69 protein-coding genes (2 of these 69 cut by a window edge) are annotated in these 52,710 nt (G+C 64.1%); 12 read left to right on the plus strand and 57 right to left on the minus strand.

The genetic code is table 11. The features are described 5' to 3' along the window. The 9 genes from metG to VW23_RS20095 all read left to right on the plus strand — a co-directional run. Positions 1-14 carry the 3' end of a methionine--tRNA ligase gene (metG, locus tag VW23_RS20055; RefSeq protein WP_069911304.1) on the plus strand. Its footprint begins 1,534 nt before the window's first position, so only the last 14 of its 1,548 coding nucleotides appear in the window; its start codon lies beyond the left edge, outside the window; its stop codon occupies positions 12-14. Between the two features lie 169 nt (positions 15-183). Continuing rightward, positions 184-960 (plus strand): TatD family hydrolase, encoded by a 777-nt coding sequence (locus VW23_RS20060; protein WP_069911305.1) that lies wholly within the window; start codon positions 184-186, stop codon positions 958-960. Continuing rightward, complete coding sequence (locus VW23_RS20065; RefSeq protein WP_069911306.1) at positions 960-1,799, plus strand: MBL fold metallo-hydrolase; 840 nt, start codon at positions 960-962, stop codon at positions 1,797-1,799. The genes VW23_RS20060 and VW23_RS20065 overlap by 1 nt, the downstream gene beginning before the upstream one ends. A 31-nt stretch (positions 1,800-1,830) precedes the next feature. Then, complete coding sequence (locus VW23_RS20070; protein WP_069911307.1) at positions 1,831-2,211, plus strand: RidA family protein; 381 nt, start codon at positions 1,831-1,833, stop codon at positions 2,209-2,211. 56 nt (positions 2,212-2,267) lie between these two features. Beyond that, positions 2,268-3,374: an aminotransferase class V-fold PLP-dependent enzyme gene (locus tag VW23_RS20075; RefSeq protein WP_176730448.1), complete on the plus strand. Its 1,107-nt coding sequence runs from the start codon at positions 2,268-2,270 to the stop codon at positions 3,372-3,374. Positions 3,375-3,398: 24 nt separating this feature from the next. Beyond that, the gene (locus VW23_RS20080) at positions 3,399-3,923 is read left to right on the plus strand and encodes a hypothetical protein (protein ID WP_069911309.1); all 525 of its coding nucleotides are present in this window, start codon (positions 3,399-3,401) and stop codon (positions 3,921-3,923) included. Between the two features lie 154 nt (positions 3,924-4,077). After that, positions 4,078-4,815, plus strand: coding sequence for a hypothetical protein (locus VW23_RS20085; RefSeq protein WP_069911310.1), 738 nt, complete (start codon positions 4,078-4,080; stop codon positions 4,813-4,815). An 8-nt stretch (positions 4,816-4,823) separates the two neighbouring features. Next, a complete protein-coding gene (mazG, locus tag VW23_RS20090; RefSeq protein WP_069911311.1) occupies positions 4,824-5,630 on the plus strand; it encodes a nucleoside triphosphate pyrophosphohydrolase in 807 nt (268 codons plus the stop codon). 18 nt (positions 5,631-5,648) lie between these two features. Then, a complete protein-coding gene (locus tag VW23_RS20095; RefSeq protein WP_069911312.1) occupies positions 5,649-6,476 on the plus strand; it encodes a hypothetical protein in 828 nt (275 codons plus the stop codon). Here VW23_RS20095 and hflX read toward each other — a convergent pair. From hflX to dusB, 7 genes are all read right to left on the minus strand, one after another. Continuing rightward, positions 6,462-7,844 carry a GTPase HflX gene (gene hflX / locus VW23_RS20100; protein ID WP_069911313.1) on the minus strand — a complete coding sequence of 461 codons (1,383 nt, stop codon included), beginning with the start codon at positions 7,842-7,844 and terminating at the stop codon, positions 6,462-6,464. The two genes, VW23_RS20095 and hflX, sit on opposite strands and share 15 nt — an antisense overlap. A gap of 8 nt (positions 7,845-7,852) precedes the next feature. Next, positions 7,853-8,101: an RNA chaperone Hfq gene (hfq, locus tag VW23_RS20105; RefSeq protein ID WP_055049125.1), complete on the minus strand. Its 249-nt coding sequence runs from the start codon at positions 8,099-8,101 to the stop codon at positions 7,853-7,855. Between the two features lie 255 nt (positions 8,102-8,356). Further along, entirely contained in the window at positions 8,357-9,736 is a 1,380-nt protein-coding gene (ntrX, locus tag VW23_RS20110) for a nitrogen assimilation response regulator NtrX (RefSeq protein WP_069911314.1), read from the minus strand. Next, positions 9,736-12,129, minus strand: coding sequence for a sensor histidine kinase NtrY-like (locus tag VW23_RS20115; RefSeq protein ID WP_141728404.1), 2,394 nt, complete (start codon positions 12,127-12,129; stop codon positions 9,736-9,738). Before VW23_RS20115 ends, ntrX begins: the two co-directional genes overlap by 1 nt. 189 nt (positions 12,130-12,318) lie before the next feature. Continuing rightward, on the minus strand, positions 12,319-13,767 hold the full coding sequence (ntrC, locus tag VW23_RS20120) for a nitrogen regulation protein NR(I) (RefSeq protein WP_069911316.1): 1,449 nt from the start codon (positions 13,765-13,767) through the stop codon (positions 12,319-12,321). Beyond that, positions 13,764-14,900: a two-component system sensor histidine kinase NtrB gene (locus VW23_RS20125; protein WP_069911317.1), complete on the minus strand. Its 1,137-nt coding sequence runs from the start codon at positions 14,898-14,900 to the stop codon at positions 13,764-13,766. The genes ntrC and VW23_RS20125 overlap by 4 nt, the downstream gene beginning before the upstream one ends. Continuing rightward, a complete protein-coding gene (dusB, locus tag VW23_RS20130) occupies positions 14,897-15,898 on the minus strand; it encodes a tRNA dihydrouridine synthase DusB (RefSeq protein ID WP_069911318.1) in 1,002 nt (333 codons plus the stop codon). Before dusB ends, VW23_RS20125 begins: the two co-directional genes overlap by 4 nt. A gap of 172 nt (positions 15,899-16,070) precedes the next feature. On the opposite strand from dusB, the gene VW23_RS20135 reads away from it, so the two are divergent. Then, complete coding sequence (locus VW23_RS20135; protein ID WP_069911319.1) at positions 16,071-17,264, plus strand: bifunctional 2-C-methyl-D-erythritol 4-phosphate cytidylyltransferase/2-C-methyl-D-erythritol 2,4-cyclodiphosphate synthase; 1,194 nt, start codon at positions 16,071-16,073, stop codon at positions 17,262-17,264. A gap of 1 nt (position 17,265) precedes the next feature. Beyond that, positions 17,266-17,757 carry a CinA family protein gene (locus tag VW23_RS20140; RefSeq protein ID WP_069911320.1) on the plus strand — a complete coding sequence of 164 codons (492 nt, stop codon included), beginning with the start codon at positions 17,266-17,268 and terminating at the stop codon, positions 17,755-17,757. Between the two features lie 262 nt (positions 17,758-18,019). Here the strand turns inward: VW23_RS20140 and VW23_RS20145 are convergent, their stop codons facing one another. From VW23_RS20145 to VW23_RS20235, 19 genes are all read right to left on the minus strand, one after another. After that, positions 18,020-18,454, minus strand: coding sequence for a type II toxin-antitoxin system RatA family toxin (locus VW23_RS20145; protein ID WP_069911321.1), 435 nt, complete (start codon positions 18,452-18,454; stop codon positions 18,020-18,022). Further along, entirely contained in the window at positions 18,447-19,403 is a 957-nt protein-coding gene (gene lipA / locus VW23_RS20150; protein WP_069911322.1) for a lipoyl synthase, read from the minus strand. Before lipA ends, VW23_RS20145 begins: the two co-directional genes overlap by 8 nt. 10 nt (positions 19,404-19,413) lie before the next feature. Beyond that, on the minus strand, positions 19,414-19,665 hold the full coding sequence (locus VW23_RS20155) for a GlsB/YeaQ/YmgE family stress response membrane protein (protein WP_055877802.1): 252 nt from the start codon (positions 19,663-19,665) through the stop codon (positions 19,414-19,416). 120 nt (positions 19,666-19,785) lie between these two features. Then, positions 19,786-20,043, minus strand: coding sequence for a GlsB/YeaQ/YmgE family stress response membrane protein (locus tag VW23_RS20160; protein WP_055879759.1), 258 nt, complete (start codon positions 20,041-20,043; stop codon positions 19,786-19,788). Positions 20,044-20,128: 85 nt separating this feature from the next. Beyond that, a complete protein-coding gene (lpdA, locus tag VW23_RS20165) occupies positions 20,129-21,571 on the minus strand; it encodes a dihydrolipoyl dehydrogenase (RefSeq protein ID WP_069911323.1) in 1,443 nt (480 codons plus the stop codon). Continuing rightward, positions 21,564-22,166 (minus strand): GNAT family N-acetyltransferase, encoded by a 603-nt coding sequence (locus tag VW23_RS20170; RefSeq protein ID WP_069911324.1) that lies wholly within the window; start codon positions 22,164-22,166, stop codon positions 21,564-21,566. The genes lpdA and VW23_RS20170 overlap by 8 nt, the downstream gene beginning before the upstream one ends. Next, positions 22,163-22,687, minus strand: a complete 525-nt coding sequence (locus VW23_RS20175; protein ID WP_141728405.1) for an N-acetyltransferase — start codon at positions 22,685-22,687, stop codon at positions 22,163-22,165. The genes VW23_RS20170 and VW23_RS20175 overlap by 4 nt, the downstream gene beginning before the upstream one ends. Beyond that, positions 22,684-23,328, minus strand: coding sequence for an SGNH/GDSL hydrolase family protein (locus VW23_RS20180; RefSeq protein WP_069911326.1), 645 nt, complete (start codon positions 23,326-23,328; stop codon positions 22,684-22,686). The genes VW23_RS20175 and VW23_RS20180 overlap by 4 nt, the downstream gene beginning before the upstream one ends. A gap of 16 nt (positions 23,329-23,344) precedes the next feature. After that, positions 23,345-24,685, minus strand: coding sequence for a pyruvate dehydrogenase complex dihydrolipoamide acetyltransferase (locus tag VW23_RS20185; protein WP_069911327.1), 1,341 nt, complete (start codon positions 24,683-24,685; stop codon positions 23,345-23,347). A 6-nt stretch (positions 24,686-24,691) separates the two neighbouring features. Continuing rightward, entirely contained in the window at positions 24,692-25,138 is a 447-nt protein-coding gene (locus VW23_RS20190; RefSeq protein WP_069911328.1) for a nucleoside deaminase, read from the minus strand. A gap of 5 nt (positions 25,139-25,143) precedes the next feature. After that, positions 25,144-26,532, minus strand: coding sequence for a pyruvate dehydrogenase complex E1 component subunit beta (locus VW23_RS20195; protein WP_069911329.1), 1,389 nt, complete (start codon positions 26,530-26,532; stop codon positions 25,144-25,146). Beyond that, the gene (locus VW23_RS20200) at positions 26,533-26,868 is read right to left on the minus strand and encodes a hypothetical protein (protein WP_069911330.1); all 336 of its coding nucleotides are present in this window, start codon (positions 26,866-26,868) and stop codon (positions 26,533-26,535) included. Positions 26,869-26,878: 10 nt separating this feature from the next. Next, complete coding sequence (gene pdhA, locus VW23_RS20205) at positions 26,879-27,889, minus strand: pyruvate dehydrogenase (acetyl-transferring) E1 component subunit alpha (RefSeq protein WP_069911377.1); 1,011 nt, start codon at positions 27,887-27,889, stop codon at positions 26,879-26,881. A 127-nt stretch (positions 27,890-28,016) separates the two neighbouring features. Further along, entirely contained in the window at positions 28,017-28,412 is a 396-nt protein-coding gene (locus VW23_RS20210) for an FtsB family cell division protein (RefSeq protein ID WP_055877826.1), read from the minus strand. Between the two features lie 223 nt (positions 28,413-28,635). Beyond that, positions 28,636-29,241, minus strand: a complete 606-nt coding sequence (locus VW23_RS20215) for a nucleotidyltransferase family protein (RefSeq protein WP_069911331.1) — start codon at positions 29,239-29,241, stop codon at positions 28,636-28,638. Between the two features lie 48 nt (positions 29,242-29,289). After that, positions 29,290-30,564, minus strand: coding sequence for a phosphopyruvate hydratase (gene eno / locus VW23_RS20220; protein WP_055877832.1), 1,275 nt, complete (start codon positions 30,562-30,564; stop codon positions 29,290-29,292). Between the two features lie 103 nt (positions 30,565-30,667). Further along, complete coding sequence (locus VW23_RS20225) at positions 30,668-31,069, minus strand: hypothetical protein (RefSeq protein WP_069911332.1); 402 nt, start codon at positions 31,067-31,069, stop codon at positions 30,668-30,670. Between the two features lie 2 nt (positions 31,070-31,071). Next, positions 31,072-31,899 carry an AraC family transcriptional regulator gene (locus tag VW23_RS20230; RefSeq protein WP_069911333.1) on the minus strand — a complete coding sequence of 276 codons (828 nt, stop codon included), beginning with the start codon at positions 31,897-31,899 and terminating at the stop codon, positions 31,072-31,074. A gap of 45 nt (positions 31,900-31,944) precedes the next feature. Beyond that, entirely contained in the window at positions 31,945-32,910 is a 966-nt protein-coding gene (locus VW23_RS20235) for an NAD-dependent epimerase/dehydratase family protein (RefSeq protein ID WP_069911334.1), read from the minus strand. A 238-nt stretch (positions 32,911-33,148) separates the two neighbouring features. Between VW23_RS20235 and VW23_RS20240 the strand changes: the two genes are divergently transcribed. Then, complete coding sequence (locus tag VW23_RS20240; RefSeq protein ID WP_141728407.1) at positions 33,149-33,697, plus strand: P-loop NTPase family protein; 549 nt, start codon at positions 33,149-33,151, stop codon at positions 33,695-33,697. On the opposite strand, the gene dld is transcribed toward VW23_RS20240, so the two are convergent. The 31 genes from dld to fusA form a co-directional block, all read right to left on the minus strand. Next, complete coding sequence (dld, locus tag VW23_RS20245; protein WP_069911335.1) at positions 33,689-35,407, minus strand: D-lactate dehydrogenase; 1,719 nt, start codon at positions 35,405-35,407, stop codon at positions 33,689-33,691. The genes VW23_RS20240 and dld overlap by 9 nt on opposite strands. Before the next feature lies 1 nt (position 35,408). Further along, positions 35,409-36,452 carry an NAD-dependent epimerase/dehydratase family protein gene (locus VW23_RS20250; protein ID WP_069911336.1) on the minus strand — a complete coding sequence of 348 codons (1,044 nt, stop codon included), beginning with the start codon at positions 36,450-36,452 and terminating at the stop codon, positions 35,409-35,411. Positions 36,453-36,568: 116 nt separating this feature from the next. After that, positions 36,569-36,997 carry a 50S ribosomal protein L17 gene (rplQ, locus tag VW23_RS20255; protein WP_055996351.1) on the minus strand — a complete coding sequence of 143 codons (429 nt, stop codon included), beginning with the start codon at positions 36,995-36,997 and terminating at the stop codon, positions 36,569-36,571. A 145-nt stretch (positions 36,998-37,142) separates the two neighbouring features. Then, the gene (locus tag VW23_RS20260; RefSeq protein WP_055877867.1) at positions 37,143-38,162 is read right to left on the minus strand and encodes a DNA-directed RNA polymerase subunit alpha; all 1,020 of its coding nucleotides are present in this window, start codon (positions 38,160-38,162) and stop codon (positions 37,143-37,145) included. Positions 38,163-38,265: 103 nt separating this feature from the next. Further along, complete coding sequence (gene rpsK / locus VW23_RS20265) at positions 38,266-38,658, minus strand: 30S ribosomal protein S11 (RefSeq protein ID WP_055049094.1); 393 nt, start codon at positions 38,656-38,658, stop codon at positions 38,266-38,268. Positions 38,659-38,739: 81 nt separating this feature from the next. Next, the gene (gene rpsM / locus VW23_RS20270) at positions 38,740-39,108 is read right to left on the minus strand and encodes a 30S ribosomal protein S13 (RefSeq protein ID WP_069911337.1); all 369 of its coding nucleotides are present in this window, start codon (positions 39,106-39,108) and stop codon (positions 38,740-38,742) included. A 175-nt stretch (positions 39,109-39,283) separates the two neighbouring features. Next, a complete protein-coding gene (locus tag VW23_RS20275) occupies positions 39,284-39,853 on the minus strand; it encodes an adenylate kinase (protein WP_069911338.1) in 570 nt (189 codons plus the stop codon). Then, the gene (gene secY / locus VW23_RS20280) at positions 39,850-41,184 is read right to left on the minus strand and encodes a preprotein translocase subunit SecY (RefSeq protein WP_069911339.1); all 1,335 of its coding nucleotides are present in this window, start codon (positions 41,182-41,184) and stop codon (positions 39,850-39,852) included. Before secY ends, VW23_RS20275 begins: the two co-directional genes overlap by 4 nt. A 32-nt stretch (positions 41,185-41,216) precedes the next feature. Then, positions 41,217-41,702, minus strand: coding sequence for a 50S ribosomal protein L15 (gene rplO / locus VW23_RS20285; RefSeq protein ID WP_055049090.1), 486 nt, complete (start codon positions 41,700-41,702; stop codon positions 41,217-41,219). 11 nt (positions 41,703-41,713) lie between these two features. Beyond that, a complete protein-coding gene (gene rpmD, locus VW23_RS20290) occupies positions 41,714-41,902 on the minus strand; it encodes a 50S ribosomal protein L30 (RefSeq protein ID WP_055877885.1) in 189 nt (62 codons plus the stop codon). Between the two features lie 22 nt (positions 41,903-41,924). Then, the gene (gene rpsE, locus VW23_RS20295; protein ID WP_055877888.1) at positions 41,925-42,452 is read right to left on the minus strand and encodes a 30S ribosomal protein S5; all 528 of its coding nucleotides are present in this window, start codon (positions 42,450-42,452) and stop codon (positions 41,925-41,927) included. A 22-nt stretch (positions 42,453-42,474) separates the two neighbouring features. Further along, positions 42,475-42,837, minus strand: a complete 363-nt coding sequence (gene rplR / locus VW23_RS20300; protein WP_055877891.1) for a 50S ribosomal protein L18 — start codon at positions 42,835-42,837, stop codon at positions 42,475-42,477. A 12-nt stretch (positions 42,838-42,849) separates the two neighbouring features. Next, positions 42,850-43,383, minus strand: a complete 534-nt coding sequence (gene rplF / locus VW23_RS20305) for a 50S ribosomal protein L6 (protein WP_069911341.1) — start codon at positions 43,381-43,383, stop codon at positions 42,850-42,852. A 55-nt stretch (positions 43,384-43,438) separates the two neighbouring features. Then, a complete protein-coding gene (gene rpsH / locus VW23_RS20310; protein WP_055877895.1) occupies positions 43,439-43,837 on the minus strand; it encodes a 30S ribosomal protein S8 in 399 nt (132 codons plus the stop codon). Positions 43,838-43,850: 13 nt separating this feature from the next. Continuing rightward, positions 43,851-44,156 carry a 30S ribosomal protein S14 gene (rpsN, locus tag VW23_RS20315; RefSeq protein WP_055877897.1) on the minus strand — a complete coding sequence of 102 codons (306 nt, stop codon included), beginning with the start codon at positions 44,154-44,156 and terminating at the stop codon, positions 43,851-43,853. Positions 44,157-44,177: 21 nt separating this feature from the next. Next, entirely contained in the window at positions 44,178-44,735 is a 558-nt protein-coding gene (gene rplE / locus VW23_RS20320; protein WP_069911342.1) for a 50S ribosomal protein L5, read from the minus strand. After that, positions 44,728-45,042, minus strand: coding sequence for a 50S ribosomal protein L24 (gene rplX / locus VW23_RS20325; RefSeq protein WP_069911343.1), 315 nt, complete (start codon positions 45,040-45,042; stop codon positions 44,728-44,730). Before rplX ends, rplE begins: the two co-directional genes overlap by 8 nt. Then, positions 45,042-45,410 carry a 50S ribosomal protein L14 gene (gene rplN / locus VW23_RS20330; RefSeq protein WP_055049081.1) on the minus strand — a complete coding sequence of 123 codons (369 nt, stop codon included), beginning with the start codon at positions 45,408-45,410 and terminating at the stop codon, positions 45,042-45,044. The genes rplX and rplN overlap by 1 nt, the downstream gene beginning before the upstream one ends. A 57-nt stretch (positions 45,411-45,467) precedes the next feature. Continuing rightward, positions 45,468-45,701, minus strand: a complete 234-nt coding sequence (rpsQ, locus tag VW23_RS20335) for a 30S ribosomal protein S17 (protein WP_055877908.1) — start codon at positions 45,699-45,701, stop codon at positions 45,468-45,470. A gap of 10 nt (positions 45,702-45,711) precedes the next feature. After that, positions 45,712-45,948, minus strand: a complete 237-nt coding sequence (gene rpmC / locus VW23_RS20340) for a 50S ribosomal protein L29 (RefSeq protein WP_055877910.1) — start codon at positions 45,946-45,948, stop codon at positions 45,712-45,714. Positions 45,949-45,953: 5 nt separating this feature from the next. Further along, positions 45,954-46,367 (minus strand): 50S ribosomal protein L16, encoded by a 414-nt coding sequence (rplP, locus tag VW23_RS20345; RefSeq protein ID WP_055049078.1) that lies wholly within the window; start codon positions 46,365-46,367, stop codon positions 45,954-45,956. Positions 46,368-46,383: 16 nt separating this feature from the next. Beyond that, the gene (gene rpsC / locus VW23_RS20350; protein WP_055877916.1) at positions 46,384-47,145 is read right to left on the minus strand and encodes a 30S ribosomal protein S3; all 762 of its coding nucleotides are present in this window, start codon (positions 47,143-47,145) and stop codon (positions 46,384-46,386) included. Next, positions 47,145-47,525: a 50S ribosomal protein L22 gene (gene rplV / locus VW23_RS20355; RefSeq protein ID WP_055877918.1), complete on the minus strand. Its 381-nt coding sequence runs from the start codon at positions 47,523-47,525 to the stop codon at positions 47,145-47,147. The genes rpsC and rplV overlap by 1 nt, the downstream gene beginning before the upstream one ends. 1 nt (position 47,526) lies before the next feature. After that, a complete protein-coding gene (gene rpsS, locus VW23_RS20360) occupies positions 47,527-47,805 on the minus strand; it encodes a 30S ribosomal protein S19 (protein ID WP_055049075.1) in 279 nt (92 codons plus the stop codon). A 3-nt stretch (positions 47,806-47,808) separates the two neighbouring features. Next, positions 47,809-48,648, minus strand: coding sequence for a 50S ribosomal protein L2 (rplB, locus tag VW23_RS20365; protein WP_069911344.1), 840 nt, complete (start codon positions 48,646-48,648; stop codon positions 47,809-47,811). Between the two features lie 14 nt (positions 48,649-48,662). Next, on the minus strand, positions 48,663-48,956 hold the full coding sequence (locus tag VW23_RS20370; protein ID WP_055877922.1) for a 50S ribosomal protein L23: 294 nt from the start codon (positions 48,954-48,956) through the stop codon (positions 48,663-48,665). Then, positions 48,953-49,573: a 50S ribosomal protein L4 gene (rplD, locus tag VW23_RS20375; protein ID WP_069911345.1), complete on the minus strand. Its 621-nt coding sequence runs from the start codon at positions 49,571-49,573 to the stop codon at positions 48,953-48,955. The genes VW23_RS20370 and rplD overlap by 4 nt, the downstream gene beginning before the upstream one ends. Then, positions 49,573-50,277, minus strand: a complete 705-nt coding sequence (gene rplC / locus VW23_RS20380) for a 50S ribosomal protein L3 (protein WP_069911346.1) — start codon at positions 50,275-50,277, stop codon at positions 49,573-49,575. Before rplC ends, rplD begins: the two co-directional genes overlap by 1 nt. A gap of 86 nt (positions 50,278-50,363) precedes the next feature. Next, complete coding sequence (gene rpsJ, locus VW23_RS20385; protein ID WP_055049780.1) at positions 50,364-50,672, minus strand: 30S ribosomal protein S10; 309 nt, start codon at positions 50,670-50,672, stop codon at positions 50,364-50,366. Positions 50,673-50,745: 73 nt separating this feature from the next. Next, complete coding sequence (gene tuf / locus VW23_RS20390; RefSeq protein ID WP_069911347.1) at positions 50,746-51,936, minus strand: elongation factor Tu; 1,191 nt, start codon at positions 51,934-51,936, stop codon at positions 50,746-50,748. 79 nt (positions 51,937-52,015) lie between these two features. Further along, positions 52,016-52,710 carry the end of an elongation factor G gene (gene fusA / locus VW23_RS20395; protein ID WP_069911348.1) on the minus strand. 1,396 nt of this gene lie beyond the right edge of the window, so only the last 695 of its 2,091 coding nucleotides appear in the window; the start codon falls outside the window, past its right edge; it ends in the stop codon at positions 52,016-52,018.

A 52,710-nucleotide genomic window follows, 5' to 3' on the forward strand; every position in this document is an offset into this window, starting at 1 on the left:
CAAAGGCCGTCTAATGCGCTCGATCTTCGCCTCATGCACTGACCTTCCCTCTCCCCTTGAGGGAGAGGGTGCCCTGCGCAGCAGGGCGGGTGAGGGGCAGTTGCGATATCCTTCCCCTCATCCGTCTCGGCCCTGCGGGCCGATCCACCTTCTCCCTCAAGGGGAGAAGGAAGGAAGGGGCCAATGCTGATCGACTCGCACTGCCACCTCGATTTCCCCGAGCTCGCCGCCGATCGCGCCGGTGTGCTGGCGCGCGCCAAAGCGGCGGGGATCGATGGCATGGTGACCATCTCGACCCGGGTGAAGCGCTTCGACGAGATCAAAGCCATCGCCGAGGCGCATGCCGAGGTCTGGTGCTCGGTCGGCACCCATCCGCACCATGCCGACGAAGAGCTCGACATCTTCACCGACGACCTGGTCCGGCTGAGCGCGCATCCCAAATGCGTCGCCATCGGCGAAGCCGGGCTCGACTATTTCTACGACAACGCACCGAAAGAAGCGCAGGAGACCGGGCTGCGCCGGCACATCGCGGCATCGCGCCTCACCGGGCTGCCGCTGGTGATCCATTCCCGCTCGGCCGACGTGCACATGGCGTCCGTACTGAGCGATGAAGTGGGGCAGGGGGCCTTCCCTTTCGTGCTCCACTGCTTCACCGGCGGCGCCGATCTCGCCCGAAAGGCGCTGGAGCTCGGCGGCTACATCTCGTTCTCCGGCATCATCACCTTCAAGAATGCGGAGGAAATCCGCGAGGTCGCGAAGTTCGTTCCAGCTGACCGTTATCTGGTTGAAACAGATGCGCCTTATCTGGCTCCGGTGCCGCACCGTGGTGGCACCAACGAGCCGAGCTATGTCGCCCATACTGCCGCCAAGGTGGCCGAGGTTCGTGGCATCAGCCTCGAGCAGCTCGGCACCGAAACCACCGACAATTTTTTTCGTTTATTCTCAAAGGCTAAGGCGTAATGCCTGAAGCGCAACGTATTGTCGCGACGATTATGGGATGCGGCTCGTCCGGCGGCGTGCCGCGCATCGGCGGCCACTGGGGCGTCTGCGATCCGAACAATCCGAAAAACCGCCGCAGCCGCTGCTCGCTGCTGATCGAAGGGTTCTCGGCCGGCTCGGATGAGCCGACCCGCATCATCGTCGATACCGGCTGTGACCTCCGCGAGCAGTTGCTGCGTGCCGAGGTCGATCGGGTCGAGGCGGTGCTCTATACGCACGAGCATGCAGACCATACGCACGGCATCGATGACCTCCGGGTGCTGGCGCTGATCAATCGCAAGCGGGTCGACGTCTATTTCACTGCCGAGGCCGCCAACCGGATCGTGCCGAGCTTTGCCTATTGCTTTACGGCGCCGCCGGGTTCGGGCTATCCGCCGATCCTCAACCAGCACCTGATCGAAGCCGGCACGCCGCTGACGGTGGACGGGCCGGGCGGTTCGATCACCGTTCTGCCGTTCCGCCAGGACCATGGCGATATCTTTTCCCTGGGGTTTCGGGTGCGAAGCTTCGCCTACTCGTGCGACCTCAGCGGCATCCCGGAGGTGTCGCGCGAGGCGGTCAGCGAGCTCGACACCTGGGTGCTCGACGCATTGCGGCCGACGCCGCATCCGAGCCACCTGAGCCTTTCCGAGGCGCTGGAGCTGGTCGAAGACCTCAAGCCGCGCCACGCCGTGCTGACCAACCTCCATATCGACCTCGACTACGCCCAGACCGACGCCATGACGCCGGACCACGTCCGGCCGGCGTTCGACGGCCTACAGATCGACATCACCGCCGGCGAGATCATCAGCCCGCGCTGATGCCGCCCAACGCCACGGAGCCATGCCGCCAATGATTGAAGTCATCGATACCGGCATCGCGCCGTCCAGCGGTCCGATCAACGACTGTGTCCGCGCCGGCAACCATGTCTGGCTGGTGGTGCTGGCCGAGGATCCGAAGACCGGCAAGATCACCGAGGGCGACATCGAGGTGCAGACGCGCCAGGCGCTATCGAACCTCAGGCAAGCGATCAACGCCGCCGGCGGCGAGCTCACCAACATCGTGCAGGTGCAGATCTTCCTCGTCGACAGCGCCGACGCGCCGGGCATGAACCGTGTGTATGCCGAGTTCTTCAACACCAAGCCGTACCCGATCCGTGCCACAGTGGTGGTCAAGGAACTGCTGGCCAAGGGGCTGAGGATCGAGATCACGGCAACGGCGGTGCTGGGGTAGGGCGGCTGGTGACGGCTGAACGAATGGGTTCGCAAATCTCGCGAGGGGCTCTGCGGGTGAGTATCTACGAAGACCTTGGCATCAGGCCGATCATCAACGCGTCAGCAACCCTCACCAGACTTGGTGGATCGCGCATGCCCGCGGAAGTCCTCGAGGCAATGCGTGCGGCTGCTGGCTCGTTTGTCGATCTGCCACTCTTTCAAACACGGGTCGGCGACCGCATCGCCGAGCTCACCCGGAATGATGCCGCATTCGTTTCCTCAGGTGCAGCAGCTGGGATCGTGCTCTCGGTCGCAACTCTGATGGCAGCGCCGAACGAACCCGATCCGATGGCGTATCCGATGCTCAACGGCATCACCAGGAACGAAGTGATCGTTTTCACTTCACAGCGCAACGGCTACGACTTCGCGATTCGCCAGACCGGCGCCTCTGTCATTGAGTGCGACGACACCCTCGCATCGTTTGAGTCGGCCATATCAGGGCGTACGGCGTGCCTGGTCTGGTTTGCCGGGGCGCTGGCATTGAAATCTCCGCCGATCGAGGACGTCATCGCGATCGCCAGGAAGCACCACGTCCCGGTTCTGGTCGACGCCGCTGCCCAGATTCCGCCGGTTTCGAGTTTCTGGCACTACACCAAGGTCCTCGGCTGCGACGGTGTCGTCTTCAGTGGCGGCAAAGGTATCCGTGGGCCGCAAGCTGCCGGTCTGGTCCTTGGGACCAGGGAATTGATCGCTGGTTGCCGCCGACTTTCAGCGCCAACGCAGGGCATCGGTCGACCGATGAAAGTCGGAAAGGAAGAACTCGCCGGAATGCTCGCCGCCGTCCGGTATACACTGGAGCAGGACGAAGACGCGATTCTCGAAGGGTATGAATCGATCGTCCGGAACTGGATCGAAGACCTCGGCGGCATCGCGGGAGTGACGACGGAACGCGGCTTCCCAAGTGAAGCTGGTCAACCTCACCCGCGCGCAATCGTTCATCTCGATGCCGGTTTCAGCAAGACGCGCGACCAGGTTATTGACGAACTCAAGACCGGCGATGTCTGGATTGAGGTAGCTGCACTAGCCGACGAACCGAACGCCATAGCCCTCAATCCGCAGACGCTGACGAGCCAAGAGGCCGATGTCGTTGCTGCTCGATTGCGACAGGTTCTGACAAGCTGATCAAGTCTCCGGGAAACATTATCGATGGCATTCAATGTCAGGAAGCGCGGCAAACTCACCTATTACTATGAAGGCGATCGACCTGTTCTCTCGGCGCTGGTCACCGAGGAACAGGCGGATGGCGACCTCAAGATTCATTTCGCTGGTCTGACAGGTGGCTACTCAGCGAAGGGCATTTTGGGACTCAGCGAACTCGTGTCGATGGATCCCCATCAGGAAGTCGCACTGGTGTTCAGGTGCTGGGAGAAGTGGCTGGTCGAGGCGGGAATCTGCTCGTCTTTGCAGGATATCGATTTCATTGAGGTGTACGCGTTCGGTGCCCAACCGAAGACCCCGAACATCCTCGCCGATCCCGCCGGATATGCCGCTGAGCAGGATCGCCTTCGGAAAGCCTATGCCGAGGCGTACTCATCCTTTTTCGCCGACAACCTTCCCGAAAATGGCGTTCCTTGCCGCTTCACAGTCCATCTGATCGATTTCCCGGACAAGGCGGCCTCGTACGAGTTCTATTCGACCGCGCTGCTCCAACGCGCATTGCAGAAGGGTTAGTCATGCTAGCGCAGCCGGTCCGTGGCACAGGCAACCAGCACGAAATCCCCAATGACTTGGACGTACGGTGTGAGGCAGCAAAGGCCGCCAGCCGCACCGTTGGGTCAATGCGATAGTTCCATAATATATCTTATGCGAATGGAGGAATAGCGATATGCCGACCGAAGCCGACCTCACCCAGCAGCTTATCGAGGCCCAGCGTGCCGGCCGGCATGATGTCGATGCTGTCCCCTATGCGGCGCTCGATCGCGCTGCCGCCCTCAGCATCCAGTCCGCGACCATGGCGGCGCTCGGCGAAGCTCCGGCGCTGCTCAAGACCATCGTGGCGCCGGACGGACTTGGCGCCTGTGCGCCGATCTATCGGTCACGTGTCGGCAACAGCGGCGCGTTCCAGCTGTCGTCGCCGACGATCGTCGGGCTCGAGGTCGAGGTTGGCCTGGTGCTGGCCAGCGACCTGACGACCGACGCCGCTAACCGTGACGAGATCGATATCATCGAGGCGATCAGCCATTACTTCGTCGGCATCGAGGTCTGCGGTACGCGCTATGCCGACCGGAGCCTCGCAGGTGCGTATGGCGGGCTTGCGGACAACGCCACGGCCTATGGCTACGTCATCGACCCCACGCATCGCGACGCCGGCGCCGAGATCGGCAATTACGACGTGCACCTGGAGTTCGCTGGTCAGCAGATCTGGTCGGCGCCGGCCAAGCACTCGTTCGGCACCGTGCTCAACTCGTTCATCGCCTACGCCAAGAACCAGAACCCGGCTTTTCCGCTTAAGGCCGGCACGGTGGTCACCACCGGCTCGCTCTGCGGCCTCGTGCCGATCGCCGGCGCCGGCCACGTGGTCGGCCGGCTCGGCAACCACGCCGTCAGCTTCGACATCACCTGAGAGTTGCCATGCAGCCGTCCCGCGACATTTCCCGCCTGATCGAGATCATGGCCGCCCTCCGAAACCCGGATGGCGGCTGTCCGTGGGATCTGGAGCAGGATTTCGCCAGCATTCGCCACTACACCATCGAGGAAGCCTACGAGGTCGCCGACGCCATCGAGCGTGAGGATTATGCGGACCTGCGCGAGGAGCTCGGCGACCTGCTGCTGCAGCCGGTCTATCACGCCCAGATGGCCTCGGAGCAAGGCCTGTTCGATATCGGCGACGTGGTTTTTGCTATTACTGAGAAGCTGATACGCCGGCATCCTCATGTCTTCGGAGAGGAAGCGGCGCGCAATGCTGGTGGCGCCAAAGCCAAGTGGGACGAGGTGAAGGCCGACGAGCGGGCGAAGAAGGCTGAGCGGAAGCAAACCCCCTCGTCCATCCTCGACGACGTACCGCACGCCCTGCCTGCCCTCGCCCGTGCAGAAAAGCTCAGCCGCCGCGCTGCCTCGGTGCAATTCGACTGGCCCGACTGGCGGCAGACGCTGGCCAAGGTCCGCGAAGAGCTCGACGAAGTCGCCGCTGCGGCGGAAGCCGGCAACACGGCCGAGATCCACGAGGAGCTGGGCGACCTGCTGTTCGCCGCCGCCAACCTCGCGCGCAAGCTCGGGGTCGAAGGCGAATCCGCATTGCGCGACGCCAACGTCAAGTTCGACCGCCGCTTCCGCTACGTCGAAAGCCGCGCCACGGAGGACGCCGTCCCGCTGGCCGAGGCCGGGCTCAATCGGTTGGACGGCTACTGGAACGAGATCAGGGCCAAAGAGCGCGGGTAAGCGCCGGAGCAGCGGGCGATGCTGCGGCTTGTTGCTCGGTCGCTGATCTTCGTCCTCCTGACGCTGGCCACGCAGATCGGCGGCTTGGCTTATCTTGCTGCGCTGGGCCTGGCGCGGCTGCTGCGAGTGCGCCACCAGGCGCTGCGGCTTGGCCTGTTCCTCTTGTGCTACGGCGCTGCGTCGATCAGCGCGATGCTCGCGGTGCCGAGCCTTGGTCGTGTTCCCTTGCCGTGCTTTGCCGGCAATCAACAGGCGCTTGCGGCCCAGTCGCCACTCTACTGCGTGCTGAACCGCAATTACGTCACTCCGGAGCTGCGCGAGGCCGCCCAAGCGCTGGCCGAGCATGTCGATACGGAGTTTCCGGGGACAACCACCCTCGCCCTCGATGGCGGCTTTCCGTTCCTCGACGGCTTTCCGCTGTTGCCGCATCTCTCGCACGGCAATGGCCTGGCCCTCGACGTCGCTTACTATTACGAGGATGCCGAGAGCAGGTTTCGCAACGGCGTGACCCGCTCGCCGATCGGTTACTTCGCCTTCGAGCAGCCAGCAGCCAGCGATGTACACCCCTGCCTAGCGCAGCAGAATGGGCTCAGCCTGCGCTGGGATTTTGACGCTCTGCAGCCGCTGTTTCCGAATTATCGCCTCGAACGACAACGCACCGGCGCGGCTCTGCGCTGGCTGGCGACAGCGGGCGTGACGCGCTTCGGTGTCCGATCAGTGTTCATCGAGCCGCACCTCAAGCAGTCGCTAGGCGTCAACTCGAGCCACATCCGCTTTCAGGGGTGTCGCGCGGCGCGCCATGACGACCATCTGCACATCCAGCTCGGACGGTCAGGCGGCGTCTGAGCCTTCGATGCGGCCGGCGAAGCGTTCGGTGAAGGCGTTCTTGTGCCGGGCCTCGACCCGGACCTCGTAGACTTGGCCGTTCTCGTCCGGCTCGTCCTTGCCAATGATCTCGGCGTGGCCGTAGAGCCAGCCGACATCGGCGCCGGCGGTATGCGGCACCAGCACGCGGTAGGTCCGCCCCTGCCCGCCCAAGACCTTTTCGATGGTGTCGAGCAGCCTATCCAGCCCCTCGCCGGTCTGCGCCGACACCGGCACGGACGCGGCGACCTTGCCGAGCGGCGACAGCGTCGCCAGCGCCGGATAGGTGCCGTCGGCATCACGCTCCAAGAGGTCGACCTTATTCCAGACCTCGATGATCGGGGTGGTCTCGGCCGACATGCCGAGTTCCTCCAGCACCTTCAATACGTCCTGCGCCTGCGCCGCGTGATCGGGGTTGGCGACGTCGCGGACATGCAGGATCACATGGGCTTCCAGCACCTCTTCGAGCGTCGCGCGAAAGGCAGCGATCAGGTCGGTCGGCAGGTCGGAGACGAAGCCCACCGTGTCCGACAGCATCACCTCACGGCCATGCGGCAGGCTGATCTTGCGCACCGTGGTATCGAGGGTGGCGAACAGCAGGTCCTTGGCGAACACCCCTGCCCCGGTCAGCGCGTTGAATATGCTGGATTTCCCGGCATTGGTGTAACCCACCAGCGCCACCACCTGGAACGGCACGGCATCGCGCCGGCCCTTCTGCTGGCCGCGGGTCTGGCGCACCTTCTCGATGCGCTCTTCGAGCATCTTGATGCGGTCCTGCAGCTGCCGGCGATCGCTTTCCAGCTGGGTTTCGCCGGGGCCGCCCATGAAGCCGAAACCGCCCGAGCCGCGCTGGCGCTCGAGGTGGGTCCAGCTGCGGACCAGCCGGCTCTTCTGGTAATTGAGGTGGGCGAGTTCGACCTGCAGCACGCCCTCACGGGTGGCGGCGCGCTCGCCGAAGATCTCGAGGATCAGCCCGGTGCGATCCAGCACCTTGGTGCCGGTTTCCTTCTCGAGGTTGCGCTGCTGGATCGGGTGCAAGGCGGTGTCGACGAGCAGGAGTTCAATCTCCTCCTCCTTCACCCGCTTGGCGATCTCCTCGACATGGCCGCCACCGATGAAGGTCGCCGGCTTGATCTCGCGCACCTTGGCGATCTCGGAGAACACGATCTCGACACGGATGGCGCTGGCCAAGCCCTCGAACTCGGCCTTGCGCGCCTCGATGCTGTGGGTGGTGGCGCGGCCGCGGACATCGGGAATGACGAGGCCCACTCGGGTCGGCGCAGCACGCTGGTCTATGAATGCCTGTGGGCCGCCCTTGCGGGCGGCCTCGTCGTCAAAGTCATCGCTCAAGGTGTGTCTCAGTCCTCGCCGGTGTGCTCGGGATCGAACAGCTGGATCGGAGCGCCCGGCATGATGGTCGAGATGGCGTGCTTGTAGACGAGCTGCGATTGCGCATCGCGTCTCAGGAGCAGGCAGAAATTGTCGAACCAGGTGATCACGCCCTGCAGCTTGACGCCGTTCACGAGGAAGATCGTGACCGGCACTTTCTGCTTGCGGACATGGTTGAGGAACGCGTCCTGGAGATTCTGGGTCTTTTCGCTGGGCATTCGTTGGCCTCTTCTCGCGGGATGTTAGACGGGCCGCAAGCCAACGGCCACGCCCTGTTGATGGGAACAACGGCCGCCACCGCCCCTGCCCCCTTTTATGGTCACTCTCCCATCGCCTTTGAAGTATGGCACAGAAGAATCTTAGTGCCTACCCGTACACGCGCATGGCACCTGAGCGCATGGGCGAAACGGCCTAGTTCGTGATTGGTCGCGCTCTCGAACCGGAAAACTCTGCAACTTTTTCTGAAAGCGCCCCTAGAGCCCCAGCGACTTGATTTTGCGGTGCAAAGCGCTGCGCTCCATGCCGACGAATTCGGCGGTCTTGGAGATGTTGCCGCCGAACCGCTCGATCTGCGCCATCAGGTATTGCCGCTCGAACACCTCGCGGGCGTCGCGCAGCGGCAGGCTCATCAGGTGGGCCGATGAGTCGCTGTCGCCGACGGTCGGCAGCACTTCGCCGATATCGGGCGGCAGCATCGCCGCGGTGATCATCCCGTCGGCCGGGGTCTGGTCCTTGACGAGGATCAGCAGCCGCTCGATCGAGTTGCGCAGTTGGCGGGCATTGCCTGGCCAATCCTGGCCCTGCAGCACCGCCACCGCATCATCGCCGATCGACAGGCTCTTGAGGTTGTGCAGGCGACACACCTGTTCGATGAACACCTCGACCAGCGGCGGAATGTCCTCGCGGCGCTCTTTCAGCGGCGTCAGGTGCAACGGCACGATCGACAGCCGGTGGAACAGGTCGGAACGGAACTGCCCGTCCTCGATCAGGCCGGCGACGTTCTGCGAGCTCGACGAGATGATGCGCACGTCGATCGGCACGGCAACGGCGCCGCCGACCCGGTTGAACTTGCTCTCGACCAGTGTGCGCAGCAGCGCCTGTTGCGCGGCCTGTGGCAGGGCCGCCACCTCGGAGAGGTAGAGCGTGCCGCCATGCGCCTTCTCCAGCGCCCCCACCTCGGTCCTGAGCGTGCCGGTCTTCTCGCGGGTTTCGCGGCCGAACAGCACGACCGCCACTTCCTCGGGCGAATAGAGCGAGCAGTTGATCTCGACGAACGGCGCCTCCGAACGGGCGCTGCGCTGGTGGATCAGCCGCGCCGAGAGGCCCTTGCCGGTGCCGGAGGAGCCGGAGATGAAGATGCGCGAGTTGGTCGGCGCCGATTTTTCGATGACACCCTTCACCGCCTGCATGGCCTGCGAGTTGCCGACCAGTTCGACGGTCTTGTTGGAGCGCTCGCGGAGATCGGCCACCTCGTTCTTCAGGCGTGCGGCCTCCATGGCGCGCTGGGTGATCAGCAGCAGCCGATCCACCTTGAACGGCTTCTCGATATAGTCGTAGGCGCCACGCCGGATGGCGCTGACCGCCGTCTCGACATTGCCGTGCCCCGAGATCATCACCACCGGCATATCCGGGTGCTGGCTCTGGAACTCATCGAGCAGCTGCAGGCCGTCGAGCCGGCTGCCCTGCATCCAGATATCCAGGAACACCAGGCTCGGCCGGCGCCGGGCGATTTCGTTCAGCCCGGAATCGGCGTCATGCGCCTGCCGGGTCTGGTAGCCCTCGTCCTCGAGGATACCCGCGATCAGGTCGCGGATGTCGTCCTCGTCATCGATAATGAGAATGTCGAGGGCCATCAGGTATTATCAACCGCTTGCAATTGCGGCTCCTCTTGCTGTCCGCTGTCAGGGTCTGCCCCACCCGCTGCGTCATTCGTGGTCTCGGTAGCGGTCTGCTGCCCCGCCACCGTCTGAGGAGCTGCTGGCTCCCCGTCGTCCGTTTCACCTGGCCGGTTGAGCGGCAGGGTGAAGGTAAAGCAGGCGCCGATGCGCCCGTTCTCGTCCGGCTCGGCGTCGATCAGATCGACCTTGCCGCCGTGCTGTTCAATGATCTTGGCGACAATCGCGAGGCCGAGCCCGGTGCCTTTCTCGCGCGTCGTAACATAAGGCTCGAGCAACCGGTGCCGGTTCTCCTTCGGCCAGCCCTTGCCGTTATCGGAGATGGACAGCCGAACCATGTCCCCTTCAGGGCCGGCTTCGACGGTAATCACCGGATTCTTGATGCCTTCGAGCCCGGCGCCCTCGATCGCCTCGACGGCGTTCTTGATCAGGTTGGTCAGCACCTGGCTGATCAGCCGGTTATCGAACCAGGCGGTGATCGGCTGCTCGGGCAGCTCCATATTGATGGTTACTTCCGGCAGGCGGACGCTCTCGAGGAACACCGCCTGGCGGATCGACTCGGTCAGGTTGCCCTTTTCCAGCTTGGCTTCCGGCATGCGCGCGAACGAGGAGAACTCGTCGACCATGCGGCCGATATCGCCGACCTGCCGGATGATGGTGTTGATGCACTTGTCGAAGACTTCGAAGTCGTCGGCGAGCTTACTGGCATAGCGGCGGCGCAGGCGCTCGGCGCTGAGCTGGATCGGGGTCAGCGGGTTCTTGATCTCGTGGGCGATGCGGCGCGCCACATCGGCCCAGGCGCCGGTGCGCTGGGCCGAGAGCAGATCGGTGATGTCGTCGAGCGTCACAACGAAGCCCTTGGACTCGGTCATTGTGCCTTCGCGGGTCAGCTGCACCTGGTAGGTGCGATAGTCGGGGCCCGAGCCGATCTCGATCTGGTCGCGGATGGTGCCGCGACGCGCCGATTTGGCGCGCTCGATCACCGGCGCGAGCCCGGGGATCACCTCATCGATGCGCTTGCCGACCAGCGAGATTTCATCGGAGCCGACCATTTCGGCAGCGCGCAGGTTCACCAGCGTGATGGCGCCGAACGGATCGAGCCCGACAATGCCGGCCGACACGCCCTCCACCACGGCTTCGGTGAACTGGCGGCGCTTCTCGTTGGTCTCATTGGCCTCGACCAGTGCGACGCGCTGTGTTTTCAGCTGCTGCGTCATGGTGTTGAAGCGGCTGGAGAGATCGCGCAGGTCGCCCCTGCCCTCCTGCACCGGCACGCGCACGTCGAGATCACCATCCGAGACGCGGCTCGAAGCGATCATCAGGTTGCGGATCGGGTCGACGAAGCGGTTGGCGAGCGCGATGCCGATCCACACCGCGGCGAGCAGCAGCACCAGCGCCATGCCGACATACATCAGCGTAAAGGTGATCTGGAAGACCAGCCGGTTGCTCTCGTAATTGCGGTACTCGGTGATGTTGGCGTCGGTGAGCCGGGTGAACTCCAGCACCTCCGGATCCACCGGGCGGGCCACGAACAGATAGGTATTGTCGTAACCACGGAGCTTGACCACCGAGCCGACGAGATTGGTGCGGCCGGGGCCGATCTCGGTCGGCGTCCCCTCGACCACGCCCTGGGTCAGGCCGGCGGGCACCCGTGGCGCGGTGCCGGGCGCGTTGATCTGCGCCTTCATCAGGGTGTCGCCGTCGGCCGAGATCAGCGAGGTGAATGGCAGCGAACGGGTGACGGCGAGCGCCGTGAGGATGCGCTGGAACTTGGTGCGGTCGGTCTCGAAGGTGCCGCGCGCCTGCTCCAGCTCGTTGGCCACCCAGATGATGTCATCGCGCAGCACCTGCGAATGCTCGAGCAGGTAAGAGCGGGCGACGAGGCGCGAGCTCTCCACCATGGTGCGCGTGCGCTCGGAGAACCACTGGTCGAGGCCCTGGTTCAGCGAAATCATGGCGACGACCGCCACCAGCAAGGCCGGGACGGCGGCCACGGTGGCGAACATCGCCACCATGCGGACCTGCAATCCGGCGCCGGCCTGCCCACGCACCCGCGCCTGGACCAGCAGTGTCGCCTCGGTCAGCACCAGCGCCACCACCGAGACGACCAGGAGGCCGTTGATCACCCAGATGATGGTCCAGACCTCGGGGGTCGGCTCGATATCGGTCGCCCCGGTCATGATCAGGAATGAGCCCGACGAGACGAAAACCGACAGCAGAACGATGATCAGGCCGATGGTGCGGATGGCCTTGCGGCCGGTGTCCCCGAACAACAGCGGGCGTGTCCGTGCCGAAGCCGGCGCGGGAATCGCCTCGGGTGGTGCGTCGCCGGTGAGCGTTGCGTCGTGCATCCAGAAGCCGGGTTGTGGACGGATCGTGGGCGGCCTAACCCACCGATTCACCCTTCAAGACAATTGTTGCCAAAATGTGACACCAGGGAGCGGCGACAAAGCAACACATCGGCTTGAGTAGTCCCGTCGATGCATTTTCGCAACAGCCGTCTGCCGACGGCTCGGCAATGTGATGGGAGCAGCGCGCGGTCAGCCTTGGCGGCGCGACTGCTTGACGATCTCGATCGAGTGGGCGCGGATTTTCTTGCGCAGCGTATTGCGGTTGAGGCCAAGCAGGTCAGCGGCCCGAATCTGGTTGCCACCACAGGCATTGAGCGCCATGGCAATCAGCGGTGCCTCCACCCGGTCGAGCACCCGCTGGTAGAGCCCCGCCGGCGGCAGGTTCGGTTCGTACTCGCGCAGCACCTGGGCGACATGGGTTTCGACCGCGGTCGAAACGTCCACCGGCCCGCTGCTGCTCTGCACCGGCTGGCGGTCGGCCAGATTGAGCTCGCTCTGCACAATTTCGAGCGAGATGTTCTCGTCGGCGTAGAGCGCCGACAGGCGGCGCACCAGGTTCTCCAGCTCGCGGATGTTGCCCGGCCAGGAATAGTTGTGCATCAGCCGGATGGCGTCGGAGGAGATGGTCTTGACCGGCTCGCCCTCGCGCTGCGCGGCGCGCAGGAAGTGCTGCACCAGATCGTTGATGTCGTCGACGCGCTCGCGCAGCGGCGGCAGGCGGATCGGCACGACGTTGAGCCGGTAGTAGAGATCCTCGCGGAACAGGCCCTGGCGGATCATCTGGCTGAGATCACGGTGCGTCGCGGCGACGATGCGGACGTTGGATTTGATCGGCGTGCGGCCGCCGACCATGGTGTATTCGCCCTCCTGCAGCACGCGCAGCAGGCGGGTCTGGGCATCCATCGGCATGTCGCCGATCTCGTCGAGGAACAGGGTGCCGCCCTCGGCCTGCTCGAAGCGACCGGAGGAGCGCGCGGCGGCGCCGGTGAAGGCGCCCTTCTCATGCCCGAACAGCTCGGCTTCGATCAGGTCACGCGGGATCGCGGCCATGTTGATGGCGACGAACGGCCCGTTGCGGCGTTTGCCGAAATTGTGCAGGGCCCGCGCCACCAGCTCCTTGCCGGTGCCGCTCTCGCCGGTGATCATCACCGTCAGGTCGGTCTGCATCAGCCGCGCCAGGGCACGGTAGATATCCTGCATGGCCGGCGAGCGGCCAACCAGCGGCATGGTCTCGCCCGGCTCGTCGGCCTTCTTTTCGGCTGGCGAGGCTTTCTTGGCGTCGGCCAGCGCCCGACCGACCACCGAGAGCACCTCGGTGATGTCAAAAGGCTTCGGCAGATACTCGTAAGCGCCGACCTCGTTGGCGCGGATCGCCGTCATGAAGGTGTTCTGCGCACTCATCACCACCATGGGCAGGTCGGGGCGCAGCTTCTTGATCTTGGGCATGATGTCGAAGGCATTGCCGTCGGGCATCGCCACATCGGTGATCAGCAGGTCCCCTTCCCCGCGGCTCACCCAGTTCCACATGGTCGAGAGGTTGCCGGTTGGGCGCACCTCGTAGCCGGCCCGGGTCAGCGCCTGGTTCAGCACCATGCGGATCGCGGCATCGTCGTCGGCGAGCAGGATAGTGTGGCTCATTCGGCCGGAACCTCTTGGGAAACAGTTTCGGTCACCGTGCTCTTGGCGGCGACCGGCAGCAGGATGCGGAAGCGGGTGCGGCCGGGACGGCTGTCCATGTCGACGACGCCGCCATGGTCGCCGATGATCTTGGCGACCAGCGCGAGGCCGAGGCCGGAGCCATTGGCTTTGGTGGTGACGAACGGATCGAACAGGATCGGCACCAGGTCGGGCGGCACGCCGGGACCATTGTCTTCGATGACGATCTCCAGCGGCAGCGAGATGCGCTCCGACACGCCCTGCACCGAAATGCGGATACCCGGTCGGAACGCCGTCGAGAAGCGGATCTCAGGTTTAGGTGTCCGCTCAAGGGCTTCCGCGGCGTTCTTCACCAGATTGAGGAACACCTGGATGAGCTGGTCGCGGTTGCCGCCGACCGGCGGCAGCGATGGATCATACTCCTCGTGAAAGGAGATGCCCCTCGCGACGCCGTTCTTGGCGAGGAGTTTCACCCGATCGAGGATGACGTGGATATTGATCGGCTCGCGCTCGATCGGCCGGTCGTCACCGAACACCTCGACCCGGTCGATCAGGTCGACGATACGGTCGACCTCGTCGCGCACCAGGCGCGCCAGCGGCAGCTCATCGGCGGTGACGCTCTGCTCCAGCAACTGCGCCGCGCCGCGGATGCCGGAGAGCGGGTTCTTGATCTCATGCGCCAGCATCGAGGCGAGCCCGGTGACCGAACGCGCCGCGCCGCGGCTGACCAGTTGCCGGTCGATCTTGTCGGCCATGGTGCGCTCCTGGAACAACAGCGCGATGCGGCCATCGGCATCGGAGAGCGGCGAGGCAAAGACGTCGACCACCCGGTCATCGCCAACATCGGAGAAGCGCGACGAGCCCACCCGCACCCGATACTCGGTCATCGGGCCGCGACGATCGGCGACGGCCTGCATCAGGCCGATGATGGGCGAGCCGAAGGCAATGAGGTCATCGAGCCGCTGGCGCGACAAGACGCTCTGCGAGGCCCCGAAGAAGGCTTCGGCTGCATAGTTGACGAAGACGATGGTGCGGTCTTCGCTGCAGACGATGACAGGCTGCGGCAATGCCTGCAGCACGGCAGTGCTGAGGGCCGGCGGCGGAACCTTGCTCATGCCGCGAGCCTCCAGTCGCCGGAGTAGATATCGCTGATCATTCTGGTGAACTCGGCCGGCTTCAGCGCATTGAGCAGCTGGCCGCGGACCGGCTTGTCGAGCACGATATTGGCCGCCTCGAGATACCAGTCGAGATGTTTGCGCGCGACGCGCACCCCGAGCTGGGTGCCGTAGTCGGTCAGCATGGCGTCGTAGTGCTCGGCGACCAGTTCGGCCAGCTGGGCACCGGTCGGGGCGGCCTGCGGCTCACGGCCTACAAGTTGCGCGCCGATCTGTCCGACGGCCCAGGGCTGTCCCTGTGCCCCGCGGCCGATCATCACCGCGGCGGCGCCCGATTGCCCGAGCGCCTCGCGCGCTGCGGCAATACTGGTGATATCGCCGTTGACGACCACTGGAACACTCACCGCCTCGACCACCGGGCGCACCAGGTTCCAGCGCGCCTCGCCCTTGTAGAATTGCTGCCGGGTGCGGCCGTGGACGGTAATCATCTGGGCGCCCGCATCGACGGCGCGCCGCGCCAGGTCGGCAGCGTTTAGGCAATCCTCGTCCCAGCCGAGCCGCATCTTCACGGTGACCGGCAGCGGTGTCGCGGCTACCACGGCGTCGATCAGCTTCAGCGCCTCGTCGGGCACCCGCATCAGCGCTGAACCGGCATAGCCGTTGGTGACGCGCTTCGAGGGGCAACCCATGTTGATGTCGATGATGTCGGCGCCCGCCGCGTAGGCGATCTCAGCGCCCTTCCGCATCCATTCGGCTTCGCAGCCAGCGAGCTGCACGACATGCGGCAATGCGCCGGATTTGTTGAGGCGGCGCACCATGTCGTCATTGTTGGTGGCCAGCGCGTTGCTGGCGATCATCTCCGAGACGACGAGGCCGGCGCCGAAGCGCTCGGCAAGTTTCCGCATCGGCGCGTCGGTGATCCCGGCCATCGGCGCCAAAAAGGCGCGGTTCGGCAACTCATGACCAGCAATGCTCAATGTGCAGGCAATATCAGACACACCCTGCCCCAGATTTGCTCATTTCCACGAAATGCCCGCAGAATAGTCAAAAGCGGGCGGCGCGCAACCACATATCTCGCCCTATCGCGCAATGTTCGGCGCTGGGCTTGCTGCGGGGAAAAGCCGCCGGTAGACCAAGCCCGCGCCACTAAAGGCGCGATATGAAGCGACAATGACAGGCACCAGAACCATCGCCGTAATCGTCGTCGCCGCGGGCCGCGGTGAACGCGCCAGCAGCGCCGGCGACACCAGCCCGAAGCAATACCGCGACCTCGCCGGCACGCCGGTGCTAAGCCGCAGCATCGCGGCATTTCTGCGGCGCGACGATATCAGTTGGGTGGTGCCGGTCATCCATGCCGAGCAGGTCGACCGCTACGCGGCTCTCGGTCTCGCCGATCCGCGGCTGCTGCCGCCGGTTACCGGCGGCGAGACGCGGCAAGCCTCGGTGCTGGCCGGGCTCACGGCGCTGAGCCCCAGGCGACCCGACCTGGTGCTGATCCAGGACGCGGCGCGGCCGCTGGTCTCATCGGAAGTGATCGGCGGGGTGATCGAGGCGCTCAGGGGGAGCGAAGCCGCGCTGCCCGTGGTGCCGGTGACCGATACGATCAAGCGCTCGATCGACGGCCGGACGGTGACCGCAACCGAGGACCGCAAGACGCTGTTCGCGGCACAGACACCGCAGGGGTTTCGCTTCCCGCAGATTCTCTCGGCCCACCTCCGCGCCGGCCGGATGCCGCGCGAGTTCACCGACGATGCAGCGATCGCCGAATGGGCGGGTCTCAGCGTCGCGCTGACGCCGGGCAGCACGCAAAACCTCAAGATCACCCACCCCGAGGATTTCGCCCGCGCCGAGCGCCTGTTGGGCAAGGAGACGGCCATGGAAAGCCGCATCGGCACCGGCTTCGATGTTCACCCGTTCGACACCGGCAGTTCGGTCTGGCTGGGCGGGGTCGAGATCCCGCACACCCATAAACTCAAAGGCCACTCCGATGCCGACGTGGCGCTGCACGCGCTGACCGACGCCATCTATGGCGCGCTGGGTGAAGGCGATATCGGCAAGCATTTTCCGCCCTCCGACCCGCAGTGGAAGGGCGCGGCCTCCTCGATCTTCCTGAAGCATGCCGCCGGCCTCGTCGGCGAGCGACGCGGCAGGATCGTCAATCTCGACATCACCATTGTCTGCGAGGCGCCGCGGGTAGGGCCGCATGTCGAGGCGATGAAGGCCGCTATCGGCGGGGTGTGTGGCATCGCCACCAGCCGGGTCGCCATCAAGGCCACCACCAGCGAACAACTCGGTTTCACCGGCCGCGGCGAAGGCATCGTCGCCATGGCCAGCGCCAGCATCGAACTGCCCAGGGAAGATTGAGATGAAGCTGCCCGACGATATCGCCGCCCTCGCCGAGGAGACGGTTGCCGCCCTCAAGGCCGCCGGAATGACCGTGGCGACGGCCGAGAGCTGCACCGGCGGGCTGATCGCCGGGGCGCTGACCGCCATCTCCGGCTCGTCCGACGTGGTCTATGGCGGCTTCGTCAGCTACGCCAATGAGGCCAAGATCTCGATGATCGGCGTGCCGTTCGGGCTGTTGAAGCAGTTCGGCGCAGTATCGAAGGAAGTGGCCATGGCGATGGCCGACGGCGCCATCGGCGCGGCCGGTACGCACGTGGCGGTGGCGGTCACCGGCATTGCCGGCCCGACCGGCGGCGGCCCCGACAAGCCGGTCGGGCTGGTGCACTTCTCGGTCGCGACCGAAGCCGGCACCACGCACCTCAAGAAGGTGTTTCCCGGCAACCGCGACGAGGTGCGCCACGCTACGGTTGTGCAGGCGCTGAAGCTGCTGCTGAAGGCGGCGAAGGCTTAAGGGCTGCCTGCGTAGTGCACCGGCCGTGAAACGAATGCCTTCTCCCCTTGTGGGAGAAGGTGCCCGAAGGGCGGATGAGGGGTTCTCTCCGCGTACTCGGTCGCTCCTCGCTTCGCTCGGAACGCGCTACACTGCGTTGCGCGGACCCCTCATCCGGCGCTGCGCGCCACCTTCTCCCACAAGGGGAGAAGGCAGGTCGGTGGTCATTCCGCGATACGTGACTGCCGCGCTTCAGGACAGTGATGAGGCCTATCCCCAGCCCCTACCCGAACCGCCTGTCAGCTTCATCCTCAAACGCGTCGATGATCTCGCTCTGCTTGGCGGCAAAGGCCGGCTCGGCAACCGCGGCGACCAGCGGGTTGGCGATCTTGAAGTCGATGTCGAAGCGGATGCGGGTCCCCTCGCCTTCCACCTCAAAGCTCCATTTGCTGTCGAGATAGGCGAACGGCCCATCGACAGCCTTGGCGGTGATGGTCAGCGCCTGCGGGTCGGCGACCACCCGGCTGGTATAGGCCTGGGTGATCGGGCCGAACTGGATGGTCATCCGCGCCAGGATGCCCTCGCCGGTCGCGTCGTCGCGCACCTCCATCGCCTTGCAGTTGGGGATGAAGCGCGGATAGGCCTCGAGGTCGGAGACCAGATCGAACATGCGCTGCGGCAGATGCGGCGAATGCCGCTCGAGGAAGAGATCAGCCATGGGCGAGTTTGGCCATCCGGTTGGCGCGAAGCTGTTCGAAATCTTCGCCGGCGTGGTGCGACGAGCGGGTCAGCGGGCTGGAGGAGACGAGGAGGAAGCCCTTGGTCGTCGCCACGGTGGCGAACGACTTGAACTCCTCGGGGGTGACGAAGCGCTGCACCGGGTGGTGCTTCTTGGTCGGCGCCAGGTACTGGCCGATGGTCAGGAAATCGACATCGGCGGAGCGCAGGTCGTCCATCAGCTGCAAGACTTCGTTCCGCTCCTCGCCGAGCCCGACCATGATGCCGGACTTGGTGAACATGGTCGGATCGAGTTCCTTCACCCGCTGCAGCAGCCTGATCGAGTGGAAGTAGCGGGCACCGGGACGGACTTTCAGGTACTTTGACGGCACCGTCTCGAGGTTGTGGTTGAACACATCGGGCTTGGCGGCGACGACGATCTCCAGCGCGCCTTCCTTACGCAGGAAATCCGGCGTCAGGATCTCGATGGTGGTCTTCGGTGTGCGGGCACGGATGGCGCGGATCACCTGGGCGAAGTGCTCGGCGCCGCCGTCGGGCAGGTCGTCGCGATCGACCGAAGTGATCACCACGTGCGCAAGGCCGAGCTTTTCGACGGCGTTGGCGACTTTCTCGGGCTCCATCGGATCGAGGGCGGTCGGCAGGCCGGTGCGCACGTTGCAGAAGGCGCAGGCGCGGGTGCAGATCTCGCCCATGATCATCATGGTGGCGTGCTTTTTACTCCAGCACTCGCCGATATTCGGGCAGCCGGCTTCCTCGCAGACGGTGACGAGACCATTCTCGCGCACGATCTGCTGGGTCTCCTTATAGATGGGAGAGCCCGGTGCCTTGACCCGGATCCAGTCCGGCTTTCGCAGCATCTCGTTTTCAGGCCGGTTGGCCTTTTCCGGGTGCCGCGGGCGGGTGTCTAAACTGTCGATCAGGGTGACCAAGAGGCGTTCCTTAGCCGGCAATGAGCCTGGCAATAACGACAACGATGATAGCACCAACCGTCGAAGTGATGATCTGCGTGACGATCGGGCTCTTGATGCCGAGGTTGATATTGAGGGCGGTGAACAGATAGCCGCCCACGAACGAACCGATGACGCCGCTCACCAGGTAGGTGATCAACCCGCCGCCGCCGACCACGAGACTGGCGAGGAAGCCAGCGACGAGACCGATGACCAGAAAGATGACCAGCGAGCGCGTGTCCATACGACCCATTTGAGACTCTCCCCCAAACTGCTTTTCCGGCAGACCCATTGTCTTACCCCTGTTTGACCCCAAGTCGATATCGCGTCTCGACATGGCAGGTTCAACCCCGACGGGCCTGCTCTATTTGGTGATCAGCCGTGCAATCAGCAGCACCACGATGGCGCCGATGGTGGCGGTGACGATCTGGCTGACCAGGGCATTGCCGATCGGCAATTCGACCTTGGCCAGCGTCAGCAGATAAGCGCCGACGACCGAGCCGATGACCCCGACGATCAGGTTGCGCAGCAACCCACCGCCGCCCAGGATCAGGCTGGCGATCCAGCCGGCGACGAGGCCGATGCCGAGGAAGATGAGCAGCGAGGTGATTTCTGGCGACATGAACGGAATGTCCTCGGGTGGAACCGGGTGGTTCATCTGGTCTTAGTCCGCGCGCGAGTTAGATACTTTTGGCCGCTACGCGCGCCTAGATGTTGAGCGCGCGGCCGTAAGCGTCGAGTACCGACTCTTTCATGGTCTCAGAAAGGGTCGGGTGCGGGAAGATGGTGTGCATCAACTCTTCCTCGGTAGTCTCGAGCCCCATGGCCACGACAAAACCCTGGATCAGCTCGGTGACTTCCGCACCCACCATGTGGGCGCCGAGCAGCTCGCCGGTCTTGGCGTCGAAGATGGTCTTCACCAGCCCCTCGGGCTCGCCGAGTGCGATCGCCTTGCCATTGCCGACGAACGGGAAGCGGCCAACCTTGATCTCGCGACCGGCTTCCTTGGCCTTGGCCTCGGTCAGCCCAACGCTCGCCACCTGCGGCTCGCAATAGGTGCAACCTGGGACCTTCAGCTTGTCGAGACCGTGCACGCCCTTGAGGCCGGCAATGGTCTCGACGGTGATGACCGCCTCGTGCTCGGCCTTGTGGGCCAGCATCGGCGGGCCGGCGACGTCGCCGATGGCCCAGACGCCCGGCACATTGGTGCGGCCGTAATTGTCGATGACGATGGCGCCGCGCTCGATCTTCACCCCGAGCTTTTCGAGCCCGAGATTCTCGGTGTTGCACTGGACGCCCACAGCCGAGATCAGCGCATCGGCCGAAATGGTCAGCTTGTCGCCGGTCTTGGGTTCGATATGGGCAGTGATGCCGTCCTTGGTCTTATCGACCTTGGCCACCTTGGCATCGGTGATGATCTTGATGCCGCGCTTTTCGAAGCGCTTCTTCACATGCGCGGCGATCTCGGCATCCTCGACCGGCAGGATGGTGGGCAGCAGCTCGACCACCGTCACTTCGGCGCCGAGCGAGCGGTAGAACGAGGCGAACTCCATGCCGATGGCGCCCGACCCCATGATCACCAGCGACTTTGGGAACTTTGCCGGCTTCATCGCCTCGAAATAGGTCCAGATCTTTTCGCCATCGGGCTCGATGCCGGGCAGGACGCGCGGCCGCGCCCCGGTGGCGATGATGATGTGCTTGGCCTTGTAGGTGCCTTCGGGCAAAACCGTCTTGGGCTGCGGCCACTGCGGCTCGACCGGCTTCTTGGTCATTTTCTTGACCACGATCTCGCCGGGCGCCGTCAGCTGCGCCTCGCCCCAGATGATGTCGACCTTGTTCTTCTTCATCAGGAACTGCACGCCATTGTTCATCTGCCCGGCGATCTTGCGCGAGCGGTCGACGATGGCGGCAATGTCGAAGCCGAACTCACGGGCTGAGAGGCCATAGTCCTTGGCGTGGCCCATATGGCCGTAGATCTCGGCGGAGCGGAGCAGCGCCTTGGTCGGGATGCAGCCCCAGTTGGAGCAGATGCCGGCCATGTGCTCGCGCTCGACGATGGCGGTCTTCAGACCCAGCTGCGCCGCGCGGATCGCGGCGATATAGCCGCCCGGACCGGCGCCAATGACGATGAGATCGTATGAGTCAGCCATGTTGTTGGTCCTTCATCATCAATAGCCAGTCGCTGCCACGGGCCGGCCCGTTTGGGTAGTTGCGCATCGGCCGCGACGCGGAAACCTTGAAACCTTCGCGCTCGTAGAGCTCTCTTGCCCGTACGTTCACGTCTTCAGTGATCAGCGCCAGGCCGGTGCTACCGGCTTCGGCGCGCTTCGTTTCGGCCAGCTCGAGCAGCAAGCCGCCGACGCCGTGCCCACGCCACGGCGCATGCACCGCCAGCATCGAAATGAACCAGTGCCCAGCGGACAGCCACTCGAGCTCGACGATCGGCACCAGAAAGTCCTCCAGGTCGTCGGGAAACGGCCCCATGACATCGGGCTCCGGGTAGCCGAGCAGCATGCCCACCACTTCGCAATCGCTCTCGGCGATCGTCGCATTACGCCAGTTCAGCTCATCGCGCTCGTCGAGCATGTCCAGCCGGCCGACTTCGATCGGGTCGTAGGTGCCCTCCGCGCGCGCATCGTACGCCCAGCCCATGCCGATGCCGCCATGCGTCGCAATGTTGACCAGGAGCGCGATCTCACTCGCGTCAGCCTTGGTCGCCGGGCGAATGGCGATCGGGGCGGTCAATGCACAGTCTCCCGCACCAGCAGCACCCACGTCACGGGCGCCGCTACAGCCCCGTAGGCGCCACCACACTCGGCGCGAGCGGTAAAACCTTCACCTTTGAACCATGCAATCAGGTCCTGGGCCGTACGACCCACGATAGTGCTGACGCCGGAGAGCCCAGCCGAGCTCGCACGCCGGACCGCTTCATTGAGCAACAGCCTCTCCACTCCCCGGTCCAGCCAGTCCGGGTCGACGCCAAACCCTTGAATGAGCCATGTACCCGCAGCGAGTGCCTCGATCTCAGCAAACAGGCCATGCTCGATCCGCACAAATGCCCACGGCCGAGATGCCTCACCTTCAACGACACGCCCGGTGAGCATGCCAATTTTCTTAAGATTGGCCTCTGCCCACGACACAGTCGAGACTTTTCGATCCCCGCCGCCTGTACCCGGCATAGACATGCCGTTGTCCCACGCACATCTCGGCAGTGGCTGACGAAAATCGTCCGGCTCCGCCCCGCGAATGGCGATCGGCGCGGTCACAGGCCCAATACCTGTTTGACCAGCGGTGCGAGGCCCTCGCCGATGGCGCGGGTATTGGCAGCGTCGAGATGTACGCCGTCAGCCGGGTGCGGCTGGGCGACGGTCGCGGCATCGAAGAAGCCGGTGCCGTATTCATCGGCGCGCAGCTTGTACCACTGCGCGAAGAGCTTCGATTGCCCGATCGCCGCATCGCCGAAATGCAGCAGCATCTCCGGGTGATCGGTGTCGCTGATATGCGGCGGCGCGACGAGGATGATCTTCGGCGCGATGTCGCCGGGTTTCTGGTAGTGCCCGCGGGTGATCTGTACCAGCCGGCGCATGCCATTGGCGGCTTCCTGCGCCGTGCGGCCGTGGAACGGCTTCAGGTCGTTGGTGCCCAGCATGATGATGACCAGGTCGAGCGGCGAGTGCGACTCGAGCAGCGTCGGCAGTAGCCGCGCGCCGTTACGATCGGCCGCCGCCCAGCCGTCATTGTGCACGGTCGTCCGGCCGCCGAGACCCTCGGCAATGACGCGGGCCTTACCCTCCAGCGCGCGCTCGAGGGCGGTCGGCCAGCGATCCTCGTACGGATGACGCGGACCGCCCGGGATCGGGTTGGCGCCGAAGGTGAGGCTGTCGCCGAAAGCGAGGATGGTCTTCATCGCGAAGCCCCTGCCCTCAAGCCAGCATCATCACGGGGTTTTCGATCAGGCCCTTGAAGGCAGCCAGCACTTCGGCGCCGAGCGCGCCGTCAACCGCACGATGGTCACAGCTGAGCGTCACGGTCATGAAGTTGGCGACCTTCACCTGGCCCTTCTCGGCATAGACGCGTTCCTCACCGACACCGACCGCCAGGATGGTGCCGTGCGGAGGGTTGATGACGGCCTGAAAGTTCTTGATGCCGTACATGCCGAGGTTGCTGACCGAGGAGGTGCCGCCCTGGTATTCCTGCGGCATCAGCTTCTTGGAACGCGCGCGACCGGCCAGATCCTTCACTTCCTCGGAGATCTGCCGCAGCGATTTGGTATCGCAGGCCTTGACCACCGGGGTGAACAGCCCGCCCGGCACGGCCACCGCAACCGCCACGTCGGCGTGCTTGTGGTAGAGGATCGAGTCGCCCGCCCAGGTGGCGTTGGCGGTCGGCACCTTCATCAGCGCCGCGGCCCAGGCCTTCATGACGAAGTCGTTGACCGAGAGCTTGTAGGTGGGCTTGCCGTCCTTGAGGGGCGCCGCGGCATTGATCTGTTCGCGGGCTTCGAGCAGCGCGTCGATCCTGCAGTCGAGCGACAGGTAGAAATGCGGAATGGTCTGCTTGGCCTCGGTGAGGCGCGCCGCCACGACCTTGCGCATGCCGTCATTGGGGACGATGTCGTAGCTGCCCTCGGGGTAGAGGGCCATGACCTGCGCTTTGCTCATGCCGCCGGCGAGAGCAGCTCCACCCGAAGCTGCCGCAGTGGCGGGGGCCGGAGCGGCCTTCAGCGGCGCCTTGCCGGACTTGGCGGCTTCGACGTCGGAGCGGACGACGCGGCCATGCGGGCCCGAGCCCGAGATGGCGCTGAGCTCGATGCCGGCTTCCTTGGCGAGGCGCTTGGCCAGCGGCGAGGCAAAGACGCGGGCGCCGTTCGCCGCGGGAGCAGCGGCAGGCTTCGCCGGCGCGGGGGCCGGGGTAGCAGCAGGAGCGGGCGCGGCGGCCGGAGCCTCGGCCTTGAGCGGTTCCGGCGCCTTGGCGGCCGGAGCGGCAGCGGGGGCCGGGGTCTTCACGTCGGCGGCGGTTTCGCCTTCGGTGAGGATCACTGCGATCACCGCGTTGACCTTGACGTTCTCGGTGCCCTCGGGGACGACGATCTTGCCGATCTTGCCCTCGTCGACGGCCTCGACTTCCATCGTCGCCTTGTCGGTCTCGATCTCGGCGATCACGTCGCCGGAGGAGACGCTGTCGCCCTCCTTGACGTGCCACTTGGCGAGCTTGCCCTCTTCCATGGTGGGAGAGAGCGCGGGCATGGTGATGTTGATGCTCATGGTGCCTTACTCGCCGATATCTTCGTTCCAGAGTTGCGGGTGCTTCTCGATGAAATCCGCCATCATGTGCTCGCAGCGTTCGTCGTGGTAGTCCACCACGTCAACGCCGGCCAGTGACAGGACATCCTGGAAGCCTTTGAAATTCTTCGATTCTGCCACGACCACCCGGGTGATGCCGAACTGGATGATGGTGCCGGTGCACATCATGCAGGGGCTGAGCGTGGTGTAGCAGGTTACGTCCTTGTAGGTGCGCTGCCGGCCGGCGTTCTGGATCGCGTCCATTTCGCCGTGCAGGATCGGATCACCCTTCTGCACGCGCCGGTTGTGGCCGCGGCCGATGATCTCGCCGTTGCGCACCAGCACCGAGCCGATCGGGATGCCGCCCTCGGAGAGGCCCAGTTGGGCCTCCTCATAGGCTGCATCGAGAAACTTCCGATCGAGTTCGGTCACCATCAGCGTCAGCTCCGATAGGTCACGGCGTTCACCGCCGCGATGACCTCATCGACATTCGGCAAAGCCAGCTTTTCGAGGTTCGCGGCGTAGGGCATCGGGACATCCTTGCCGGTGACTCGGGTCGGCGGGGCGTCGAGATAGTCGAACGCCCCGGCGGTAACGACGGCCGAGAGTTCGGCACCAATGCCGCCCTGCGGCCAGCCTTCCTCGACGGTAACGAGGCGGCCGGTCTTCTTGACCGACTCGATGACCGTTTTGGTGTCCATGGGCCTCAGGGTGCGGAGGTCGATCAGCTCGACATCGACGCCGGCCGCGACCAGTTTTTCGGTCGCCTGGGTGGCGTAGCGCATGCCCATCGAGAACGAGACGATGGTGACGTCCTTGCCCTGCCGGGCGATCCGCGCCTTGCCGATCGGCAGCACGTAATCATCGACCTTGGGCACGAGGCCGGTCGAGCCGTAGAGGATTTCGTTCTCGAGGAAGACGATCGGATTGTTCGAGCGGATCGCTGCCTTGAGCAGGCCCTTGGCATCGGCGGCGCTATAGGGCGCGACGACGTAGAGGCCGGGCACGTGGCTGTACCAGGCCGAATAATCCTGGCTGTGCTGCGCGCCGACGCGGGCCGCGGCGCCGTTCGGGCCACGGAAGACGATCGGCGCGGTGACCTGGCCGCCGGACATGTAGAGCTGCTTGGCGGCGGAGTTGATGATCTGGTCGATCGCCTGCATGGCAAAGTTCCAGGTCATGAACTCGACGATCGGCCGGAGGCCGGCAAAGGCCGCGCCGACGGCGAGGCCGGCAAAGCCGTGCTCGGTGATCGGGGTATCGACGACGCGCTCTGGGCCGAACTCCTGCAGCAGGTTCTGGCTGATCTTATAGGCGCCCTGGTACTCGGCCACTTCCTCGCCCATCAGGAAGATGTCCTTGTCGCGGCGCATCTCTTCGGCCATCGCCTCGTTGAGCGCCTGGCGAACGGTCATTTCGACCATCTCGACGCCGGCGGGCAGATCCGGATCGGATGCCGCTTCGAGGATGGCGACGGGCGTTACGCCGGCCGGGGCGGCCGGCACGGTATCAGTTGACTCGACCTTGACGGGCGCCACATCGACCGGCTTGAGCTGTGCGCTGTTCGCTTCGGCATCGCCGGGCACTTCGCCCTCACCCAGCACCAAAGCGATCGGGGCGTTGACCTTCACGCCCTCGGTGCCCTCGGGCACGATGAGCTTCTGGACCACGCCGCTATCGACGCTCTCGACCTCCATGGTCGCCTTGTCGGTCTCGATCTCGGCCAATACGTCGCCGGGCTTTACCGTGTCGCCTTCCTTGACCAGCCATTTCGAGAGTTTCCCCTCTTCCATGGTCGGCGAGAGGGCGGGCATCAGGATCGTGGGCATTCAGCTCTCCAGACTGGAGGATGGATTGGCGAGGACGGCTTGGTCCTCATGGGTATTGTTCTGCTGCTCGGCGCCGAGCAGGATACCGGCAGCGGCGCCGGCGATCACCGCCAGCATGAAAACCAGAAACGCCAACCGGTAGCGCCGGATATGCGGCTCGACCGCGGTTCCGGCAGCAGCGCGGATTTCGCCGAAGCGCCAGCCGCCCAGGGCAAACCAGCTCTTCCAGCGTTGCCCGGCGGGCGTCAGCGCAACGATCTGCAGCGCCGCCATCAACGCCACCAGCCAGGCGCCGACTGTGGCGACCGCAACGATAGCGAAGAGCGCGACGGCCACCGGATCCGCCTCATGCCGCGTAGATGTCGGTCCAGAGCTCCGACGCCGCCGGCTCCGGATCGGAGGTGGCGAAATCGGCGGCCTCGGTGACGATGGCGCGGATCTCGGTCTCGAGTTCCTTGAGGCTCTCCTCGGTGCCGTAGCGCTTCTCGAGGATACGCTGCTTCACCTGCTCGATTGGATCGTGCTCGGCACGCATGGTCGAGACTTCGTCCTTCGAACGGTATTTCGCCGGGTCGGACATCGAGTGGCCTCGATAGCGATAGGTCAGCATCTCGAGGATGTAGGGGCCCTTCCCCGACCGCGCATGCTCGATGGCGCGCTTGGCGGCGTCATAGGTCATGCGGACATCCATGCCGTCGACCTGTTCGCCCTCGATGCCGAAGGAGATGCCACGCTTCGAAAAGTCCGGCTGGCCGGAGGCACGCTCGACCGAGGTGCCCATGCCGTAGCGGTTGTTCTCGACGATGTAGACGGCCGGCAGGTTCCAGAGCTTGGCCATATTGAAGCTCTCGTAGACCTGGCCCTGGTTGGCCGCGCCGTCGCCGAAATAGGAGATCGAAACGGTGTTGTCGCCGCGATACTTGCTGGCAAACGCCAGGCCGGTGCCGAGCGACACCTGGGCGCCGACAATGCCGTTGCCGCCATAGAAGCGGTGCTCGTTGGAGAACATGTGCATCGAGCCGCCCTTGCCCTTCGACAGGCCGCCCTGGCGGCCGGTCAGCTCGGCCATCACGCCCTTGGGGTCGAGGCCCATGACCAGCATGTGGCCATGGTCGCGATAGCCGGTGATCTGCGCATCCTTGCCCTTCTGCGAGGCCATGGTGACGCCGGTGACCACGGCTTCCTGGCCGATATAGAGGTGGCAGAAGCCGCCGATCAGGCCCATGCCGTACATCTGGCCGGCCTTCTCCTCGAAGCGGCGGATCAGCAGCATTTCGCGGTAGGCGGCGAGTTCCTGTTCCTTGCTGAGTTCGGGGACATTGGACTTGGCCGTTTTGGCCACCGCTTTACGCGCCATGGGCGAGAGCTCCGGAATATGGATAAGCCGCATCGATGTCGCACGGCACAGGAGCCGCGAACCGCTGGAGCTTAGCGCAATAATGTGACGGAGGCGAATCCGCGCGGCGTGTGAAGAAACGGCGCTATCAGTCTATGCCGTCTTCGATAATTCCGCTTAACTGATCTGTGGTTGATGCAGTATCTGAACTGGAAAGCGGTTTACCGTTGGCCGGGTTGACCATCACCACGATGTCATCGGCCTGCGCCATCGAGAGCAGCGCCCTCGCCCGCTCCGAGACCAGGTCCGGATCCATCCGCGTGGTCTGGAACAGCTCGATCCGGTGGCGGAACGAGTCGATCTCGGCCTGCAGCGCGCCGGACTTGGCGCCCAGCTCATCGATCTCGGCCTCGAGCACATCCTGGCTCTCGATGCCGAACTGCCCGGTAACGACACTGTAGCCGAGATAGCCCTGGAAGGCGATGAGCCCCAGACCGAGGACGACATGGCGCCAGAAGGCAGGGCGTTTCAAACGGGTGGGCATGGACGAGCTTCGCCTGGTTCTCTTGCGATCCTTATAGTTCACCGGGGCTTAACGGGTGGTTGCGGGTGAGCCGGACTGATAGAGACGGCCCCCTCCCGGCCTCCCCCATAAAGGGGGAGGTGCTCCGCCGGTGTGCCTGGCACGATCGAAGAAAGAGCCCCGACTCTTCACCTCCCCCTTTATGGGGGAGGCCGGGAGGGGGTCGTCTGCCGGCAGTCAGCCCCTACCAGGCTTCGACCACAATCTCCGGCCACACCGACCTCGCCCGCTCAGCCTTCTTCTCGTGCGTGGCGCGATTGTTCATCCGCCGGTTCGGTACGATGCGGAAGCTGAACAGGTCGTCGAGGCCGAATGGGGTATAGAGCTCGATCTCCCCTGCCCCATCCAGACGGGCACCGACCGCATGGGTGAGCGAGGCAAAGCGGTCGATGGCTTCGCGCGACGAGCTTAGCGCCGGATAGGCTTCGCCGAAGCGTTGGGGGTACCAGAGGTGCACCCGCGCCTGGTTGCGCAGCTGCACCGGCAGCGGCAGGCCGGCAAAGACCTGATCGGCGCGCTTGATGGCGCGATCCTCCGCCTCGTAGCTCAGGTCCGTGGCGTCGAAGTAGAACAGGTCGATGTCGTTGATGCCGGTCAGCGGTGGCCGCCCGGTCAGGTGGTTCCAAACCGCATTGTAGATGGCGCCGGAGACCAGCCAGGTATCGGGCAGATCCAGGGCCGGCAGACGCTCCAGCACATCGATCAGCAGCGGCGTGGAGCGGACGATGTCGCAGAGGGCTGCGGCCTGGGTCGCGGCGGGTAGGCCGGCAAATCGGAGGTGGTTGGTCATCACGCGACGGTAGCCGATTCAGCTACCGCCGCGTGTCAGGGTTTTGGATCAGGCCTTCAAAATGCTGCGGCCGGCATACTTGGCCGAGGTGCCGAGCTGCTCTTCGATGCGGATCAGCTGGTTGTACTTGGCGAGCCGATCGGAGCGCGAGAGCGAGCCGGTCTTGATCTGCCCGCAGTTGCAGGCGACGGCGAGGTCGGAGATCGTCGAGTCCTCGGTTTCGCCCGAGCGGTGCGACATCACCGAGGTATAGGCGGCGCGGTGGGCGGTATCGACGGCGTCGAGCGTCTCGGAGAGCGAGCCGATCTGGTTCACCTTGACGAGGATCGAGTTGGCGACGCCCATCTTGATGCCGGAGCGCAGGCGCTCGGTGTTGGTGACGAACAGGTCGTCGCCAACCAGTTGCACTTTCTTGCCAAGCAGGTCAGTGAGCGCCTTCCAGCCCTCCCAGTCGTCCTCGGCCATGCCGTCCTCGATGGAAATGATCGGGAACTTGTCGACGAGGCCGGCGAGAAATTTGGCGTTGTCCTCGGATGACAGCGTCTTGCCTTCGCCTTCCATGGCGTATTTGCCGGCTTTGAAGTACTCGGTCGAGGCGCAATCGAGGCCGAGATAGACGTCCTTGCCGGCGGTGTAGCCGGCCTTCTCGATCGACTTGACGATGTACTCGAGCGCCGCCTCGGCCGACTTGAGGTTCGGCGCGAAGCCGCCTTCGTCGCCGACATTGGTGTTGTGGCCGTCGGCAGCGAGACCCTTCTTCAGGGTGTGGAATATCTCCGAGCCGATCTGCACGGCATGCGCAATGCTCTCGGCCCCAACCGGCAGGATCATGAATTCCTGCATGTCGATCGGGTTGTCGGCGTGCGCGCCGCCATTGATGATGTTCATCATCGGCACCGGCAGGACGTGGGCGTTGGGGCCGCCAATGTAACGGTAGAGCGGCAGTTCGCTCGATTCGGCGGCGGCCTTGGCGACGGCAAGCGAGACGCCGAGGATGGCGTTGGCGCCCAGCCGCGACTTGTTCGGGGTGCCGTCGAGTTCGATCAGGGCGCGGTCGACGCCGATCTGGTCGAGAGCGTCGAGGCCCTGGATCTCGGCGAAGATTTCGGTGTTGACGAAATCGACCGCCTTGGTGACGCCCTTGCCGAGGAACGGCTTGCCGCCGTCGCGGAGTTCCACGGCCTCATGCGCGCCGGTCGAGGCGCCCGAGGGCACCATGGCGCGGCCAAAGCTGCCGTCATCGAGCACCACATCCACCTCGACGGTCGGATTGCCGCGGCTGTCGAAGACCTGCCGGCCGGTGATGTCGATGATGGTAGACATGTGCGTGACCCCTTGTCCGTGCAATCGATTGCTCGGCCCTTGTTAGAGAAGGGACATGACACAGTGAAGGGGGACCGGGAGAAAATTTCGCATCCCCCTGCCCTCAGGCTTCGGCCGCGCGGCGGGTAGCGACGAAGGCTGGCCCGTTCGGCAGGCGGTCGGTGGTCGGGCTCGTGTCGTCCAGCACGCGCCAGAACGGCGTGATGGCTTCGACCGGCATGCCCGCAGCGTAGGCCTCGAGGGCAGCTTCGGCGACGGTGCGGAGGTGGTAGCCGGTATAGATCGGACAGGTCACCTCGGCATGGTGACGCTCCGCCAGCGCGCGCCGCATCGCCTTGGTGTCGACGGTTTGGCCGGGCGGGATGGCCGACATGAAGTCGGCGATCATCCGCGCGGTGGGCACCAGCATGATCTGGCCGGCGCGCATGCCGGCGATGCTGATCGGGGCTGGTTTCACCACCGGCTCGGCCGGAGCGTTGAGCTTTTCGGTCCAGGACTTGCCCATCTTCACACCAGCGGCAGGTAGAGGATGGTCAGCAGTTCGGACGGCGCGGTGTCGCGCGGGCTGTTGAGGTACTCCTCCAGCACCGGCGCATCGGCAATGTCACGGCCCGATTGCGGCAGCCAGGTGCCGAACAGCCAGTTGTACTCGGCGCGCATGTCGGCATAGGGCCCCTTGTGACGGAGCACGGCATAGTCCCCGGCGCGGGTCGCGCTGACCGGCAGACCCGCCGATGGAGAGCTGATGGTCGCGGCCGCCGCGGAGCGGAGTTCGTCCACCGGCACTGCGCTCGGATCATCGCCATAGACACCGAACATGCGGGTGTTCTGGTCGATCAGGCCAGCCGCGCCGAGGCGGCCGAACAGCCGGTCGAAGGCCATGCCGATATTCATGTAGTCGCCAAGATGCGGCTCAGTGGCGATGGTCATCGCCGGCAGGTGGCGGATCTCGACGGCGTAGTGCGGCGTCGGCGCGCCGTTCTGCGCCGGGTTGAATGCGGTGTGACTGCCTTCGCGACGATAACGGGCCGGCGGCATGCCATAGGCCTCGGCGAAGATGCGGGTGAAGGACTGCAGGTTGTCGTAGCCGGAACGCCTGGCTATCGCCTCGACCGGCGCGTCGGAGTTGGCGAGCTCGTTGGCGGCCCGCATCAGGCGGAGGCGGCGAACCGCGGCTGCCGCGGTCTCGCCGCGCATCGCCGAATAGACGCGATGCCAGTGCCAGGGCGACATCGCCGCGACATCGGCGAGGCGCCCGAGGTCGAGCGGCTGATCGAGATGCTCGTAAATGTAGGCGGTAACGCGGTTGATGCGGTCTTCGTAGCTGTGGGTCATGGGCTTACCTCGTGATGCGCGATGGTGTGCCATGAGCCGATTTCACTAGTCTTGCGGACCTTGGACCTTGGCGTTGTCGACCAGCCAGCTGACCGCCTCCTGCACCGCTTCCAGCGAGGAATAGCGCGGGGCGAAACCGAGCAGGCGCTTTGCCTTCTCCATCGAATGACTGGGGCTGCGCACGATGTGCTCCCAGGTGGCGTTGGCTTCGTCGGCGTCCTGCCCGGCCTTCCACTGCTCGAACGGCAGGTAGCTCAGCTTGGGCTCGTGACCGAACCAGCGGTACATCGCTTCGGCGTAGCCGCGCAGGTTGATGGCCTGCGGCGAGACGGCGTTGAAGGCCTCGCCGATGGCGGTCGAGCGGTTGGCGATGATCGCCATGATCAGCCGCGCCAGGTCGTCGGCATGCACGTGGTGGACGGTTTCGAGCCCGAAGTTCGGCAGCACCAGTTCCTCGCCGCGGGCAATCTGCGAGAACACCTCGGCATTGAAGTGCCCCGCCGGGTTCAGCGGCGCCCAGCCGGGGCCGACGATATGGCCGGGACGAAACACGGTGGCCGGAAAGCCGTGGCGACGCGCCTCGTCAAGCAGGTAGCTCTCGATCGCCGCCTTCTGCGTGCCGTATTCGCCGAAGGGGTTGCGCGGCTGGTCTTCGGTGGCGGGTACGGCAGTGTTGTGGCCATAGACCCAGATTGTGCCGCAGTGGATGAAGTGTTGCACCTTGCCGCGCAGCGCTTCGACCAGTTGCTGGGCGCGCGGCAGCACAAAGCAGATCATGTCGACGACGATGTCGGCCTCGAGCGCCGCGATGGCGGTGCCGAAGCTGCCCTCGTGCTCGGCGGCGTCGCGATCGATGAGGACCGTCTCCACCCTGCCCCAGGCGGCATTGGGCGTATACGGCTTGCGGTGCCCGCGGGTGACGTTGATGACGTGATGACCGGCCTCGACCAGCCGGGGCACGAGGTAAGTGCCGACATGGCCGCTGCCTCCAATGATAACTACCTTGGCCATGACGCTGTCCCTCCACGAACGAAAGGCGGTGCACTGGCACCGCCCTTCACACATTCTAGCCGCAGCGCAGCGGCGGAGGAAAGTCGCTTACTGCAGCAGCTCGGCATTGGCGTCGATGGCCGCGAGACGCGCTGCAGGCGATCCGCAGCGCCACCGATCTGACCTCTCGCCTCGTCCGGCCGGATACAGTATAAGCCGCGTCCCCCGGAACCGGGGTTACTGAACATTGGGGGTGAAAATGGACGTGCTGCCACTCTCGGCGCTTGGCGAACGCATCATGATCTGCGGGCCGTCGAACTCCGGCAAGTCGACGCTCGCTGTCGCGCTGGCAAACAAGATCGGCGCCGAACCATTCCACGTCGACCTGTTCCGGCACCTGCCCAACACCAATTGGGAACAGCGGCCGGACGAGGAGTTTCACGCGCTGCATGACGCCGCGATCCTCAGGGAGCGCTGGGTAATGGACGGCAACTACTCGAGCCTGATGCCGCAGCGCTTTGCTCGCGCCACGGGCGTCATCCTGCTCTACGACAGCCACTGGGCGAACTTCCGGCGCTACCTGTGGCGCACGCTGTTTCAGAAAGACCGCGTCGGAGCCCTGGCCGGCAATCAGGACAGCCTGAAGTGGGAGATGATTCGCTGGATACTCGTTGTCCAGCCGACCCGCCGCGAGCGCGATCGAACCCGCGTCCGCGCCGCAGGGCTGCCGCTGGTCGAGGTGAACTCGATGGAGGAGCTGAAGCGGCTCTATGCCGAGTGGGGTCTCACTCGCCAACTCTCAGTGTGAGTGCTCGTGGTGGTGGTGATGATCGCCGGCGTAGTGCCGGTGCTTGGAGTCGTCGCCGATCCCGGGGTTGAAGCTGTTGGTCGGGTCGAGCGCCCGGAAGAACGCCTGCTGCTCCGGCTTTGACGCATAGACGTGGCCGACATTGTGCTCGGCGGGATATTGCGCGCCGCGCTGGTCGAGCACATCAAGCATGGCATCCTTCACCTCATGCGGGTCGGCACCCTTTGCCAGCACGTAGTCCTGGTGGAAGACGTGGCAGAGGAAGTGGCCGTAGTAGAGCTTTAGCTTGAGCTGGCTGTCGATTGCCGCCGGCAACTGCTCGTACCAATCGTAATCGTTGCGGCGGAGCGCGATATCGAGCGCCAGCAGGCCGCCCGAAGTCTTCTCATGCATCAGCGCGTAGCGGATGGCAGCCCCGGCCGCAGCGAAGCGGTGAAGGAAGGCCTGTGCGCCCTCCTTGGGCGTGCACTTGAAGTAGGCGCCATTGGCCCCCTCGGCGAACACCCGGTCCAGCAGCGCTTCGGCTTCGGCGATGCCGTCGCCCGACATGCGCAGCATCAGGTGGTGCTCGTAGCGGTCGCGATAGTCGAGCAGGCGCTGCGGCAGGTGCTCGGGGAACAGGTGGCTCATGCCCTGCAGGATGCGGTCGGAGAGCTGCTTGGGCAGCAGCGGCAGCTTGTTGAGGGTGGCATCCACCCTGCCCTTCAGGTTGAAGAAGCTCGGCATCACCTCGGTGCCGAAGCGCTGGATGACGAGGAAGGTATCCTTACCGTGGCTGCGGGCGACGTCGAACATGTCGCGATGCATATATTCGCCGGCGACCGGCAAGGCGTTGAGGCTCAGCAGTTGGCGGCGCAGCCGGGTCAGCACCGCGACATCGTTGGTGCCGATATAGAACACCTGCTCGGCGCCCTGCTTCTCGAACGTATCGAGACGGACCGCGAACACCGCGAGCTTGCCGGCGCTGCCGGAGGCCTCGTGCAGGCGTCGCGGGTCGGCGTTGAAGCGTGCGGCGGTCGGCTCATCGATCTGGCGCACCCGCTCGGCATACTCGCGGTCCGAGGCGAGGCCGACATTGTGCAGCACGTCTTCCGCGGCATAGCTGCCCGACTGCAGGCGGCCGAGGATCTCCTCGGGGGTGCTGCCAAGCTCGATGCCGAGGTGGTTGACCAGCTCCAGCCGGCCGTCGGCGCCGAGCTGGGCGAACAGCGACAGCTCGGTATAGGCCGGACCGCGGTGGACCAGCGAGCCGCCGGAATTGTTGCAGACGCCACCGACGATCGAAGCGCCGAGACAGGACGAACCGATCACCGAGTGCGGCAGCCGGCCGATCGGCTTCAGCAGCTTCTCCAGCTTGTCGAGCGTGCTGCCGGGGAAGCTGACGATCTGCTTGCCGCCGTCGAGCAGTTGGATATCGGCAAGGCGCAGCGTATTCACCACGACGACCGGACGATCATAGTGGCCGCTGGGCGTCGAGCCCTCGGTGAGCCCGGTATTGGCGGCCTGCATGATGACGATGGCGTCGTGGCGAACCGTTGCCTCGAGCACCCGCCACAGCTCCAGGAGCGTGCCGGGCTTCGCCACGGCAACGGCATCCCCCTCGCCTGAACGGAAACCACGGCGGTAGCGCTCGGTGTTCCGATCGCCGGTGATGAGGTAGCGGCGCCCGACGGCGGCGCGGAGATCGTCGATCAGCTCTGTGGTGGGCACGTCACGTGGTCTTCTGTTTCACCATTCCGAGGCGGATGACGCTGTCTGCGGTGGCGAGGATCGAATCCTTGGCGGAAATGAACTTGCGGCCCAGCAGTTTCTCACCTTTCGAACCGTCGAACACCTTCTCGTTGCCGATGTCGTTGATGATCTGGCGCGCCGGCCCGCCGAACGACGCGATCAACTTGATGATCCAGTCCGGCACGGTCTTGCTGGTGACGTTCCATTCCGGATGCGCGGCGCGCAGGATATTGCCGACCTCAGGAAACGGCACATACTCCGCCGTCGCGAGATAGCGCTGGCCCACCGTCTCGGGCTTGTCGAGAGCGGCGAGGTGCAGCGCCGCCACATCGCGCACGTCGATGATCGAGAAGCCGTTGGAGGGCATGGCCGGCGTCGAGCCATTGAGCAGGCCCGAGACCAGCTGCAACGAGATGCTGGCGTCCTTGTCGAGCGCCGGCCCGATAATGGCGCCCGGATGGACAGTGGTGAGGCCGATGCCGTGCTGCTTCGCAAAATCCCAGGAGAACTGCTCCGCCTTGGTCTTGCCGATGCAGTAGGCCCAGGTCCAGCGCATGTTGTCGAGATTGGTGAAGTAGGTCTCGTCATAGACGCGGCGCCCGCTGGTCTGGCCGTGGCCGTAACCGACCGTGGCGATCGACGAGGTCATGATGATGCGCTTGATGCCGGCGTCGTTGGCGAAGCGGAAGACCCGCTGGGTGCCCTCGAGCGCCGGGCGGATGACGAGGCTCTGGTCCTTGGGCTCATCGGCACGGATGGCAGTGGCGATGTGCATGACGGTGGCGACGCCCTGCATCGCCGCGGCCCAGCCCTTGTCGTCGAGCAGATCCGCTTCCACCAGTTCGAGGCGGTCAAGCGGCCCCTGCCCCAGCTCGCCCAGCAGCGTCGCCCGAACCTCTTCGGAGCGCCCCAGCGAGCGCACCGTGCCGCGTACGCGGTGCCCTGCCCTCAGCAGCTCCAGCACCGTCCACTTGCCGACGAAACCGGTCGCGCCGGTGACGAGGATGAGGCCCTGATCCGACATTCCACTCTCCCCAAATGAGTAACGCCATTACGGCGTGGATTACATTCCCCGGTCAAACGAAAAGGCGGCCCGGATGAACCGGACCGCCTTTTGAACTTCTAGCGATAACCTCGGGCTTACGCCGCGGCGGCTTCGTCGTCGGTCTCGCGCGCCTCGACCGGACCCGAGTCGAGGCCCTTGGCGTCGACGTCGCGGTCGACCAGCTCGATGACCGCCAGAGCGGCATTGTCGCCGTAGCGGAAGCCGGCCTTGAGGATGCGGATATAGCCGCCGTTACGATCCTTGTAGCGCGGACCGATGGTGGCGAAGAGCTTCTGCACCTGGGTCTCATCGCGCATCTGGGCGATAGCCTGGCGGCGGGCATGCAGGTCGCCGCGCTTGCCCAGCGTGATCAGCTTCTCGACGATCGGACGCAGTTCCTTGGCCTTGGGCAAGGTGGTCACGATCTGCTCGTGCTTGATCAGCGAAGCCGACATGTTGGCGAACATGGCCTTGCGATGAGCAGAGGTCCGGTTGAGCTTACGGTTCGAATTACCGTGGCGCATTTTGTTACTCCCTAAGGCCCGGGCGTCTCACGACGGGCGGTTAGTGCTGTGGATCACTTCGCTGAAGTGATCCACGTATTGGGTTGTCGCGCTTTCGAACCGGAAAAGTCTGCAACTTTTCCTGAAAACGCTCCGGTTGGCCTGCTTAATAATGGTCTTCGTAGCGCTTGGCCAGATCGTCGATGTTCTCAGGCGGCCAGTTCGGCACGTCCATCCCGAGGTGCAGGCCCATCTGAGCCAGCACTTCCTTGATTTCGTTGAGCGACTTGCGGCCGAAGTTCGGCGTGCGCAGCATCTCGGCTTCGGTCTTCTGGATCAGATCGCCGATATAGACGATGTTGTCGTTCTTCAGGCAGTTGGCCGAACGGACGCTGAGCTCGAGCTCGTCGACCTTCTTGAGCAGCGCCGGGTTGAAGGCCAGCTCCGGGACGGTGTCCTGGGTCTTTTCCTTGGTCGGCTCTTCGAAGTTGACGAACACCGACAGCTGGTCCTGCAGGATCCGCGCAGCGTAGGCCACGGCGTCTTCCGGCGAGATGGCGCCATTGGTTTCGACGGTCAGGGTCAGCTTGTCCTTGTCGAGGCTCTCGCCGGCACGGGTCGCATCAACCTTGTAGGAGACGCGGCGCACCGGGGAGAACAGCGCGTCGACCGGGATGTAGCCGATCGGCGCGTCGTCGGGACGGTTCTTGTCGGCCGGGACATAGCCCTTGCCGGTGTTGACGGTGAACTCGATGTTGATCTCAGCACCATCGTCGAGGTGGCAGATCACCAGATCGGGGTTCAGCACTTCGATGTCGCCGGTGACCTTGATGTCGCCGGCAACGACGGCACCCGGGCCCTGCTTGGTGAGGGTCAGACGCTTCGGACCTTCGCCACCCATCTTGAGGGCGATTTCCTTGACGTTGAGCACGAGGTCGGTAATGTCTTCACGCACGCCGGGAAGCGACGAGAATTCGTGCAGGATACCGTCAATCTGGATCGCGGTAACGGCCGCGCCCTGGAGCGACGAGAGCAGCACGCGACGCAGCGCGTTGCCGAGCGTCAGGCCGTAGCCGCGCTCAAGCGGCTCCGCCACGACCGAAGCCGTGCGCACGCTATCGCTGCCCGAAACGATGTCCAGTTTGGTCGGCTTGATGAGTTCCTGCCAGTTCCGCTGGATGGTCACGGTGGTGTCCTTTCAAATGGGCGGTCCGCCTAACCGCCTGTCCGCTATGCAATGTACCTATCCCGGCGCGAGGGGCGCGCCGGGAGATCTACCGTAACGGAGGTTAGACGCGGCGACGCTTGCGCGGCCGGCAACCGTTGTGCGGGATCGAGGTGACATCGCGAATGCTGGTGACGTTGAAGCCAGCAGCCTGCAGCGCACGAAGCGCCGACTCACGGCCCGAACCAGGACCGCGCACTTCGACCTCGAGGGTCTTCATGCCGTGTTCCTGGGCCTTCTTGGCCGCGTCTTCCGCCGCAACCTGGGCGGCATACGGGGTCGACTTACGCGAACCCTTGAAACCCATCACGCCCGAGGACGACCAGGAGATGGTGTTGCCCTGCACGTCGGTGATGGTGACCATGGTGTTGTTGAACGACGCATTCACATGCGCAACGCCATTGGTGATATTCTTGCGCTCTTTGCGACGAACGCGCGCGACTTCAGCTTTTGCCAATTTGCTTCCTCAGTTCGATATCGACGCTGCCGTAGTTCCAGCAGCTACATCAGGATGCGGAGAGGTGCTCCGCGACCCGAATTACTTCTTCTTGCCGGCGATCGGCTTGGCCGGACCCTTGCGGGTGCGGGCATTGGTGTGGGTACGCTGACCACGGACCGGCAGGCCCTTGCGGTGACGCAGGCCACGGTAGTTACCGAGGTCCATGAGCCGCTTGATGTTCATCGCCACGTTACGGCGCAGATCGCCCTCGACGACGTAGTCGCGATCGATCGCTTCACGGATCTGGATCACTTCAGCGTCAGTCAGGTCGTTCACACGACGCTCAGCCGGGATACCAACCTTCTCGGTGATCTCCTGGGCGAACTTCGAGCCGATCCCATGAATGTACTGAAGCGCGATCACCACGCGCTTGTTGGTCGGAATATTGACGCCAGCAATACGGGCCACGTCCGCTCTCCTATAGTCGGCAGCTCACGCTGCCCGTTTGATAACGACAAGGGACCGGAATTCCGCTCCCCACTCCTTGAGGAACCGAATCCAGCCCGATAATCCATGAGACTGGCGCGGTTCATAAGGGCAAGGTCCGGCAGAGTCAACTGCTGAGCTCCTGCCCCGAGGTATACTAGTTATGCACGGCCCGGCGGATGGCCGCCGTCACATCGTCGACCGGCTGCATGCCGTCGACCGACTTCAACAGGCCCTTGCCGCGGTAGAACTCGACCAGCGGCGCGGTCTGCTCGCGATAGACGCTGAGGCGGTTGCGAAGCACCTCCTCATTGTCGTCACCGCGGGCAACACCCGATTCCTTGGCCCGCTTGGCAATCCGCCCGACGAGCACGTCGGCGTCGGCGGTGATTTCGATCACCGCGTCGAGCTGCATGCCCTTATCGGTCAGCATCTCGTCGAGCGCCTCGGCCTGCGGAATGGTCCGCGGGAAACCGTCGAGCACGAAGCCGGCCTTGCAGTCATCCTGGTCGAGCCGTTCGGAGACGATGCCGTTGACGATCTCGTCCGAGACGAGGTCGCCGCGATCCATGACCTCCTTGGCAGCCAGACCCATCGGGGTCTTGGCGGCGATGGCGGAGCGCAGGATATCGCCGGTCGACAGCTGCGGGATCCCGTAGCTATCGATCAGCACCTTCGCCTGCGTGCCCTTACCGGCGCCCGGAGGTCCCAGAAGGATCAGCCTCATTTACGCTTGCCCCCAAGGCGCGACCGCTTCACCAGGCCTTCGTACTGCTGGGCGATCAGGTGGCTCTGCACCTGGGTCACCGTATCCAGCGTCACCGTCACGATGATCAACAGCGAGGTACCGCCGATGAACTGGCTGACGTTGAGCTGGCTGTGGATCATCTCGGGGATGAGCGCCACGACGGTCAGATAGAGGGCACCGATCACCGTGATGCGGGTCAGCACGTAGTCGATATAGGTCGCCGTCCGCTCGCCCGGACGAATGCCGGGAATGAAGCCGCCGGAGCGCTTCAGGTTATCCGCGGTATCGGTCGGGTTGAAGACGATCGAGGTGTAGAAGAAGGCGAAGAAGATGATCAGCACCGCGAACAGGATCAGGTAGAGCGGCTGGCCACGGCCGAGCAGCGCTGCCGTCACCGACAGCCACTGCGGCGCATCACCCTGCGCCGCGAACGACGCAATGGTGGCGGGCAACAGCAGCAGGGACGAGCCGAAGATCACCGGGATAACGCCCGAGGTGTTGAGCTTCAGCGGCAGGTGCGAGGTGTCGCCCTGGAACATCTTGTTGCCGACCTGGCGCTTCGGATACTGGATCAGGAGCCGGCGCTGGGCGCGTTCGAAGAAGACGATGACGGCAATGACGGCAACTGCAATGACCAGCAATCCGACGACCCAGATGGTCGGCAGCGCGCCGGTACGGCTCAGCTCGAGGGTCTGCACCACCGTCGCCGGCAGGTTCGCCACGATACCGGCAAAGATGATCAGCGAGATACCGTTGCCGATGCCGCGCGAGGTGATCTGCTCACCCAGCCACATCAGGAACATGGTGCCGCCGACCAGCGTGATGACGGTCGAAAGGCGGAAGAACCAACCTGGATCGATCACGACGCCCTGGCTGCCCTCGAGACCGATGGCGATGCCATAGGCCTGCACGGCGCAGAACAGCACGGCGAGATAGCGCGTGTACTGGTTGATCTTGCGACGGCCGCTCTCACCTTCCTTGCGGAGGGCTTCGAGGCGCGGCGACGCCGTGGTGATCACCTGCACCACGATGGATGCGGTGATGTAAGGAATGAGGTTCAGCGCGAAGATCGCCATGCGCTGCACGGCACCGCCGGCAAACATGTCGAACATGCCGAAAATGCCCTGCTGCGCCTGCTCGAAGGTCTGGCGGTAGGCATCGGGGTCGATACCGGGCACCGGGATGTAAGTCCCGAGCCGATAAACGAGAAGCGCACCCAGTGTGAACCAGATGCGCTGCTGAAGGGCCTTCGCTTTCGCGAAGGTCCCGAAGTTCAGATTCTTGGCCAGCTGTTCGGCTGCGGACGCCATAGTCGCTCCCTTTAGAATGGGGCCAGGCGCTCTTAGGCGTCAGCCTTCACTTCTGCCTGAGGCATATCGACCTTGCCGCCTGCCGCTTCAATAGCAGCGAGCGCACCCTTGGTCGCGTGAGCAACCTTGAAGGTCACCTTCTTGGCAGTGAAACCGGAGCTGCCGATCAGCCGAACGCCATCGAGCTCGCGACGGATCACGCCGGCCTTCACGAGAGCGGCCGCATCGACCACGCCCTTGATGTCCAGCTTGCCGCTGTCGATGTAGTTCTGCACGCGGTCGATACGCAGCTGGTTCCACTTCTTGGGATTCAGAGCGTTGAAGCCGCGCTTCGGCATGCGCATGTGCAGCGGCATCTGGCCGCCTTCGAAGCCGTTGATGGCGACGCCGGAACGGGCCGTCTGGCCCTTACCGCCGCGACCACCGGTCTTGCCGACGCCCGAGCCGATACCACGACCGACGCGCACGCGCTTCTTGTTGGCGCCCGGGTTGTCCCGGAGTTCGTTCAAACGAGTCATTGTTCTCGTCCTTATTTGGCGTCGACGACGCGCACGAGGTGCGGGATCTTACGGATCATGCCGCGAACCTCGGGGGTGTCCTTGAGGGTCGACTGCTTGCGGATCTTGTTCAGCCCCAAACCGATAAGGGTGGCGCGCTGGTCCTGCGGACGGCGCGTCGGGCTGGCGATCTGCTCGATGGTGACGGTCTTGTCGGCCATTGTTCTAACTCCCAAGCCCTAATCAGGCTTCGACGGTCTCGCCACGGCGAGCCTGCAGGTCGGAGACCTTCAGGCCGCGGCGGGCGGCGACCGAACGCGGGCTATCAACGCGCTTCAGCGCATCGAAGGTGGCCCGCACCATATTGTAGGGATTGGCGGTGCCCTGCGACTTCGCCACGATGTCGTTGACCCCGAGGGTCTCGAACACAGCGCGCATCGGGCCGCCGGCGATGATGCCGGTGCCGGGGACGGCGGCACGCAGGATGACCTTGCCGGCGCCGTGGTGGCCGACCACATCGTGGTGCAGCGTACGGGCTTCGCGCAGCGGAACGCGGATCATCTGGCGCTTGGCCTGCTCGGTCGCCTTGCGGATGGCCTCAGGCACTTCACGCGCCTTGCCGTGACCAAAGCCAACGCGGCCCTTCTGATCACCAACCACAACCAGGGCGGCGAAGCCGAAACGACGGCCACCCTTCACAACCTTGGCGACGCGGTTGATGTGAACCAGCCGGTCGACGAATTCGCTATCGCGCTCTTGAACGTCTCTCATCGAATTTTCCTTTGTCGCCGGATCAGAACTGCAGGCCGCCTTCGCGGGCCGCATCACCAAGGGCCTTTACACGGCCATGGTAGAGGTAGGCACCACGATCGAACACGACCGTCGACACCTTGGCAGCAAGACCACGCTCGGCAATCAGCTTGCCGACAGTGGCTGCGGCCTCGGCGGTCGAGCCGTTCTTGACCTTGGCCTTGACGTCCTTATCGACGGTCGAAGCGGCAGCAAGCGTGCGGCCGGATGCGTCGTCGATGATCTGGGCGTAAATATTCTTGTCCGAGCGGTGCACGGACAGACGCGGGCGGCCATTGGCGTTGGCCTTGAGCGCCTTGCGAACTCGGGCCTTGCGGCGGTCCGCACCTTTGAGGCTGATGGGCATCTCGTGCGCTCCTTACTTCTTCTTGCCTTCTTTGCGGGCGATGTACTCGCCCACATAACGCACGCCCTTGCCCTTGTAGGGCTCCGGCGGACGCCAACCGCGAATGTCGGCGGCCACCTGGCCAACCAGCTGCTTGTCCGAGCCGGTCACGACCACTTCGGTCTGCGTCGGCGCCGTGAGGGTAATGCCAGCCGGAGTGTTGAACACCACTTCGTGGCTGAAGCCGAGGCTCAGCTTCAGATCCTTGCCCTGCATGGCGGCGCGATAACCAACGCCCTGGATCTGCAGCTTCTTCTCGAACCCAGCACTGACGCCGATCACCATGTTGTTGATCAGCGCGCGGGTGGTCCCCCAGGCAGCCCGAGCTTCCTTGCTCTCATTGGCCGGCTCGATGACGATGCCGCCATCGGTCTGCTTGGCGTTCACGATATCCATGAGCGTCAGCGACTGCTCGCCCTTCGGCCCCTTTGCGGTGACCTGGCGATCGCTGATCGTGACGGTGACGCCACTGACCGGAGCAATCGGCTTTTTGCCTGTACGGGACATTCTTTTCTACTTCCTTCGGAGTAATCGTCACACCGACGGCTTCAAGGCATAAGCCTTAGAAGACGCGGCAGAGTACCTCGCCACCCAGGTTCTGGGCTTTAGCTTCATGATCGGCCATCACGCCCTTGGGGGTCGACAGGATCGACACACCGAGGCCATTGGCAACCGAGGGGATGTTCTTGACCGACGCATAGACGCGACGGCCAGGACGCGAGACGCGCTCGATGGTGCGGATGACCGGAGCGTTGTCGGAGTACTTCAGCTCGATGTCGAACTGGGCGACGCCGTTGTCCATCTTGCTTTCCGAGTAGCCGCGGATGAAGCCTTCCGACTTCAGCACGTCGAGCACACGGCCACGCAGGGTGGACGCCGGAGTCTGGACGACATCGCGACGGCGCATCTGCGCGTTGCGGATGCGGGTCAGCATATCGCCGATCGGATCAGTAAGGCTCATTGTCTTCGTCTCCTTACCAGCTCGACTTCACAAGGCCCGGGATCAGCCCGAGATTGCCGAGCTGACGCAGGGCAATACGGCTGAGCTTGAGCTTGCGATAGTAGCCACGCGGACGACCGGTGAGCTCGCAGCGGTTATGCACGCGGTTCTCGGCCGAGTTACGCGGCAGCGCGGCAAGCTTGAGCTGCGCGGCGAAGCGTTCCTCGAGCGAAACGCTCTGGTTCATCACCACTGCCTTGAGCTTGGCCCGCTTGGGACCCAGTTGCTTGGCGAGGCGCTTGCGCTTGTTGTTCTTTTCGATGGAGCTGGTCTTTGCCATGTCTCGTCCTTCTCTCTTCCGTTACTGCCGGAAGGGGAAATTGAAAGCCTTGAGCAGCGCCCGGGCTTCGTCGTCGGTGCGCGCGGTCGTGCACACGATGATGTCCATGCCCCAGGTCTGATCGATCTGATCGAAGTTGATCTCGGGGAAGATGATGTGTTCCTTGATGCCCATGGCGTAGTTGCCACGACCATCAAAGGAATTCGGGTTCAGGCCGCGGAAATCGCGAACGCGCGGCAGCGCGATGTTCACCAGGCGGTCGAGGAACTCGTACATGCGCGCCTTGCGGAGCGTCACCTTCACGCCGAGCGGCATCTCTTCGCGGACCTTGAAGCCTGCGATCGACTTGCGAGCGTGGGTGATGACGGGCTTCTGGCCGGCGATCTTCTCGAGATCGGCAGCTGCCGACTTCACCTTCTTGGTGTCGTTCACCGCCTCGCCGACACCCATGTTCAGCACGATCTTGTCGAGCTTGGGGGCCTGCATGACGTTCTTGTAGCCGAACTCTTTGATCAGGTTCGCCTTGATGGTCTCGTCGTACTCGACGCGGAGACGCGGAATATAGACCGTATCAGCCATCGATCGTATCTCCGGTCGACTTGGCGACGCGCACCTTGGTGCCGTCGGCGTTGATCTTGAACCCGACGCGCGACGGCTTGCCGTTCGCATCGGCGATCGCGAGGTTGGACAGGTGAATCGGGGCTTCCTTGGTGAAGATCCCCGCGTCCTGGCTCGCGGTCTGCTTGGTGTGGCGACGCACGAGGTTCAGACCCTGCACGGTGGCCTTGGTCGCATCGGGGAACACCTGGGTGACCTGCCCGGTCTTGCCCTTGTCCTTGCCGGCGAGAATGACGACCTTGTCGCCCTTCTTAATCTTGGACGCCATCACAACACCTCCGGCGCGAGCGAAATGATCTTCATGTGGTTCTTGCTGCGCAGTTCGCGCGGCACTGGCCCGAAGATACGGGTGCCGATCGGCTCAGCCTGGTTGTTGATCAGCACTGCCGCGTTGCGGTCAAAGCGGATGATCGTACCGTCGGTGCGGCGGACCGGGAATGCGGTGCGCACGACAACGGCCTTCATAACCTGGCCCTTCTTGACGCGGCCACGCGGGATCGCGTCCTTGACCGAGACAACAATGATATCGCCCACCGAGGCGTACTTGCGGTGCGAACCGCCGAGTACCTTGATGCACATGACACGACGCGCGCCGGAATTATCGGCAACGTCGAGATTGGACTGCATCTGGATCATGGCTTGATGCCTTCTTCGTTTCGGGGTCTGCCTACTCGGCGAGCCCTAAATTCCGGTTTACGCGGAGGGTTTCAGGACCCAGCGCTTGTTCTTCGAAATCGGCGCCGACTCTTCGATCCAGACGACGTCCCCGACCTTGGCCACATTGGCCTCGTCGTGAGCGTGGTACTTCTTGGACCGGCGCACGGTCTTCTTCATCACCGGGTGGGTGAACGCGCGGTCAACCCGCACCACCACGGTCTTGTCATTGGTGTCGGAGACCACGGTCCCCTGCAAAACGCGCTTGGGCATCGGTTGCTCCTTACTTCGCTGCGGCTTTTTCGCCGAGGATGGTCTTCACCCGCGCGATTTCGCGGCGGACTTTCTTGACCTCGGTCGGCTTTTCCAGCTGCTGGGTAGCGCGCTGGAACCGCAGGTTGAACTGCTCTTTCTTCAGGCCGAGCAGCTGATCTTTCAGCTCATCGGGGGTCTTGGCGCGGAGGTCCGCGGCGCCGTTGGCGCTCTTGGCCTCGACTTTTTTCTTGGGTGCACGTGCCATGGCGATCAATCCGCAATGCGGGTGACGACCCGCGTGATGATCGGAAGCTTCATCGCGCCGAGGCGCAGGGCTTCCTTGGCGACGTCCTCAGGGACGCCGTCGATTTCGAACAGGATACGACCCGGCTTGACGCGAGCCGCCCAGAATTCCACCGAACCCTTGCCCTTACCCATGCGGACTTCGGTCGGCTTCTTGGAAACCGGCAGGTCCGGGAAGACACGGATCCAGACGCGGCCGGCGCGCTTCATCTCGCGAGTGATCGCGCGGCGAGCCGCTTCGATCTGGCGAGCCGTAACGCGCTCGGGCTCCTGGGACTTCAGGCCGAACTGACCGAAAGCCAGCTCCGTGCCACCCTTGGCATTGCCATGGATGCGGCCCTTATGCGCCTTGCGGAACTTGGTACGTTTTGGTTGCAGCATTTTTGTCTATGCCTTCTCAGTTCGCCGGCGCGCGATCGCGGCGATCGCCACGCTCACCGCGGTCGTCCCGATCGGAACGCTCGCGACGCTGACCGCCCTCGTTCGAACCGCCGCCTTCAGTGGCGCGACGCTCGTGAGCGGACGGGTCATGCTCAAGGACTTCGCCCTTGAAGACCCACACCTTGATGCCGATGATGCCGTAGGTGGTCTTCGCCTCGGCCGTACCGTAGTCGATGTCGGCGCGCAGCGTGTGCAGCGGCACGCGACCTTCGCGGTACCACTCGGTGCGGGCGATGTCGGCGCCGCCGAGACGGCCGCCCACGTTCACCCGGATGCCGCCGGCGCCCATGCGGATCGCCGTCTGCACTGCACGCTTCATCGCACGGCGGAACGCCACGCGACGCTCGAGCTGCTGGGCAATGCCCTGAGCCACGAGGTTGGCATCGGTCTCGGGCTTGCGCACTTCGACGATGTTGATGTGCACTTCGCTGTCGGTGAACTTCTTCACCTTGGCGCGGATCTTGTCGATGTCAGCGCCCTTCTTGCCGATCACGATGCCCGGACGGGCAGTGTGGATCGACACGCGGCACTTGCGGTGCGGACGTTCGATGACGATCTTGGAAACTGCGGCCTGCTTCAGGTCTTCCAGCAGGGTCTCACGGATCTTCAGGTCTTCCTGGAGCAGCGAACCGTACTCACCCTTGTTCGCGTACCAACGCGAATCCCAGGTGCGGTTGATGCCGAGGCGCAGACCGATCGGGTTGATCTTCTGACCCATTATGCGGTCTCCTCAACTTGGCGAACCACAATGGTGAGGTTCGAGAACGGGCGCTCCATGCGGGCAGCGTGACCACGGCCACGGGCCATGAAGCGCTTCATCACCAGGGAGTCACCGACATAGCACTCGGCAACGACCAGGCTGTCCGGGTCGAGACCGTGGTTGTTCTCGGCGTTCGCGATGGCGCTCTCGAGCGTCTTCTTGACCGAGCCGGCGATACGCTTGCGCGAGAAGGTCAGCTCGGCGAGAGCCTTGTCGACCTTCTTGCCGCGGATCATCGCAGCCACGAGGTTGAGCTTGATGCCCGAGGTACGAAGCATGCGGAGAACCGCCTTGGCCTCGTTGTCCTTGAGCGACCGCTGAGTTTTCGGCTTGCCCATGTTACTTCCTCTTGGCCTTCTTGTCGGCCGCGTGACCGTAGTACGTACGGGTCGGAGCGAACTCGCCAAACTTGTGGCCGATCATCTCTTCCTGGACGTTCACCGGCACATGCTTGTGGCCGTTGTGCACACCGAAGGTGAGACCGACGAACTGCGGCAGGATCGTGGAACGACGGCTCCAGATCTTGATGACTTCGTTGCGGCCGCTCGCACGGCTGGTCTCTGCCTTCTTGAGCAGATAGCCGTCGACGAACGGGCCTTTCCAGACTGAACGCGACATGGCTTAGCGGCCCTTCTTCACGTGACGCGAGCGGACGATAAACTTGTCCGTCGACTTGTTGCTGCGGGTCTTCTTACCCTTGGTCGGCTTGCCCCACGGGCTCACCGGGTGACGACCACCAGAGGTACGGCCTTCACCACCACCATGCGGGTGATCGACCGGGTTCATGGTCACACCGCGGTTGACCGGCTTGCGGCCGAGCCAGCGATTACGACCGGCTTTGCCGATCGAAGTATTCGAGTGATCCTGGTTCGACACCGCGCCGACAGTGGCGAGGCACGAACCGTGGACCCGGCGCTGCTCGCCAGAGTTGAGGCGAAGGATCGCCCAACCGGCGTCGCGGCCGACATACTGTGCGTAGGCACCGGCCGAACGGGCGATCTGACCGCCCTTGCGGGGCTTCATCTCGACGTTGTGGACGATGGTGCCGACTGGCATGCGCTCGAGCGGCATGGCATTGCCCGGCTTCACGTCGGCAGTGCCGAGCGTCGAGATCACCTTGTCGCCAGCAGCCAGACGCTGCGGTGCGATGATGTAGGCGAGCTCGCCGTCCGCGTATTTGATCAGCGCGATCCAGGCGGTGCGGTTCGGATCATATTCCAGCCGCTCGACGGTCGCCGTCTCTTCGAAGCGAACGCGACGGAAGTCGACGACGCGGTACGAACGCTTGTGACCGCCGCCGCGATGGTACGCGGTGATACGGCCGGCGTTGTTACGGCCGCCAGACTGGCTCAGACCTTCGGTCAGCGCCTTGACCGGCTTGCCCTTCCACAGCTCCGACCGATCGGTCGTGATGAGCTGGCGGCGGCCCGGGGAGGTCGGATTGTAAGTTTTTAGACCCATTCTTCTCTCTCCCCTCAGATGCCGGTCGAAATATCGATCGACTGGCCATCGGCCAGGGTGACAATGGCCTTCTTGACATCCTTACGGGTGCCAAGTTCCTGCCGGAAACGCTTCACCTTGCCCTTGCGGACCAGGGTGTTGACCGCCTTGACCTTGACCGAAAACAGCGCCTCGACGGCGGCTTTGATGTCGGCCTTGGTGGCATCGATCGCGACATCGAAGACGACCTGGCTGTGCTCGGACGCCATCGTCGACTTTTCGGTGACGACCGGGTTACGGATCACGTCGTAGTTGCTGAACTTGCTCATGCGAACCGGGCCTCGAGCGCTTCGAGCGCAGCTTTGGTCAGAACGAGCTTATGGCGACGGAGAATGTCAGCGACATTGATCCCCTGCACCGGCAGCACGTCGATCTGCGGAATGTTGCGAGCCGCGTTGGCGAAATTCTTGTCCACCTCGGCGCCGTCGATGATCAGAGCGTTCGACCACTCCAGCTTGCCGAACTTGGCAAGCAGGGCCGCGGTCTTGGGCTCCTTGGTGGCGACGTTCTGAACGACCACCAGTTCGCCGGCCTTCGCCTTGGCCGAAAGCGCATGCTTCAGGGCCAGGGCGCGGACCTTCTTGGGCAGGTCGATCGCATGGCTGCGGGGCTCGGGGCCAAAGGCCCGGCCGCCGCCGCGGAACTGCGGAGCAGACTTGGCGCCGTGACGAGCGCCGCCCGAGCCCTTCTGCTTGATCGACTTCTTCGAAGTGTAAGCAATCTCGGAGCGGTGCTTCACCTTGTGGGTGCCGGCCATCGCCTTGAGCTGCTGGTAACGGACCATGCGGTGCAGGATGTCCTGGCGGACTTCAAGACCGAAGATCTCGTCCTTCAGGGTGACCGAACCGTCGGCCTTGCCGTCCAGAGTTGTGACCTGGAGTTCCATTATTTCGCCTCCTCGGCCACGGCTGCGACAGCCGCCTTGAACGAACCGGGCACAGAAGCGCCCTTCGGAGCGGCCTTCTTGACCGCGTCCTTGATCTGGATCCAGGCGCCCTTGGCACCCGGGACAGCGCCCTCGACCATGATCAGCCCGCGCTCAACATCGGTGCGCACGACCTTCAAGTTCTGGGTAGTGACGCGACGGTCGCCCATGTGGCCGGCCATCTTCTTGCCCTTGAACACCTTACCGGGGTCCTGGCGCTGACCGGTCGAACCGTGCGAGCGGTGCGACACGGACACGCCGTGCGTGGCACGCAGGCCGCCGAAGTTCCAGCGCTTCATGCCGCCGGCGAAACCCTTACCGATCGAGGTACCGGTCACGTCGACCAGCTGGCCTTCGACGAAGTGGTCCGCCTGCATGGTGGCGCCGACTTCGATTAGGTTCGCAGGATCGACACGAAACTCAGTTACCTGACGCTTGGGCTCGACCTTGGCGACGGCGAACTGGCCGCGCTCCGCCTTGGTGACATTCTTCGCCTTGACAGTGCCCGCGCCGAGCTGGAGGGCGGTGTAACCGTCCTTCTCCTGCGTGCGCTGGCCGACCACCTGGCAATTCTTGAGGTCGAGCACGGTCACGGGGACGTGTGTGCCGTCGTCCAAGAACAGGCGGGTCATGCCCAGCTTCTGTGCGATCAAACCAGAACGCATCGGTTGTTACCTTCTCTCTTTGGCGCTTGACCGGGTCATTGTGTCCAAGAGGACCCTTTGGATGGTCAGCGCGAAAACTCAGTCACTCAGAGCTTGATTTCGACGTCGACGCCGGCGGCGAGATCGAGCTTCATCAGAGCATCGACGGTCTGCGGGGTCGGATCCACGATGTCCAGAAGACGCTTGTGGGTCCGGATCTCGAACTGCTCGCGCGACTTCTTGTCGATGTGCGGCGAGCGGTTGACCGTAAACTTCTCAATCTGTGTGGGCAGCGGGATCGGCCCGCGCACCTGCGCACCCGTACGCTTGGCCGTGTTGACGATCTCCCGAGTGGAAGTGTCCAGCACACGGTGGTCAAAGGCTTTGAGCCGGATGCGAATGTTTTGACCGTTCATCTTGCTTTCCCAGCGAAAAATGGAACGCGGCGCGCTGTTTGTAGCGGCGCGCCGCGCCCTGGATTACCAGGTCTTATTTCAGGATCTTGGCGACGACGCCCGAACCGACGGTACGGCCACCCTCACGGATAGCGAAGCGGAGCTTCTCTTCCATGGCGATCGGCACGATCAGCTGGACCGAAATATTCACGTTGTCGCCCGGCATCACCATCTCGGTGCCTTCCGGCAGCGTAACCACACCGGTCACGTCGGTGGTGCGGAAGTAGAACTGCGGACGGTAGTTGGCGAAGAACGGCGTGTGACGGCCACCCTCTTCCTTGGTGAGGATATAGGCCTCAGCCACGAAGTCGGTGTGCGGGGTCACGGAACCGGGCTTGCACAGCACCTGGCCGCGCTCGACCTGCGTGCGGTCGATACCACGGATCAGCGCGCCGATGTTGTCGCCAGCCTGGCCCTGATCGAGCAGCTTGCGGAACATTTCAACGCCGGTCACGGTCGTCTTCTGCGTCGCCTTGATGCCGACGATCTCGACTTCCTCACCCACCTTCACGATGCCGCGCTCGACACGGCCGGTCACCACGGTGCCACGGCCAGAGATCGAGAACACGTCTTCGATCGGCATCAGGAACGGCTGGTCGATCGGACGAGCCGGCTGCGGGATGTACTCGTCAACGGCGGCCATCAGGCGGAGCACGGCGTCATGGCCGAGTTCCTTGTTGCCGTCGTTCAGAGCTTCGGTGGCCGAGCCCTTGATGATCGGAACGTCGTCGCCCGGGAATTCGTAGGACGACAGCAGTTCGCGAACTTCGAGTTCCACGAGCTCGAGGAGCTCCGGATCGTCGACCATGTCGCACTTGTTCAGGAACACCACGAGCGCCGGCACGCCGACCTGACGGGCGAGCAGGATGTGCTCGCGGGTCTGCGGCATCGGGCCGTCGGCAGCCGACACGACCAGGATCGCGCCGTCCATCTGGGCAGCGCCGGTGATCATGTTCTTCACATAGTCGGCGTGGCCGGGGCAGTCGACGTGAGCGTAGTGACGGTTGGTCGTCTCGTACTCGACGTGGGCGGTGTTGATCGTGATGCCGCGCGCCTTCTCTTCCGGCGCTGCGTCGATCTGGTCGTACGCCTTGAAGGTCGCGCCACCCGTCTCAGCCAGGACCTTGGTAATCGCTGCGGTCAGCGAGGTCTTGCCATGGTCGACGTGACCGATGGTGCCGATGTTGCAGTGAGGCTTATTGCGGGAAAACTTTTCCTTGCCCATCGCTTCTCTCCGTATGCGTCAGCCACAAGCCGACGTGAGTTTTCAGTTTTAATTCAAGCGCTTGCTTAGCGGGTAAACGTTAAGCGTACTTTGCCTGGACTTCGGTGGCGACCGCCTGCGGAACCTGCTCGTAGTGGTCGAAAGTCATGGTGTACTGAGCGCGCCCCTGGCTCATCGAGCGGAGCGAGTTCACGTAGCCAAACATGTTGGCAAGAGGCACCATGGCGTCGATCACCTGCGCAATACCGCGGGCTTCAGTGCCGCGGATCTGGCCGCGACGTGAATTCAGATCACCGATGACGTCGCCCACATAGTCTTCCGGGGTCAGAACTTCAACCCGCATGATCGGCTCGAGGATCTTCGGAGCGGCCTTCTCGATGGCTTCACGGAAACCCGCGCGGCCGGCGATTTCGAAGGCGAGGACCGAGGAGTCCACGTCGTGGTAGGCGCCGTCGGTCAGTGCGAACTTCACGTCGACGATCGGGAAGCCGATGATCGGACCCGAACCCATGACGGAAGCCACGCCCTTCTGCACGCCCGGCACATATTCCTTCGGCACGTTGCCGCCGACGACTTCCGAGACGAACTCGAAACCCTTGCCCGGCTCATTGGGCTCGATGCGGAACTTGATGCGCGCGAACTGGCCCGAACCACCCGACTGCTTCTTGTGGGTGTAGTCGTGCTCGACCGTGCGGGTGATCGCCTCGCGGTAGGCCACCTGGGGCGCCCCGATATTGGCTTCCACCTTGAACTCGCGCTTCATGCGATCGACGA

Source organism: Devosia insulae DS-56 (genome assembly GCF_000970465.2).
GTDB lineage: Bacteria > Pseudomonadota > Alphaproteobacteria > Rhizobiales > Devosiaceae > Devosia_A > Devosia_A insulae.

Excerpts from the sequence above, each read along its gene's own strand:
- VW23_RS20060 (WP_069911305.1), top strand. The coding sequence starts at position 184 with ATGCTGATCGACTCGCACTGCCACCTCGATTTCCCCGAGCTCGCCGCC.
- VW23_RS20065 (WP_069911306.1), top strand. The coding sequence starts at position 960 with ATGCCTGAAGCGCAACGTATTGTCGCGACGATTATGGGATGCGGCTCG.
- VW23_RS20070 (WP_069911307.1), top strand. The coding sequence starts at position 1,831 with ATGATTGAAGTCATCGATACCGGCATCGCGCCGTCCAGCGGTCCGATC.
- VW23_RS20080 (WP_069911309.1), top strand. The coding sequence starts at position 3,399 with ATGGCATTCAATGTCAGGAAGCGCGGCAAACTCACCTATTACTATGAA.
- VW23_RS20085 (WP_069911310.1), top strand. The coding sequence starts at position 4,078 with ATGCCGACCGAAGCCGACCTCACCCAGCAGCTTATCGAGGCCCAGCGT.
- mazG (WP_069911311.1), top strand. The coding sequence starts at position 4,824 with ATGCAGCCGTCCCGCGACATTTCCCGCCTGATCGAGATCATGGCCGCC.
- VW23_RS20095 (WP_069911312.1), top strand. The coding sequence starts at position 5,649 with ATGCTGCGGCTTGTTGCTCGGTCGCTGATCTTCGTCCTCCTGACGCTG.
- hfq (WP_055049125.1), bottom strand. The coding sequence starts at position 8,101 with ATGCCCAGCGAAAAGACCCAGAATCTCCAGGACGCGTTCCTCAACCAT.
- ntrX (WP_069911314.1), bottom strand. The coding sequence starts at position 9,736 with ATGGCCCTCGACATTCTCATTATCGATGACGAGGACGACATCCGCGAC.
- VW23_RS20115 (WP_141728404.1), bottom strand. The coding sequence starts at position 12,129 with ATGCACGACGCAACGCTCACCGGCGACGCACCACCCGAGGCGATTCCC.
- ntrC (WP_069911316.1), bottom strand. The coding sequence starts at position 13,767 with ATGAGCCACACTATCCTGCTCGCCGACGACGATGCCGCGATCCGCATG.
- VW23_RS20125 (WP_069911317.1), bottom strand. The coding sequence starts at position 14,900 with ATGAGCAAGGTTCCGCCGCCGGCCCTCAGCACTGCCGTGCTGCAGGCA.
- VW23_RS20135 (WP_069911319.1), top strand. The coding sequence starts at position 16,071 with ATGACAGGCACCAGAACCATCGCCGTAATCGTCGTCGCCGCGGGCCGC.
- VW23_RS20140 (WP_069911320.1), top strand. The coding sequence starts at position 17,266 with ATGAAGCTGCCCGACGATATCGCCGCCCTCGCCGAGGAGACGGTTGCC.
- VW23_RS20145 (WP_069911321.1), bottom strand. The coding sequence starts at position 18,454 with ATGGCTGATCTCTTCCTCGAGCGGCATTCGCCGCATCTGCCGCAGCGC.
- VW23_RS20155 (WP_055877802.1), bottom strand. The coding sequence starts at position 19,665 with ATGGACACGCGCTCGCTGGTCATCTTTCTGGTCATCGGTCTCGTCGCT.
- VW23_RS20160 (WP_055879759.1), bottom strand. The coding sequence starts at position 20,043 with ATGTCGCCAGAAATCACCTCGCTGCTCATCTTCCTCGGCATCGGCCTC.
- lpdA (WP_069911323.1), bottom strand. The coding sequence starts at position 21,571 with ATGGCTGACTCATACGATCTCATCGTCATTGGCGCCGGTCCGGGCGGC.
- VW23_RS20180 (WP_069911326.1), bottom strand. The coding sequence starts at position 23,328 with ATGAAGACCATCCTCGCTTTCGGCGACAGCCTCACCTTCGGCGCCAAC.
- VW23_RS20185 (WP_069911327.1), bottom strand. The coding sequence starts at position 24,685 with ATGAGCATCAACATCACCATGCCCGCGCTCTCTCCCACCATGGAAGAG.
- VW23_RS20190 (WP_069911328.1), bottom strand. The coding sequence starts at position 25,138 with ATGGTGACCGAACTCGATCGGAAGTTTCTCGATGCAGCCTATGAGGAG.
- VW23_RS20195 (WP_069911329.1), bottom strand. The coding sequence starts at position 26,532 with ATGCCCACGATCCTGATGCCCGCCCTCTCGCCGACCATGGAAGAGGGG.
- pdhA (WP_069911377.1), bottom strand. The coding sequence starts at position 27,889 with ATGGCGCGTAAAGCGGTGGCCAAAACGGCCAAGTCCAATGTCCCCGAA.
- VW23_RS20210 (WP_055877826.1), bottom strand. The coding sequence starts at position 28,412 with ATGCCCACCCGTTTGAAACGCCCTGCCTTCTGGCGCCATGTCGTCCTC.
- VW23_RS20215 (WP_069911331.1), bottom strand. The coding sequence starts at position 29,241 with ATGACCAACCACCTCCGATTTGCCGGCCTACCCGCCGCGACCCAGGCC.
- eno (WP_055877832.1), bottom strand. The coding sequence starts at position 30,564 with ATGTCTACCATCATCGACATCACCGGCCGGCAGGTCTTCGACAGCCGC.
- VW23_RS20225 (WP_069911332.1), bottom strand. The coding sequence starts at position 31,069 with ATGGGCAAGTCCTGGACCGAAAAGCTCAACGCTCCGGCCGAGCCGGTG.
- VW23_RS20230 (WP_069911333.1), bottom strand. The coding sequence starts at position 31,899 with ATGACCCACAGCTACGAAGACCGCATCAACCGCGTTACCGCCTACATT.
- VW23_RS20235 (WP_069911334.1), bottom strand. The coding sequence starts at position 32,910 with ATGGCCAAGGTAGTTATCATTGGAGGCAGCGGCCATGTCGGCACTTAC.
- VW23_RS20240 (WP_141728407.1), top strand. The coding sequence starts at position 33,149 with ATGGACGTGCTGCCACTCTCGGCGCTTGGCGAACGCATCATGATCTGC.
- VW23_RS20250 (WP_069911336.1), bottom strand. The coding sequence starts at position 36,452 with ATGTCGGATCAGGGCCTCATCCTCGTCACCGGCGCGACCGGTTTCGTC.
- rplQ (WP_055996351.1), bottom strand. The coding sequence starts at position 36,997 with ATGCGCCACGGTAATTCGAACCGTAAGCTCAACCGGACCTCTGCTCAT.
- VW23_RS20275 (WP_069911338.1), bottom strand. The coding sequence starts at position 39,853 with ATGAGGCTGATCCTTCTGGGACCTCCGGGCGCCGGTAAGGGCACGCAG.
- secY (WP_069911339.1), bottom strand. The coding sequence starts at position 41,184 with ATGGCGTCCGCAGCCGAACAGCTGGCCAAGAATCTGAACTTCGGGACC.
- rplO (WP_055049090.1), bottom strand. The coding sequence starts at position 41,702 with ATGACTCGTTTGAACGAACTCCGGGACAACCCGGGCGCCAACAAGAAG.
- rpmD (WP_055877885.1), bottom strand. The coding sequence starts at position 41,902 with ATGGCCGACAAGACCGTCACCATCGAGCAGATCGCCAGCCCGACGCGC.
- rpsE (WP_055877888.1), bottom strand. The coding sequence starts at position 42,452 with ATGAGAGACGTTCAAGAGCGCGATAGCGAATTCGTCGACCGGCTGGTT.
- rplR (WP_055877891.1), bottom strand. The coding sequence starts at position 42,837 with ATGCCCATCAGCCTCAAAGGTGCGGACCGCCGCAAGGCCCGAGTTCGC.
- rplF (WP_069911341.1), bottom strand. The coding sequence starts at position 43,383 with ATGTCCCGTACAGGCAAAAAGCCGATTGCTCCGGTCAGTGGCGTCACC.
- rpsH (WP_055877895.1), bottom strand. The coding sequence starts at position 43,837 with ATGAGCCTTACTGATCCGATCGGCGATATGCTGACCCGCATCCGCAAC.
- rpsN (WP_055877897.1), bottom strand. The coding sequence starts at position 44,156 with ATGGCAAAGACCAGCTCCATCGAAAAGAACAACAAGCGCAAGCGCCTC.
- rplE (WP_069911342.1), bottom strand. The coding sequence starts at position 44,735 with ATGGCTGATACGGTCTATATTCCGCGTCTCCGCGTCGAGTACGACGAG.
- rplX (WP_069911343.1), bottom strand. The coding sequence starts at position 45,042 with ATGGCGTCCAAGATTAAGAAGGGCGACAAGGTCGTCATTCTCGCCGGC.
- rplN (WP_055049081.1), bottom strand. The coding sequence starts at position 45,410 with ATGATCCAGATGCAGTCCAATCTCGACGTTGCCGATAATTCCGGCGCG.
- rpsQ (WP_055877908.1), bottom strand. The coding sequence starts at position 45,701 with ATGCCCAAGCGCGTTTTGCAGGGGACCGTGGTCTCCGACACCAATGAC.
- rpmC (WP_055877910.1), bottom strand. The coding sequence starts at position 45,948 with ATGGCACGTGCACCCAAGAAAAAAGTCGAGGCCAAGAGCGCCAACGGC.
- rplP (WP_055049078.1), bottom strand. The coding sequence starts at position 46,367 with ATGCTGCAACCAAAACGTACCAAGTTCCGCAAGGCGCATAAGGGCCGC.
- rpsC (WP_055877916.1), bottom strand. The coding sequence starts at position 47,145 with ATGGGTCAGAAGATCAACCCGATCGGTCTGCGCCTCGGCATCAACCGC.
- rplV (WP_055877918.1), bottom strand. The coding sequence starts at position 47,525 with ATGGGCAAGCCGAAAACTCAGCGGTCGCTCAAGGACAACGAGGCCAAG.
- rpsS (WP_055049075.1), bottom strand. The coding sequence starts at position 47,805 with ATGTCGCGTTCAGTCTGGAAAGGCCCGTTCGTCGACGGCTATCTGCTC.
- rplB (WP_069911344.1), bottom strand. The coding sequence starts at position 48,648 with ATGGGTCTAAAAACTTACAATCCGACCTCCCCGGGCCGCCGCCAGCTC.
- VW23_RS20370 (WP_055877922.1), bottom strand. The coding sequence starts at position 48,956 with ATGAGCAAGTTCAGCAACTACGACGTGATCCGTAACCCGGTCGTCACC.
- rplD (WP_069911345.1), bottom strand. The coding sequence starts at position 49,573 with ATGGAACTCCAGGTCACAACTCTGGACGGCAAGGCCGACGGTTCGGTC.
- rplC (WP_069911346.1), bottom strand. The coding sequence starts at position 50,277 with ATGCGTTCTGGTTTGATCGCACAGAAGCTGGGCATGACCCGCCTGTTC.
- rpsJ (WP_055049780.1), bottom strand. The coding sequence starts at position 50,672 with ATGAACGGTCAAAACATTCGCATCCGGCTCAAAGCCTTTGACCACCGT.
- tuf (WP_069911347.1), bottom strand. The coding sequence starts at position 51,936 with ATGGGCAAGGAAAAGTTTTCCCGCAATAAGCCTCACTGCAACATCGGC.